This window comes from Streptomyces mayteni, assembly GCF_054783955.1.
In genome coordinates this window covers 1-52,511 of the sequence record NZ_BAAGPR010000028.1, presented here as the reverse complement: position 1 = coordinate 52,511, position 52,511 = coordinate 1, and the positions used below count along the sequence as shown (strand labels likewise).

Here is a 52,511-nt window from a genome sequence, read left to right as displayed (position 1 = left end):
TGACGACTTTTATTTTCAGCCAACTTCCCCTTGGATGAACCACGTTGCGCACGCGTCACACCAACCCCGTGGGTATACCTTCGGAGAGAGCCGTGCCGGGCCGTCAGCCCCATCCGTGACATGTCACAGGGGGAAGGCGCACTTCCCCCAACTGCTCCTACGTGTAACGCTTCCTGATCGAATGCTTCGCGCCACGTTGTCATGTCGATTTAGCGCCGAGTGATGAACTTGTCCCGCCGACCTCACCTGACACAGTAGATTCGATCTTGGCAATCACGTCGGGGGAAACGTGCAGGACCGAGAGGATGCGACGACCGAGGGAACTGAGGAGCATGAGCCAGGACCCAACGCACGGCCCCGAGCCCGCAGTAAAGCTCGCCGCCCGACGCCGCCGCGAAGTCGTCGCGGTGTTGCTGTTCAGCGGCAGTCCCATGTTCGAAAGCTCCATCCCGCTTTCCGTCTTCGGCGTCGACCGCCAGGATGCCGGGGTGCCGCGATACCGGTTGCTCGCCTGTGCCGGCGAGGAGGGACCGCTGCGCACCACCGGCGGCCTTGAACTACGCGCGCCCTACGGGCTGGGCGCCGTGGCCAGGGCGGGCACGGTGATCGTGCCGGCCTGGCGGTCCATCACCGGGCCGCCACCGGCCGCCGCGCTGGCCGCGCTGCGGCGCGCGCACAGTGAGGGAGCCAGGATCGTCGGGCTGTGCACGGGCGCCTTCGCGCTCGGGGCGGCCGGCCTGCTCGACGGCAGACCGGCGACCACGCACTGGATGTACGCCCCCACGCTGGCCAAGCGCTACCCGTCGGTTCACGTGGACCCCAGGGAGCTCTTCGTCGACGACGGTGACATCCTGACGTCGGCCGGCACCGCCGCCGGCATCGATCTGTGCCTCCACATCGTCCGCTAGGACCACGGGCCCGAGGCCGCCGCGGCCCTGGCCCGCCGGCTGGTGCTCCCGCCGCGGCGGGGCAACGGGGTGGAGACCGGGCAGCAGCGACATCTCGACAGGTCTTTACCAGAGGACATAGGAGCCGATCCGCTGGCGGAAGTGGTGGCCTGGGCCCTCGAACATCTCCACGAACAGTTCGACGTGGAGACGCTCGCGGCCCGTGCCTACATGAGCCGTCGCACCTTCGACCGGCGTTTCCGTGCCCTCACTGGGAGCGCTCCCCTGCAGTGGTTGATCACCCAGCGGGTGCTCCAGGCGCAGCGGTTGTTGGAGGTCTCCGACTACTCGGTGGACGAGGTCGCGGGCCGCTGCGGCTTCCGCTCGCCGGTGGCGCTGCGTGGCCACTTCAGGCGGCAGCTCGGCGCCTCGCCGGCGGCCTACCGGGCCGCCTACCGGGCGCGCCAGCAGGACGGCTCCGCCGGGCGCGCCAAGCCCGTCGGCGACGGCTTCTCGCCCCGCCTGCCGGGGCAGCGGGGGCGCCCGGCGTCCTGAGAGGGCGGGGTGACGTGAGCGCGGCCAGGGGCACGGGAGGGGAGTTGCAGTGAGTCGGTCGCGCTGAGCGACGTAAGGTTGTTCGCATGAACGATCGCATGGTGTGGATCGACTGCGAGATGACCGGGCTCTCGCTGGCCGACGACGCGCTCATCGAGGTGGCCGCGCTGGTCACCGACTCGGAGCTGAACGTGCTCGGCGAGGGGGTGGACATCGTGATCCGCCCCCCGGCCGCGGCTCTCGACTCGATGCCCGAGGTGGTGCGCACCATGCACACCGCCTCCGGGCTGCTCGACGAGCTGGACGCGGGCACGACCCTGGAGGACGCCGAGCGGCAGGTCCTCGACTACGTGCGCGAGCACGCCCCGGAGGCCGGCAAGACGCCGCTCTGCGGCAACTCGATCGGCACCGACCGCGGCTTCCTCGCCCGCGACATGCCGCACCTCGAGTCGCACCTGCACTACCGCGTGATCGACGTGTCGTCGGTCAAGGAGCTGGCCCGCCGCTGGTACCCGAGGGCGTACTTCAACAGCCCGGAGAAGAGCGGCAACCACCGGGCGCTCGCCGACATCAGGGAGTCCATCGCGGAGCTGCGCTACTACCGCGAGGCCATCTTCGTCCCGCAGCCCGGGCCGGACTCCGAGTCGGCCCGCCGGATCGCCGCCCAGCACGTGGTCTCCTGAGGGCGCCGGGAAACCGGCGGGACCATCCCCGGGGACCCTGTACACTTTTGAGCGGTCGCTCCGGCGGCACATGGTGGGTGTAGCTCAGTTGGTAGAGCACCTGGTTGTGGTCCAGGTGGTCGCGGGTTCAAGTCCCGTCACTCACCCCAGAGACATACGAGGCCCCTTCCTGGATGCCAGGTAGGGGCCTTTCGTCGTTCCCGACCCTCGCGCGGGGCCGGGGAGGCGGCGGGTGAGGGTGAGGTGTGTCACACCGCCTCGGCCTGGCCGGCGGCCCGCGGCAGCCGCTGCCGGGGCAGCGCGTGGCGCGGCGGACTGATCAGGGTGATCTGCCGGACGATCTGTTGGAAGGCCACGAGGGCCGAGATGGGGGGCAGACCTGCCACGGCCACATCGGTCAGATGGGGCGGCGCGTGGGCCACGCAGAGGGCGACGGCGAGTCCGGAGAAGAGAACGACCACCGCCCAGGAGTGCCGGGCGCGCCGCTGGTGCAGGGCGGCGCGCAGGATGGAGAGCGAGGCGACCAGCCAGGGGCCGTAGATCAACATCGGCCAGCAGGCGGTGAGCGCGGCCGACGAGCCGGGGCTCGCGACCTGGCGCAGCGGCTCGTAGGAGATCAGCCCGCCGAGCACGCTGAGCATCGCCACCAGGGCGGCGGCCGTCGCGGCGAGCAGCAGGCTGGACCAGCGCACCCATCGCACCCGGGTCGGCTGGTCGGTCCACTGGGGGCGCCGCCGGCGGCCGCGGTGCCTGGGCAGCGAGGTGGTGCGCGGCGGGTGCTGGAGGGGAGGGCCGAACATCCCGGCGAGCCCGGTGAGCGGGGTGGTGTCGTCGGAGAGCCCCCACCCCTGGGGGGAGGCGGCCCTGGGCTCCGAGGGAGCCGGATGGCCGGCGTCCTCTGCGGGGTACCAGGGTGCGTCGCGGTGCTCAGGCATCGTCATCGGCTCGGGATCCTCGGCTAGTTGGCGTCATTCCAGCAACGATGCGCGGGTTGTGGGGATGTGGGGCATTGGGGTGAAGCGGCGGTGAGGTGGGGCCCGCCCGATGCCTTGACCAAATCGAGCGCACGATCTTGGGTGTTGGCATGCGTCAGCGGCGATTCCGATCGCACATCTGTCAGCGGGGGGTCTGATGACCGAGGCGGGGGACGAGGCGCGATCGGACGAGGCGCTTCTGGCGCGGGTGAGACACGGCGACGACGCGGCGTTCGGCGAGCTCTACCGGCGGCACGTCGCGGGCGTCCGGCGGTACGCCAGGCTGTGCTGCCACGATCCGCACCTCGCCGAGGACCTGACGGCCGAGGTGTTCGCCAGGACGCTGCGGATGGTGCGGGCCGGGGCGGGGCCGAACGCCTCGGTGCGGGGCTATCTGCTGACCATCCTGCGCCGGGTGTCCGCGCAGTGGGGCGCCGAGGGGCGGATGGAGCAACCGGTCGCGGAGGCCGACCAGTTGGCGACCGGTGTCCGGACCGCGAGTTCGCCGTCCGAGGCGCTGGCGATGTCCAGGGCCGACCGGTCGATGGCCGCCCGTGCCTTCCGGAGCCTGCCGGAGCGCTGGCGGGCGGTGCTCTGGCACACGACGGTCGAGAACGAACCGGTCAGCCGGGTGGCGCCGCTGCTCGGCCTGACCCCCAACGCCACGGCGGTGCTGGCGTTCCGGGCCAGGGAGGGGCTGCGGACCGCCTACCTCCAGGCCCATGTCTCCTCGTCGCTGACCAGCCAGGAGGAGTGCCGCGAGTACGCGGGCCGGCTCGGCGCCTTCGCCCGGCGGCCTTCCAGGCGCCACGGGTTCCGCGAGCTGCGCCGGCACCTGGACGGCTGCGCGCGCTGCCGGTCCGCCTATCTGGAGCTGGTGGACCTCAATTCGACGCTGCGCGGGCTGGCGCCGGTGGTGCCGCTGGCGTGGCTGGCGGCGAGCGGGATCGCCGGCAGGTCGGCCGGCCTCGCGGTCGAGTGGGGCCCGCACGGCGCGGCCGCGGCCGGGGCAGGTGCCGGGGCCGGCGGGATGCTGGGCTTCGGCAAGGTGGTCGTCTCCGCCTCCTTCGCGCTGGCCACCGGGGTGATGGCGGTCGGCCCGATGCCGGCGCACCACGCGCCGCCGTCCGTCTCCCCGGAGGCCGGCGCGGCCGAGGAGCCGGGGGCCGGGGGGCCACCGCTCGGCGCCCTCGGCGTCCCCGATCCCGCCGTGAGCAGCCCGTCCGCCGTGGTGCCGACGCAGCGGCGGGCGCCGGAGGAGGAGACCGACCGCGCCGAGCCGGACGGCCGGGCCGGGCCGGACAGCGGGTCGGCGGCGGCTTCGACCGAGGCGCCCGCGCCGGCGGGGGACCCGTCATCGGCGGACGACCAGGGCGAGGACGAGGGCGGGAACCAGGGCCAGGACCAGGACCAGAGCCAGGGGCAGGGGCAGGACGCCAGCCAGGGCCAGGGGCAGGGGCAGGGGCAGCAGACGGAGTCCCCGGAGGAGGACGACCAGGGGGAGCAGGGGGCAGGGCAGCCCCCGATCACCCTCTCCGACGAGGATGTCCAGGGTCAGGACGAGGACGAGGTCGGCGCCACGGCACCGGCCAACGGGCAGGACGGGCAGGACGGGCAAGGCCGACAGCCGGGTGCGAGCGGTGCGAGCGGGTCGAGTGGTTCCGGCGGTTCGGGCACCCGCCCGGCGACCCCGTCCCCGTCCCCGTCCCCGTCCCCGTCCCCGTCCGCCACCCTGGGCGCGGCCCAGGGCGACGAGCCCTGAGAGGGCACGGTCCGCCACCGCCGGCCGGCCGCCTAGGATCGGAGGCCGGCCGAGCAAGCCCGACCCGCGGGGGATCATGGACATCGCAGACATCGACGAGCTGTGGGGCCGCGTCACCGGCACCCAGCCGGAGCCCGAGCTGTGGCTGATAGTCGGCACGGCCGTCGTCGCCCTGCTGGCGGTCGTGCCGTACGGGGTGTGGCGCGTGTCGCGCAACACCATCACCATCGCCCACGAGGGCGGCCACGGCCTGGTGGCGCTGCTGTCCGGCCGCCGGCTGCAGGGCATACGCCTGCACTCCGACACCTCGGGCCTGACCGTCTCCCGCGGCAAGCCCACCGGGATCGGCATGATCCTCACCGCCGCCGCCGGCTACACCGCCCCCTCGCTGCTCGGGCTCGCCGGCGCCGCGCTGCTCTCCGCCGGCCGGATCACCGCCCTGCTCTGGGGCGCCACCGCGCTGCTCCTCGCGCTGCTCGTGATGGTCCGCAACGCCTACGGCGTGCTCACCGTCCTCGTCACCTCGGCCGCCTTCCTGCTGGTCTCCTGGCTCACCGAGCCCGACGTGCAGGCGGCCTTCGCCTACCTGGTGGTGTGGTTCCTGCTCCTGGGGGGCGTGCGCCCGGTCTTCGAGCTCCAGGCCAAGCGCCGGCGCGGGGAGGCCAGGGACTCCGACGCCGACCAGCTCTCCCGGCTCACCGGCGTGCCTCCGCTCATGTGGCTGGTCCTGTTCCACGCCGTCGCGCTGACCTCCCTCACCGGTGGCGGACGCTGGCTCCTCGCCCTCTGACACCGCCGAACGCGCTTCGCCGCGCCCCAGACGACTTTTGACGCCGGCCGGAAGAAGCCCCCGTCGGCCGGGTTCCGGCAGGCGCCGCACACTAAACTGAGGGTCATGACCGACCACAGCGATAGCCCCGCTCTCTGGCCCGCTCCGCTCGCCGACGGCGCGATCGACGCGACCGTCACCGTGCCCGGATCCAAGTCGGTCACCAACCGTGCGCTGATCCTCGCCGCGCTGGCCGCCGACCCCGGTTGGCTGCGCCGCCCGCTGCGGTCACGGGACACCCTGCTGATGGCGGACGGGCTGCGGGCGCTCGGCATCGGCATCGAGGAGACGGTCTCGTCCAGCTCCCCGGTCTCCGGGCCCCAGGAGGGCGGCGGCGAGTCCTGGCGGATCATCCCGGCCATGCCGCAGGCCCCCGCCACCGTCGACGTCGGCAACGCCGGCACGGTGATGCGCTTCCTGCCGCCGTTCGCCTCGCTCGCCGAGGGCGCCGTCAGGTTCGACGGCGACAAGCGGTCCCACGAGCGCCCGCTGCACGGGCTGATCGCCGCGCTGCGCGCGCTCGGCGTCCGCGTCGAGGACGGCGCCAGGGGCGCGCTGCCTTTGACCGTGCACGGCGCCGGCTCGGTCGAGGGCGGCTACGCGGAGGTGGACGCGTCGTCCTCCTCGCAGTTCATCAGCGCGCTGCTGCTCTCCGCGCCCCGCTTCAACCACGGCGTCGAGGTCCGGCACGTCGGCGCCACCCTGCCGTCCCTGCCGCACATCCGGATGACGGTGGACATGCTGCGCAAGGCCGGGGCCCAGGTGGACTCCCCGGACTCCGGCGGCGAGGCCAACGTCTGGCGGGTCAGCCCGGGCGCGCTGCTCGGCCGCGACCTGGTCGTCGAGCCCGACCTCTCCAACGCCCAGCCGTTCCTGGCCGCCGCCCTGGTCACCGGCGGCCGCGTCACCATCCCGGACTGGCCGAGGACCACCACGCAGCCTGGCGACGCGCTGCGCCGCATCTTCACGGAGATGGGCGGCTCCTGCGTGCTCGACGACCGCGGCCTGACCCTCACCGGCACCGGCCGGGTGCTCGGGATCGACGCCGACCTGAGCGAGGTCGGCGAGCTGACGCCGGGTATCGCGGCGGTGGCGGCGCTGGCCGAGGGCGAGTCGGTGCTGCGCGGCGTCGCGCACCTGCGGCTGCACGAGACCGACCGGCTCGCGGCGCTCACCAAGGAGATCAACGGGCTCGGCGGCGACGTCACCGAGACCCCCGACGGGCTGCGGATCCGCCCGCGGCCGCTGCACGGCGGCGTCTTCCACACCTACGAGGACCACCGGCTCGCCACTGCGGGCGCGGTGCTCGGGCTGCTCGTCAAGGACGTCGAGGTGGAGGACGTCGCCACCACGGGCAAGACCATGCCGGACTTCCCCGATCTGTGGCACCGCATGCTGGCGGCGTCAGGCGACAGGGCCTGAGGCCCCGGTCCGCGATGCGCCGGTACGGCAAGCACACCGACGAGGACGACGTCCGGGTCCGTCCCAGCCGGCGCGGCACCAGGCCGCGCACCCATCTGCGGCCCAAGCACGAGGACGCCGCCGAGGGGTTCGTGGTCACAGTGGACCGCGGCCGGTTCACCTGCCTCGTCGAGGACCGCGTGGTCACCGCGATGAAGGCCAGGGAACTGGGCCGCAAGAGCGTGGTGGTGGGCGACCGGGTGGCCCTGGTGGGCGACCTGTCGGGCGCCAAGGACACCCTGGCCAGGATCGTCAGGATCGAGGCGCGCTCCTCGACGCTGCGGCGCACGGCGGACGACGACGACCCGTTCGAGCGGGTGGTGGTGGCCAACGCCGACCAGCTGGCGATCGTCACCGCGCTCGCCGACCCCGAGCCGCGGCCGCGGCTGATCGACCGCTGCCTGGTGGCCGCCTACGACGCCGGGCTCGACCCGCTGCTGATCCTCACCAAGGCCGACCTGGCGCCGGCCGAGCCGCTGCTGGAGACCTACGCGCCGCTCGGCATCCGCCATGTGGTCACCAGCGCCGAGGAGTTCGGCGGCGACCCGGCGGCCGTGGCGCGGGTGCGCGAGCTGCTGACCGACCGGATCACCGCGTTCGTCGGGCACAGCGGGGTCGGCAAGACGACGCTGGTCAACGCGCTGGTGCCGGACCGGCGGCGGGCGACGGGCGAGGTCAACGTCGTCACCGGGCGCGGCCGGCACACCACGGTCTCGGCGCTCGCCCTCGCGCTGCCCGACGCGCCCGGCTGGGTCATCGACACCCCGGGGGTGCGGTCGTTCGGGCTGCACCACGTCGACCCGTCCCGGGTGATCCACGCCTTCCCCGACCTGGAGCCCGGCACCGCCGACTGCCCGCGGGCCTGCTCCCACGACGAGCCGGACTGCGCGCTCGACGCCTGGGTGGCGGCCGGCCACGCCGAGCCGGCCAGGCTCACCTCGCTGCGGCGGCTGTTGGCCTCCCGCGGAACGGACTAGGTCCTGTCCTGTCGATCTTGTCGGATCAGCCCGCGTCGTCAGATGCGGTGGATCGCAAGGCGCCGGATCGCAGCTCATACTTGGCCGTATTCGCGCGATTCGGTAACGCAGCGAGGTGCCGTAGCGATGGGGGCACCTCCCAGCCTCCCCCAGACTCCGTCCGGGGGGACCCCCATGGCTGGGGGAGGCGCGGGCCCGGCACGGCAGGACAGGGCCTGGCGCCGGGCCTTGGCGGGGTGTGCGGCTCTGGCGGGCGGGGCGGTGTCGGGTCGACCGGCATGCGGTCAGCACGCCCGCGCGGCGAGGCTGCCCGTCAGGGCGCGATCAGGCGGGAGATCGCCAGCCGGATGGCTGTCTCGCAGGCGGTCGGGGAGGTGAGCGGGAGCGCGCGCATGGCGCGGTCGCGTAACTCGGCGATCAGCCAGGCCGGTTGGCGGGCGGGCGGCGGCGCGGCAGCGCATTCGCAGCGGCAGCCGGTCAGCGCGGCGCGCACCACGCGGTCGGCGCGGGCCGTCGCGAGCAGCCAGTCGGCGGCGCCGTCGAGCGAGCGGGCGCGGGCGAGTTGGGCGGCGAAGCCGTCGAGCAGGGCCGTGGTGCGGTGGACGGTGAGCGCGGCGCCGAGGCCGGCCTTGTCCCCGAACTCGTTGTAGAGCGTCTGGCGGGAGACGCCGGCCGCCGCCGCCACCTCCACCATGCGGACGCGTCGCCACGGGCGCCGTTCGAGCGCGGCACCGGCCGCGTCCAGCAGGGACTCACGCGCGGTGGGCATCGTCGCCTCCTCGCCTGCCCGGGGCCGCACCGCCCCGGCGAGGCACAGGATTGACGCGGTGTCAGGGGCTGTCAAGGTGGCTCGCGAGGGCTGCGGGGTCGTGACCGATACTGGGGGCATGGCCGACTACCACGATGACCTGCGCCTGGCCCACGTGCTGGCCGACGCCGCCGACGCCGCGACGATGGAGCGGTTCAAGGCGCTCGACCTCAAGGTCGACACCAAGCCGGACATGACGCCGGTCAGCGAGGCGGACACGGCCGCCGAGGAGCTGATCAGGTCGGCCCTCCAGCGCGCCAGGCCACGGGACGCGGTGCTCGGCGAGGAGTTCGGCTCCGACGGGCACGGGGCGCGCCGCTGGATCGTCGACCCGATCGACGGCACCAAGAACTACGTGCGGGGCGTCCCGGTCTGGGCCACCCTGATCGCGCTCGTCGACCGCGGCCAGGGCGGCGACCGGCCGGTGGTCGGCGTGGTGTCGGCGCCCGCGCTCTCCCGCCGGTGGTGGGCCGTGGAGGGCGGCGGCGCCTACACGGGCCGCAGCCTGTCGGCCGCCACCCGGCTGCGGGTCTCCGGGGTGTCCCGGCTCGCCGACGCCTCGTTCGCCTACTCCTCGCTCACCGGCTGGGAGGAGCTCGGCCGGCTCGACGCGTTCCTCCAACTCGGCCGGGACTGCTGGCGTACCAGGGCCTACGGCGACTTCTGGTCCTACATGATGGTGGCCGAGGGCTCCGTCGACATGTGTGCCGAGCCCGAGCTCTCGCTGTGGGACATGGCGGCGCCGGCGATCGTGGTCACCGAGGCCGGCGGCCGGTTCACCGGCCTCGACGGCCGGGACGGGCCGTACGGCGGGAACGCGGCGGCCTCCAACGGGCTGCTCCACGAGGAGCTGCTGCGCCGGCTGGGGAGCTGGACGTGACCCCGGCGGGTGGGGTGCGCCTCGGCGCGCCCCACCCGCCGGGGCGGTTACGGCAAGGGCCCCTTCACTGGCCGCGGAGGGCCTGGACCGCGGCCTGGAGCCGCTTGCCGTAGTCCTCGTCGGCCCGGCGGAAGTTCTCGATCGCCCGCTCCGCGATGTCGTCGCGGGAGACCTGGGCGATGAAGCCCGCCAGGTTGCCGACCAGGCGTTCCCTCTCCTCGTCCGACATCAGCCGGTAGAGGTCGCCCGCCTGCGTGTAGTCGTCGTCCTCGGGGTGCGCCGGGGTGGGGTGGTCGCCGGTGGCGCCGCCGACGGTGACCGGCTCCCACAGCGGGCGGTCGGCCTGGGCCGGGCCGCCGAAGCTGTTGGGCTCGTAGTTCCTGGCGCGGCCGTGCCGGCCGTCGTAGCCGATCCCGTCCCGGCTGTGGGTGCGGGCCTCGGTGGCGTGCGGGCGGTTGACCGGCAGGTGGTCGGCGTTGATGCCGACCCGGTAGCGGTGCGCGTCGCCGTAGGCGAAGAGCCGGCCCTGGAGCATCTTGTCGGGCGACGGGCCGACGCCGGGCACGAAGTGGTGCGGCGAGAAGATCGACTGCTCGACCTCGGCGAAGACGTTCTCCGGGTTGCGGTTGAGCTCCAGGCGGCCGATCTCGATCGGCGGGTAGTCCTCGTGCGGCCAGACCTTCGTCAGGTCGAACGGGTTGAACCGGTAACCGGCGGCGTCGGCGGCCGGCATGATCTGCGCCTGCACCGTCCAGGACGGGAAGTCGCCGTTCTCGATCGAGACCCGCAGGTCGCGCTGGTGGCTGTCCGGATCCGTGCCGGCCAGCGCCGCGGCCTCGTCGGCGGTCAGGTTCCTGATGCCCTGGTCGGTCTTGAAGTGGTACTTGACCCAGAAGACCTCGCCGGCCTCGTTGTTCCACTGGAAGGTGTGCGAGCCGTATCCGTTGAGGTGGCGGTAGCTGGCGGGGATGCCGCGGTCGCCGAAGAGCCAGGTGACCTGGTGGGTGGACTCGGGGCTCAGCCCCCAGAAGTCCCAGACGTTGTCCGCCTCCTGCGAGCCCGTGTACGGGTCGCGCTTCTGGGTGTGGATGAAGTCGGGGAACTTGATGGCGTCCCTGATGAAGAAGACCGGGGTGTTGTTGCCGACGAGGTCGTAGTTGCCCTCCTCGGTGTAGAACTTCAGCGCGAAGCCGCGCGGGTCGCGCACGGCGTCGGCCGAGCCGAGGCTGCCGGCCACGGTGGAGAACCGGAGGAAGACCTCCGTCTCCTTCCCGATCGCGGAGAGGAAGGCGGCCCGGGTGTAGGGCGTGACGTCCGCCGTGACGGTGAAGGTGCCGTAGGCGCCGGCGCCTCTCGCGTGCACGATGCGCTCCGGGATCCGCTCGCGGTTGAAGTGCGCGAGCTTCTCGATCAGGAGCTGGTCCTGGATGAGGCCGGGCCCGCCGACGCCGGCGGACTGGCTGTTCTGGTTGTCCGCCACCGGGGCCCCGGCCTCGGTGGTCAGCGGTCCCGCCGCGGTCTGGTCGGTCATCTGCCTGTCACGCCCTTCGGGTGCTCGGAGGTGTTCCTGCGGCTCGGCTCTTGGCTATCGCCAGAACCGATCCTATATTGGACTCTATCCAAGTCAAGACGGCACCCGAGACCGTATCGAGTCCTGGGTGGCCGGGTGCCGGTTAGGGTGGAAGACATGAGTGATCTCCTGCGGCGACTCCGCGGCCGCGGCTGGCGGCTGACCGCCCAGCGCCGGGTCATCGCCGAGGTGCTGGACGGCGAGCACGTCCACTTCACGGCCGACGAGGTGCACGCCAGGGCCGCCGACCGGCTGCCGGAGATCTCCCGCGCCTCCGTCTACAACACCCTCGGCGAGCTCGTCGCGCTCGGCGAGGTCATCGAGGTCACCACGGACGGCCGCGCCAAGCGCTACGACCCCAACGCCCACCACCCCCACCAGCACCTGGTCTGCTCCGGCTGCGGCGAGATGCGGGACGTGCGGCTCGCCGGCGACCCGATGCGGGCGCTGCCCGAGGCGGAGCGGTTCGGCTTCACCGTCTCGGAGGTCACCGTGACGTACTACGGGCGCTGCCCCGCCTGCGGCGGCGGCGATTTGCGGGAAGCGCCGACGGCGGACTAAGGTGGAGAACACGACGCGGGGTGGAGCAGCTCGGTAGCTCGCTGGGCTCATAACCCAGAGGTCGCAGGTTCAAATCCTGTCCCCGCTACTGAAGGCGAAGGCCCGGATCCGATCACTCGGATCCGGGCCTTCGTGCTGCGCGCCCGGGGTGGCGGGGGAGAATCGATCCATGGACGCTACTCTCCAGTATCTTCTGGATCTGCTCGACCTGGAGCCGATAGAGCGGGACATATTCCGGGGCACCAGCCACGACTGGGTGGTGCCGCGGGTCTTCGGCGGTCAGGTCGCGGCACAGGCGCTCGTCGCCGCCTGCCGGACCGTGCCGGAGGAGCGACTCCCGCACTCCCTGCACTCCTACTTCCTGCGCCCGGGCGATCCCGGCGCGCCCATCGTCTACACGGTCGACCGGATCAGGGACGGCCAGTCGTTCGCGACCCGCCGGGTGGTCGCCGTCCAGCACGGGCAGGCGATCTTCCACCTCTCGGCCTCCTTCCAGCGGCATGAGGAGGGCCTCGACCACCAGGAGCCGATGCCGCCGGCGCCTGACCCCGAGACGCTGCCCGCCGCGGACGAGCTGCTGCCGCGCTACGCCGACCTCTTCTGGGACGCCGCCGTCGTCGACCTGCTGATCGAGGCGCGGCGCGCGGTCGACCTGCGGTACGTCACGGACCCGCCGTTCGCCACGGCCGGCCGGCCGCGCGAGCCGCGCTCCCAGGTGTGGTTCCGGATCAACGGCAAGCTGGACGGCGACCAGGACACCCCGGTGACGCACACCTGCCTCGGCACCTACGTCTCCGACATGACGCTGCTCGACTCGGTGCTGCTCGCCCACGGCAGGGGCGGCTGGATGGTCGGCGACATCGTCGGCGCCAGCCTCGACCACGCCATGTGGTTCCACCGGCCCTTCCGGGCCGACGAGTGGCTGCTCTACGACACGGACTCACCCACCTCCCAGGGCGGCCGCGGCCTGGCCCACGGCCGGATCTTCACCGCCGACGGGCGACTCGCGGTCACGGTGATGCAGGAGGGCCTGATGCGAGTCCCTCGGGCCGGGCAGGCCTGACCGACGACCCCAGCCCCCCACGGCTGCGCCCCGTTCCGAGCCTGCGGCCCGGGCCCCCGCGCCGGGCGGTGCACGCCGGCGCCTGCGGCGCCGTGCCGCCTTCCCGGGCCGGCGGCCCGGCTTCGCTGCGCGTGCGGGGCTTGGCGGCCCGGGCGGTTGGCCCTGCGGGCCTGGCCTTCCGGCCTGCGGCCGCGCTGCGTGTGCCGGCGGCTGCCGCGCCGGGCCAGGCCCGTTATCGGGCCAACGGCGCTGGGGCCGGGCCCTGCTGGCCTGCGGCCCCGGTCCCTGCGGGTGGGGGTGGGAGTGCGGCCAGCGGTGCTGGCCCTGCGGGCCTGTGGCTCCGTGCCCTGCTGCGCATGACGGCGGCTGTCGCGCCGGGCCAGGCCTGTTATCGGGCCGACGGCGCTGGGGCCGCGCCGGCCCTGCGGGCCTGCGGCCCGGTCCCCGAGCTGGGGCCTGTGGCCCCGGTCCCTGCGGGTGGGAGTCGGGGTGGGGGTGCGGCCAGCGGTGCTGGCCCTGCGGGCCTGTGGCTCCGTGCCCTGCTGCGCATGACGGCGGCTGTCGCGCCGGGCCAGGCCCGTTATCGGGCCAGCGGCCCCGCGTCCCGCTGCGCATGCCGGGCCCGGCGGCCCGGGCGGTTGGCCCTGCGGGCTCGCCCTTTGGGCCTGCGGCCGCGCTGTGCGTGCCGGCGGCTGTCGCGCTGGGGCATGCCCTGCATTGGGCTTGCGGCCTGGCCCCGCTACGTGAGCTGGGTCCGGCGGCCCGCGCCGCGTCCCTTTGGGCCTGGCGGCACAGGCGGTTGGCCACGTGGGCCTGGCCTTCCGGCCTGCGGCCGCGCTGCGTGTGCCGGCGGCTGCCGCGCCGGGCCAGGCCCGTTATCGGGCCAACGCCGCTGGGGCCGGGCCCTTCGGGCCAGCGGCCCGCGCCCTGCTTCGCATGCCGGGCCGGCAACCCGCGCAGCGTCCCCTGGGGCCTGGCGGCTCAGGTGGCTGCCGGCCTTGCGGGGGCCTGCGGCCCCGCTGCGCGTGCCGGCTCCGTGGCTGCGCCGGTGCCGGCGGGGCTCAGGCCGCTGGACGCGGGGGGTGCGGGACCGGCGCCGGCTGCGTGGCTGGCCCTGCGCCAGGCCCGTGGCCCCCCGAGGGGTCAGCCGTCGACCGGCATGCCACGCGCCGGCGCGTGCAACGTGCCGAGGAGGGTCAGGTTGTGGGCGGTCGGGGTGGACGGTGGGGCGTGGTAGATGACGAGTTGTTGGCCGGGGGCGGCGCGGATGTCGAAGGTCTGGTAGCTGAGTGACAGCGCGCCCACCTCGGGGTGGGTGAGCTCCTTCTCGCCCTCGCTCTTGCTGTGGACCACGTGCGTGCGCCACAGCGCGGCGAACTCGTCGCTGCCCGCCAGCAGCGTGTCCACCACCTCGCGCAGCCTGGGCAGGTCGGGGGCCTGGCCCGCGCCGTGGCGGAGGCTCGCCACGGTGGTCGCGGCGACCTCGGGCCAGCGGCGGTGGAAGGCGCGGGCGGCCGGGTCGAGGAAGGTCATCAGGGCCAGGTTGTCCACCCGCCGGAACGGCGAGAACAGGGCGCGGGCCAGCGCGTTGGCGGCGAGGAAGTCGAGCGCCGCGTCGAGGACGAAGGCCGGCGTGTGGGCGTAGCCGTCGAGCAGCTCCCGCAGCCGGGGCGAGACGCGTCGCCCGGCCCCGGCCCGGCCGGGCGGGCGGGGCGCGCCGGCCAGCCGGTGGAGGTGGTCGCGCGCGTCTGCGTCCAGGCGGAACGCCGTGGCGAGCGCGGTCAGCACCTGCGGTGAGGGGTGGCGCTCGCGGCCCTGTTCGAGGCGGGCGTAGTAGTCGCCGTTCACGCCGGCGAGCACGGCCACCTCCTCGCGCCGCAGCCCGGGGACCCGGCGGCGTCCGTAGGAGGGGAGCCCGACGTCGTCGGGGCTCAGGCGGGCGCGCCTGGCGCGGAGGAAGTCGCCGAGGGCGTTGTCGCTCATGCCCTCACGGTAGCCCCGGGCGACGGCGCCGTGCCTGGGTGTGCCGCGTCCAGGCACGGCCCTGCCTGGTCGTCGGGTCGCGTCCGGCTCAGGATCGACGCCATGAGCGAAAGAGAACCGCTGGCGGAGCGGGTGCGTGCGCTGGAGGACGATCGTGAGCTGCGGGCGCTGCTGATGCGGGGCTGGCGCGCCCTGGACGCCAGGGACTGGGACACCTGGATCGAGTGCTGGACGCCGGACGGCGTCCTGGAGTTCGGGCCGTGGCAGGAGGTCCGCGGGCGGGACGCGATCCGCGACACCGTGCGGGAGGCGGAGTCCGGCTACGCCGCCATGCAGCACCACATCCTCAACGCGGCGTTCGAGGTGCGCGGCGACCGGGCGAGCGGCATCGGCTACATGTGGTTCGTGGCCGTCCCCGAGCCGGGGATGCGGGCCACGCCGTACGCGATGGGCGGCCCGTACGACTGGGAGTTCGTCCGGACGGCGGCCGGCTGGCGGCTGGCCCGCCAGCGGCTCGGCGTCTGGTGGGAGACGGGGGAGGACCCGAAGGGCGCGTTCCGCCAGGACAGGGCCTAGCGGACGGGGTCGCCCTCCCAGGTCCGCGCCTGCCAGCCCTCGGCGGGGGAGCCGGTGAGGGCCACGACTCCCGTGTTGCTCAGCTTGTGGGCGGCGGCGAAGGGGACGTCGATGTTCGCCGCCCGGGCGGCCACCCACATCCGGATGGCGGCGCCGTGGCTGACCAGTGCCGCGGTCTCCACCCCGGAGCGCGCGACCTCGTCGACGACGGCGTCGAAGCGCCCCAGCGCCTCCACGCCGCTCTCGCCGCCCGGCATCCGGAGCGCGGTGTTCCCGGCCGACCAGGCGAAGGCGGTGTTCTCGTACGCCTCGATGGACTCGTCGTCGCCCCGCATCTCCAGGTCGCCGGCGGACAGCTCCCGGATGCCGTCCCGCACCACGACCGGCAGTCCGGTGCTGGCGGCCAGCGGTGCCGCGGTGAGCTGGGTGCGGACCAGGGTGGACGCGTAGAGCGCGCCGATCCGCTCGGCCGCGAGGGTCTCGGGGAGGGCCGCGGCCTGCTGCTGCCCCAGGGGGGTCAGCGCCGGGCCCGGCTCCGCGGTGTCGAGGAGGTGCTTGAGGTTCGAGGGGGTCTGGCCGTGGCGTATCAGCAGCAAGCGCATGGGAAAGGGGGGTCTCCTGAGTTCGGTCGTGGACCTCCCACTGTGCCACCCCCCGGTCGGGGCTCAGACGGGGGAGAGCCCGGCCGCGTCCAGCAGGTAGGCGACGAGCGGCTCGTAGTAGCGCGGGCTGACGACGTAGTCGTCGAGCGGGACGCACACGGTGAGGGTGCCCTCGGCCTCGCCGAGGAAGAGCGCGGGGTCGTTGCTGTCGGCGTAGCCGATGGTGTCGATGCCGCGCTCCGCGGCGCAGCCGGCCCAGCCGTGGTCGGCGATCACCAGGTCGGGCAGCGGCTCGCCCTCCTGCGGGAGGGCGTCCAGGATCTCGGCCATCGGCCGTGGGGAGTGGGTGTGCCAGAGCGAGGCGCCGCGCTCGTAGACGGCGACGGCGGCGAACTGGGTGATCCGGCCCTCGTCGGCGGTGATGCCGAGCGGCACCCGGACGAGCTCGCAGCCGGCGGCGGCGAGCGCGGCGGCGGTGCGGGCGTGCACGTCGAGCAGGCCGCCGGGGTGGCCGGTGGCCACCAGCACCCGCTGCCGGTCGGCGACGGCCTTGCGCAGCAGCGTCGCGGACCGGTCAAGGGCGTCCACGGTGAGCTCGGGGTCTATGGTGTCCTGGCCCTGCCGGTGCTGCGGGTCCCCGTCCACGCCGCAGCGTTCGGCCATCACGGCCAGCACGTCCTGCTCGTCGGACCACCGGTCGCCGAGTTCGAGGCCGAGCCAGAAGTAGCGGTTGCCGTTGGCCAACTCCCGGTAGTGGGAGAGGTTGTTCTCCCTGGGGGTGGCGACCTCGCCCGCGATCCGGGTCTGTATGAGATGTTCGATCAGTTCCGAACGGGAGGGGGCGGCGGAGGTCGGCATACGGCCAGTATCGCCCGCCGGGTGAACTTCCGGTGGCCGCGTCGCCGACCTGTGATCTCGACGTGCGGGTCCGTCGTTCGATGTAGGCCGGGCGCCGATGATCATCCCGTCGGTCGAGGCGGGAGCGGGGGGTCGGGACCTAACGTCGAAGGTGGCGGTGATCGGGCGTTCGGAAGGGGCGCGGGGCGATGGGTTCGGGCAAGGCGCGGATGGTCGAGGGGGGTGTGCTGCTGGTGGGCGGCGGCCTCCTCAGGTTCCTGGGTGGCGACCTGGAGCTCGGCTGGTTCGAGGGGGCTCCGCTCGGCCTGGCGCTGATGGTGATAGGCGGCCTGCAACTGGTGGAGGGCGGCTGGCGGTTGCGGCGCGCGCGGGAGTCAGCCTGAGGTGCGTGGGCCGCGCTGGGCGGCGAGCAGGCCGGCGGCCACCAGGGCGGTCAGCAGCAGCCCGGTGAGGAGCACCGGCGCGGGGGCGAGGGTGGCGGCGAGCACCAGCAGCGCCGTGCCGGGGAAGAGGGCGCTGTGCCCGGCGGTCACCTGGTGGGGCCTGATGTGCAGCAGCCAGAGCGTGAGGAGGAAGAGGGCCACGGGGAGGGTGACCGCGGCGGCGGCCGTCTCCCGGCCGATGGCGGTGTGGTGCGCGACCTGGTCGACGTTGATCGCGAGGCCGGCGCCGACGGCGGCCGCCGAGCCGAAGATCAGGTAGTGGCCGTAGCCCCAGACGAAGGCGACGCGTTGCGAGACCAGGAGCTGCGCGGCGGGCTTCGCGAAGTAGAGCCACCACATGGCGAAGACGGTCAGCAGTCCGCCGGCCGCGACCGCGTAGAGGTGCCCGGTGGCCTGGTGCGCGTCCACGGCCGAGCGCACGGCGGTGGTGGCGCCCAGCACCGACTCGCCGAGCACGATCAGGGTGAACAGGCCGTATCGCTCGGCGATGTGGTCCGGATGGAAGGGGGTACGGCGGCTGCGCTCCGCCCACACCGGCACGGCGAGGTCGCAGGCGGCGAAGGCGGCGAACAGCGGCAGTTGCAGATGGGGTGGTACCAACAGCCAGCAGAGCCAGCCGGCTTGGACGACGGCGAGTCCGAGGGCGTAGCGGTGGGCGGTGGTTCGCCCCTCGGGGTGCGAGCGGGCGGCGCGCAGCCAGAGGCTGATCAGGGCCACGCGCATCACCGTGTAGCCGAGGGTGATGATCAGGAAGTCGTGCTGCTCGAACGCCTGGGTGACGCCGGCGGCGAGGACCAGCGCGCCGGTGATCACCCCGAAGGTCGCGATCCGGTAGGGCACGTCGTCGGTGTCGTAGGCCGAGGCGAACCAGGTGAAGTTCATCCAGGCCCACCAGATCGCGAAGAAGACGGCCAGATAGCCGGGAAGGGCCCGCGCGGTCAGGTCGTCGGCGACGTAGTGGTGCAGCTCGCCGGAGATCTGGGCCACGGCGGCCACGAAGCAGAGGTCGAAGAACAGCTCGAGCGGGGTGGCCGGCCGATGCTCCTCCGCGGGATCGCGGGCGACCATGGGCCGGTGCAGGGGCGCGCTGCTCATGGGGACATACTGGGGCAATCCTCGCTTTCGTGGGGCGTGCTCGGGGTGGGGCGGCGCGTGCCGAAGGCCGTCGCCAGCTCGTCGAGCAGGGCCGCCGCGGCCGGGTGCGGGTTCCGGAGCCGGGTGACGGCGTAGATCCCGCGCGTCGGGGGATCCACCAGCCGCACGGTGGTGACGTCGGCCCGCAGCGCGCCCGTCAGCACGCCGGGGATCAGGGCGATGGCGTGCCCGGTCGCGACCAGGGCCGTCTTGCCCGGCAGGTCGGCCGCGGTGAGGTCGATGCGGGCGGTGGTTCCGGCGCGGGCGGCGTGCTGGCGCAGCAGGGCAGCCGAGCCTTCGTTGTCCTCGACCCAGGTCTCGTCGGCCAGCTCCTCGACGCGCACCGGCCCGTGCCCGGCCAGCGGATGGTCGGTGGGCAGCACGACGACCATCTCGTCGAGCCCGAGAAACCGCCGTGCGACGCGCGGGTCGTCCGGCAGCCCGGGCGGCGCGTCGGTGACCACGGCGACGTCGAGGTCGCCGGCGGTCACCCGGTCGTGCAGCCGCGCGCTCAGCCCGGGCAGCAGGCTCCACCGGAGGTCGCCGGCCCCGTCGAGCAGGCGGCGGATCGCCGCGGGCACCACCCCGGCGGCCAGCGACGGCGTCGCGCCGACGGCCAGCGGGCGGCCCGGCGCCCCGTCACCCGCCTCCCGGGCGGCCCGCACGGCGCGGTCCGCCTCGTTGAGCGCCACCAGCGCGTGGTGCCGGAACGCCTCGCCGGCCGGCGTCGGCCGCACGCCACGCGCCCCCCGCACCACGAGCTCCACCCCGAGCTGGCGCTCCAACCCCGCGATCTGCCGGGACACCCCCGACTGCGTGTAGCCGAGCTCGGCGGCCGCCGCCGACAGCGACCCCAGCCGGCACACCGTCACGAACGTCCGCCACGCCGTCAACTCCATGCCGCCGAGTATCGCAGCAGGTATGCGTGGCACGCATGGTTGCCCTGTCGGATCTGCGCTTGTCGCAGCCCTTGCGGGCCCGCAGGCTGGGGCGCATGACCGCACCGCACACCATCGCCGTCCTCGGCCTCGGCCGGATGGGCGCCGCGATCGCCACCCGGCTGGCCGGCCACGACCGGGACGTCCTCGGCTGGACGCGCTCCGGGCGCCCCGCCGGCACGCTCCGGACCTTCGGCGACCCGAACGAGGCCGTGGCCGGGGCCGACGTCGTCCTCCTGGCGCTCTTCGACGGCCCGGCCTGCCGGCAGGTCCTCGACCGGGTCCGCGGCTCGCTGCGCCCGGGCGCGATCGTGCTGAACACCAGCACCGTCGCCCCCGCCGAGGCGGCCGGCCTGGCCCGGGAGTTCGGCCCTTCCTACGTCCACGCGCCCGTGCTCGGCTCCACGCCGGCCGCCGCCACCGGCGCCCTGCGGATCCTCGCCGCCGGCGAAACGGCGGCGCTCGATCTGGTCGGGCCGGACCTGGAGACGCTCGGCACCGTGCGGCGGGTCGACGACGCCGCGACCGCCGCCGCGCTCAAGCTGATCGCCAACTGCGGCCTCGCCGGCACCGTCCTCGCGCTGCGTGAGGCGCTGCGGCAGTCCGACGCCCTGGGCCTGCCCCGCGCCCAGGCGCTCGACGTCCTCGAACTCGGCCCGCTCGGCCGGCTCGTCGCCCGCAAGCGCGCCTTCCTCGCCGGCGGGCCGGTCGACGCCACGGCGGAGTTCACCGTCGGCGCACTCGCCAAGGACCTGGCGCTGCTGGCCGCCGCCACGAACACCCCGCTGCCCTGCGCGGCCGAGCTGGCCGACACCCCCGCAGGACCCGAGGCCGACATCGCCGTCGCCGCCACCGTCCCCGCCGTGGCCGACGACGTGCTGGCGCCGCTCACCGCCTACGTCCGCGGCCACGCCACCGGCGATCCCGCCCACTTCGGCGACGCGTTCCTGCCCACCGCCCACATCGAGGGCGTCAGGGACGGCGCTTTCGTCTCCTGGAACCTCGACGAGTACCGCGCACTCTTCCCCGGCCGACCGGCCCCGGACGAGGCGACCCGCTCCCGCCGCGTCGACGCCGTCCACGTCCATGGCACCGTCGCCACCGCGACCATGACGCTCCGGCACGGTGCCGACACCTTCACCGACGTCTTCCTGCTGGTCGACGCGGGCGAGGCGGGCTGGCGGATCGCGAACAAGGCGTATCACCGGCACCCCTGACGCCGCGCAGCACGGCCGCGCCCGCCAGCTGGCAGGCGGCGATGGCGAGGAGCAGCGCGGCCGGGGAGACGTCGGCGGCCAGGCCGGCGAGCAGGGTGCCGCAGGAGGCGGCCGTGATCTTGAGCCCTGCGGCCACGGTGAAGACCTGGGCGCGGGCGGCCGGCGGCGCGTGGTCGGCACGGATCCGCAGCGTGGCGGTGAGCAGCGGCCCGTCGCAGAGCCCGGCGAGCGCGAAGCACGGGAGCGCCGTCGGGTAGGAGGGGGCGAGCGCCGCGCCGCCCAGCGCGAGGCCGAGGCCGAGCAGGGCGAGGCCGGCCAGCGCCGGCGGGGCGAGGCGTGGCGCACGCCGGGCGAGGAGCAGCGAGCTGGCGAGGGCACCGAGGGCGAACGCGGTCATCAGCGCGCCGCCGCCCGCGGGACGGCCGTGCTCGGCGGCCAGCAGCACGGCGGTGGTGGTCACGCCACCGATGCCGAGGAACGCGACGGTGGTCGCGGCGGTGATCGCGCGCAGCTCCGGCACCCGCCAGAGCGCGACGGCCCCGGCGGCCCAGGGCGCGGGCTCCTTGGCCTTTGGCGCGGCCTCGGCCCCGATCGGCAGGGTGGGCGCGAGGGCTGCGGCCAGCGCGGCCGGGGCCACCAGCAGGCCGGCCGCCAGGCCGGGGGAGAGGGCGGTGGCGGCCAGCCCGACCGCGCCCGGGCCGGCCACCGAGGCGGCGTTGTAGCTGCCGGCGTCGAGCGCGTAGGCGCGGTCCCGGGCGGCCCCCGGCGGGGCGAGGCCGGCCAGCAGGCTGGACATGCCGCCGGTCACGATCGGGCCGCAGCAGCCACCCGCCAGCGCGACGGCCAGGGTCACCGGCGCCGGCACCCGTCCGAGCGTGAGCGCGACCCCGGCGACGGCGGCGGCGAAGCAGCCGAGCGCGGCCGCGTACAGCGGGCGTGGGCGGCGGGCGCGCGCCAGCAGGGTGCCGGTCACCGGGGCGGCGAGCACGTGCGGGGCGAGCCAGGCGGCCAGCGTGAACGCGCCCAGCGCCGGGCTCTCGGTACGGGCCTGGGCGAGCAGCAGCACCGCCAACGGCAGCCCCTCGTCGGCCAGCCGGGCGAGGAACGCGACGAGCAGGCAGCGACGCACCGACCCCTCCTCGGTGTAACGTATTGGTGGCACAACACATTACAGGCGGGTCGGCGAGGGGTGCGATGGTCGAGAAGGCGACAGGGAGCGGATTCCGGCCCGCCGCGCGGTTGGTCGACGTGGTGAACGCGGTGCGCGCCGACCCCGGCATCTCCCGGGCCGCGCTCGCCGAACTGCTGGCCCATCACGGCGAGGAGCCGGCCGACCTGACCGAGGGGGCCTTCTCGGCGGACGACGCCGCCGGGCTGCGCGCCGCCGCCGGCCGGCTGGCCGCCGTCCTGACCGAGACCGACGCCGACCGCGCGGCGCCCGCGCTGAACGCGCTCCTCGCCGAGTGCGGCGCCCGTCCCCGGCTCGCCCGCCACGGCACAGGACCCTGGCACCTGCACGTCGACCGGGGCGACGACGCGAGCTGGGCCGACTGGTTCACGGCCTCAAGCGCCCTGGCGCTGGCCCAGATCCTCACCGAGTACGGCCGCGCCCCCTGGGGCGAGTGCGCGGCGGCCGGCTGTGCCCGCCTCTACCTCGGCACCGGCCCCGGCGCCGCCCGCCGCTTCTGCTCCCCGGCCTGCGCCAACCGCACCCGCGTCGCCGAACACCGGCGCCGCCGGCGGCGGGCCTGACGGCTCGTTACCATGCCGTCAGGAGGTGGCCGATGACCCGTGTGGTGATCGACGTGGACGGCGAGGCGTTGGCGGACGCCAGTCGCTGGCTGGGAACGCAGACCGCGCACGACACGGTGAATGCGGCTCTGCGTGAGGTCGCCCTGCGTGGGCGGCGGGCGGCGGCGATCGACCGAATGAGACAGCTGGTGGCGAGCGGAGAGATCGACTTCTCCCTCATCGAACCGTAGGGGCACGGCAGATCAGGGCCGGGGCTTGGCGACTACCGAACCGAGCGTCAGCGGGGACGACTGGTCGATGACCAGACGGTGTTGGATCACGCGGTGGCCTCGGAGCGGTTGGCGAAGGCGTCCTCGATCTTGCGCTGCATGCGTTCGTCGTCTTCGGCGGTGACGTGGACGCCGAAGTGCTCCACGAGGTAGGCGTGCACCTTCTCGGCGCGGTCCTCGCGGTCCTCGCGGACCTGAGGGGTGGGCGTTGACTCGGCGAACTCCTGGAGCAGCGCACTGATCGAGACGCCCCGCGCTTCGGCGAGCAGCGCCAGCCGGTCGCGGACGTGGGTAGGGACGTGGATCGTGACGTCGGGCATGAGTGGAGTATGCGCGACGTACGCACGCCTCATGGCAGCGTCAACACCCGTGGCCCGTCGTTCGTGATGGCCACCGTGTGCTCGAAGTGGGCCGCGCGGCTGCCGTCGTTGCTGCGGAGGGTCCAGCCGTCTGGGGCTGTGTGCCAGTCGTCCCGGCCGCCGGTGATCAGCATCGGTTCCAGGGCCAGCACCAGGCCGTGCCGCAGCTTGAAACCCCGGCCCGGGCGGCCCTCGTTGGGGACCGAGGGATCCTCGTGCATCTGGCGGCCGATGCCGTGGCCGCCGTAGCCCTCCATGATCCCGTAGCCGGCGGCCCGGCTGACCCGACCGATGGCGTGGGCGATATCGCCGAGCCGGCCGCCGACCACGGCGGCCGCGATCCCGGCTTCGAGGGCCTCGCGCGTCGTGTCGAGCAGCCGCTGGTCGTCCGCGCTGGCCTCGCCGATGGTGAAGCTGACGGCCGAGTCGCTGGCCCAACCGTCCAGGTAGGCGCCGCAGTCCACGCTCAGCAGGTCGCCGTCGCGCAGCCGGTAGCCGTCCGGGATGCCGTGCACGATCGCGTCGTTCACGGAGGCGCAGATGACGCCCGGGTAGGGGGTCGGCGCGAAGTGCGGGTGGTAGTCGAGGAAGGCCGGCTTGGCGCCGGCCTCGCGGATCACCGCGTGCGCGACCTCGTCGAGCTCGCGCAGCGCCACGCCGGGCGCCGCCGCCTCCCGCACGGCCGCCAGCGCCCGCGCCGTGACCCGCCCCGACTCGCGCATCAGCGCCAGCGCCTCGTCCGTCTTGATCTCCACCATGGTGATGCTCCTCCCGGACCCAATTCTTATACCGGTATTAGTATCACGGACATGGTACGTACTCCACTCACCCCCGAAGAGCGCGAGCGGGGCCGGTTCCTCGGCACCCTGCTGCGCGACGCACGCGGCGCACGCAGCATGGCCGAGGTCGCGGCGGTGGCCGGGGTCTCCGCCGAGACCCTGCGCAAGATCGAGACCGGCCGCGCGCCTACCCCGGCGTTCTTCACGATCGCCGCCCTGGCCGGCGCGCTCGGCCTGTCACTCGACGAGGTGGCCGCGGCCTGCGCCCTGGACGAGAGGACGGTGGCCGCGGCCTGACCCGGTTCACGGCGTCATTTCCGCCAGAACAGGTGGTGCGTCACGCCGCTCGGGCTGGGCACGACGTCGAGGTGGAAGCGGTCGCGCAGCTCGTCCGGGGACTCCCAGAGCCGCACCCCGGAGCCGAGCGTCACCGGCGAGACCGCGACGTGCAGCGTGTCGACGAGGTCGGCGTCCAGGAACTCCCGCACGGTGGTCGCCCCGCCGCCGAGCCGGACGTCCCTCCCCTCCGCCGCCTCCCGCGCTTGTTCGAGGACGGCGGCCGGGTCGCCGTCGACGAAGTGGAACGTGGTGTCGGAGAGGGTGAACGAGGGACGCGGGTGGTGGGTCATGACGAACACCGGCGTGTGGAACGGCGGCTCGTCACCCCACCAGCCCAGCCACTCGTGGTCCTGCCAGGGGCCACGCTGCGGCCCGAACTTGTTGCGCCCCATGATCTCGGCGCCGATGTTGTGCGAGAAGTCCCGCGTGAAGTAGTCGTCCAGGCCCCGGCTCCCGCCGGGGTCCGTGCGGTTGGGCCAGCTCGCGGTGGCGCCGGCCCAGGCCATCAGCTCCCTGGGGTCGGCATGGCCGAACGGCCGCTCCAGGCTCTGCCCCTCACCGGCACCGAATCCGTCACTCGAGACGGTGAAGTTCTGCACTCGCAGCAGTTGGCTCACCGGGTTCCTCCTTCGTGGTCCATGTCTGGTGGACCACCGGAACCGGCGAAACTCATCGCCGCTGAGCCGGGAGGGTTACTTCACGGTGCGGATGAACGCGGCCCAGGCGGGGGTGGGGAAGAGGAGCGTGGGCCCGTCGTGGCGGCACTTGGTGTCGCGGACGGGGTGGATGCCCGGGAGATTGTCGGCTACCTCGACGCAGGCACCGCCGTCGCCGTTGCTGTAGGACGAGGTGCGCCAGGCGGCGATGCTCAGGTCGGGTGCCGTGGTCATGGGGTCCAGAGGTCCTTTGCCAGGGATTCGATCAGTGCCAGGGACGTCTCGGGCGGTAGGGCGATGGCCCTGAGGTGATCGTATGCCTTGAAGTATCGGGCTACTAGCGCCGGTTCCTCGATCAGTTGACCCGAGTACGCGCCCTCGGTGTACGTCACCGAGGGCGAGTCGGCGAACGTCATCAGAATGACGGTGTTGTACAGCAGAGGATGGGGTCCTGCGGAGAAGGGCAGGACTTGCAGCATCACCCGGTGGTGGTCGCGTCCCAGGGCCGCCAGCCGGTCCAGCTGGGCCCGCATCAGTTCAGGTCCGTCCATCGGCAGGCGAAGCGCGGCCTCGTGCACGATGAACCACAACTCGGGCGCAGTTGGATCGTTGAGAATCCGCTGCCGCTCCGTTCTCGCGGTGACACGCTTCTCGACCTCTTCCTGAGGGGCGAAGGGGTGCGAGGAGCGCGTCAACGTCCGGGCGTATTCCTCGGTCTGGAGCAGGCCAGGGATGTGCATCCCGGTGAACTCGCAGAAAGTCTCTGCGTGCTTTTCCAACTCGGCCGCTGTGGCGAAGTAATCCGGATGCTTCTCCGCCTCGTGCGCCAGCTTGCAGAGCCGCTGGAGGTGTTCGCCGGTGCCGAAGATGTCGTCGAAGAGCTTGGACATGTCCAGCTGGGGGCGCCGCTCCGCCGTTTCGAACTGGCCGATGTAGGTGCCGGAGCAGAAGGCGCGCTCGCCGAGGGCGTCCTGGGAGAGGTCGGCGTCCTCGCGGAGGCGGCGTAGTTCGGCGCCGTAGAAGGTGCGGGGGGACAGGTAGGGGTTCAGATCCTTCGGGCGAACCATTGGCCAACGCTCCTTTGCCGCAGGCGACTTGCGGGGTTGCAACCCCTTCCGGAGTCTAATCGCGGATGGTCACGCTATGGGCGCGGAACGTAATTCCCGTAGGAAAGGCGACCCCCCATGAAGCAACGACTCCCCGCCGAGGCCATCGAGGTCTCCGCCGAGGCCGTACAGGAGCTGAGCGACGCGCTCGCCGGTGTCGGCATCGTCCTGCCGTCGCTCGCCGTCGATCTGGTCTCGTGTACCTCGGTCTTCCACACCCGGCCGCTCGTGGAGCTGGGCCGCTGCGATGTCGACACGGCGCGGCGGCTCGCCGCCGTGGTGCGGGCCGGTCAGGCCCGTGCTTGAGCCGGGGTTGTGGTGTGAGCGGGTCGTCCGGCGGGGCGACGAGGTCGGCGTCCAGGCGCGGCGCGCCGCGCGGCCGATCCAGGCGTTGATCTGGATGCGGGTCGAGGTGCGCACGGTGCTGTCGCTGCTGGACGCCGACGAGTCGGAGCGGGTGTTCCGGTGGCTGTCGTACGGGCAGTGGGAGGCGATCTACCGGCTGCGGGCCGGTGGGTCCTGCCGACTGCCCGTACGGACCCGTACCGGGGTGCGGGTCGCCTGGGAGATCAGGCCGGTGCTCTTCCTGCCCACGGCAGGCCGATGCACCGAGGCCGAGTCCGCGGCGGAGTTGGCTGCCGCCGTCCGGGAGGCTGAGGTTACGGCGCGAGCCGCCGGAACAGCATCAGCCACTGCGGCGGGCTGACCACGCCCACCGGCGCGGAGTCCGGCACGCCGGCCGCGCGCAGCGCGTCACGGACCCGGGACGCCCGGCGGTGCCGGGCGAGCGTGGCGCGCAGCGAGCCGCCGACGCCCGTGAAGCCCTCGGCGACCAGTGCCCGGTACTCCGGCAGCCGGTGCTTCGGCAGCAGCGGCTCGGGGCGACGGCGGATCCGCAGCACCGCGGAGTCGGTGCGCGGCACCGGCGTGAAGTGCTCACGGCGGATCCGTGGCCCGAGCTCCCAGGCGTGCTCGGGCCAGCTGGTGACCGTCAGCAGCGGCCAGGTGCCGAAGTCGCCGGTGCGGCGCCTGGCGAACTCCAGCTGGGTCACCAGCGTCGCCGACGTCAGCGCCCGCGCGTCGAGACACCAGCGGACGATGTCCGTGGTGCGCGAGTACGGGATGTTGCCGACCACCGCGAACGGCGTGCGCGGCGCGGTGGCGCGCAGGAAGTCGCCGGCGACGACCCGTACGTTCCCCGCCGGGGCGAGGCGGGACGGCAGCCGGCGGGACAGCGCCGGGTCGATCTCGTAGGCGATGACCCGACCGGCCGAACCGGCGAGCAGTCGGGTCAGGGTGCCCTCGCCGGCGCCCGGCTCCAGCACGGTCTCGTCCGGCCGCAGCGCGGCGGTGCGCACGATCATGCCCAGCACGCCGGGTTCGTGCAGGAAGTTCTGCGAGAGGTTCTTGCGCTGATGAATGCGTTCGCGTGCCATGGCGGCTCACGTCCTCGTGTGTGAGGACAGACCGAGGCGGCGGATGGGAACGCGGAAGGGTGCCGGCGGCCTGTCCGGTGGTCAGAGACACACGGACGGCCCTGGCAGGCATGGGAGAGCTGGTTACAACGGGACGCTCAGGCGCCGGGCAGGTCCCCCAGGACCAGGGCCGGACGCCGCGCACGAGGACGGGTGTACATGAACACGGCCCGCGCGGCGGCGCACAGACCGTGGATGTTGGTCGCTCCCATGGCGGTGACCGTACGCACACGCGTCGATGCCCCGCAACCGAATTACCACTCCGCTGATCGTCGGTTCATAGTGTTGCAGTGGGATGAAATCAGCAGGTCCCGACGTTGGGCTTCCCTGGGATACGAGGACGAGGGAGAGACGGCGTGCCACGTGGTGCTGGATGGATACGGCGGCTGACCGCCTACTGCTGGCGTTACCGCCGCAACCTGTTGCTCTCCGTCGGCGCCTCGCTGCTCGGCATGGCCGTGATGGCCCTGATGCCGCTGATCGTCAAGAACGTCATCGACGACGTCGTGGTCGGCGGCGAGGGTGGGCTCGGCGGACAGATCGCGCTGCTGATCGGCGCCGCCGTCGTCGTCTACGTCCTCACCTTCGTCCGCCGCTACTACGGCGGCCGGCTCGGCATCGACGTGCAGCACGACCTGCGCACCGAGATCTTCCGCACCATCACCCGGCTCGACGGCCGCCGCCAGGACCAGCTCTCCACCGGGCAGGTCGTCGGCCGCGCCACCAGCGACCTCCAGCTCATCCAGGGCCTGCTCTTCATGCTGCCGATGACCATCGGCAACCTGATGCTCTTCGCCGTCTCGCTGGTCGTGATGGTCACCCTCTCCCCGCCGCTCACCCTCGTCGCGCTCGCCGTCGGGCCCGCCCTCTGGTTCATCACCGTCCGCAGCCGGGACCGGCTCTTCCCCGCCACCTGGTACGCCCAGCAGCGGGCCGCCGAGGTGGCCGGCGTGGTGGACGGCGCCGTCGCCGGCGTCCGCGTCGTCAAGGGCTTCGGGCAGGAGGAGCAGGAGACCGGCAAGCTGCGCGCCGTCAGCCGCCGGCTCTTCGCCGCCCGGATGCGCACCGTCCGGCTGAACGCCCGCTACACCCCGGCGCTCCAGGCCGTGCCCGCGCTCGGCCAGGTCGCGATGCTGGCGTTCGGCGGCTGGATGGCGACCCGCGGCGACATCACGCTCGGCACCTTCGTCGCCTTCTCCACCTACCTCGCCCAACTCGTCGGCCCGGTCCGGATGTTCACCATGATCCTGACCATGGGGCAGCAGGCCAGGGCCGGCGTCGAGCGGGTGATCGAGCTCATCGACACCACCCCGGAGATCACCGAGGCGCCCGACGCCCACGCGCTGCCGGCCGACGCGCCCGCCACCGTCGAGTTCGACCGGGTCTCCTTCGGCTACGGCCAGGACCGCACCGTGCTGCGCGACCTCAGCCTGCGCATCGAGCCGGGCGAGACGCTGGCCGTCGTCGGCCCGTCGGGCAGCGGCAAGTCCACCGTCTCGCTGCTGCTGCCCCGCTTCTACGACCCCGACGAGGGCGCCGTCCTGATCGGCGGCGAGGACGTCCGCCACCTCACCTACGACTCGCTGCGCGCCGCCATCGGCCTGGTCCCCGAGGACAGCTTCCTGTTCTCCGACACCATCCGCGCCAACCTCGCCTACGGCCACCCCGACGCCGACGACCGGCGGATCAGGGCCGCGGCCCGCGCCGCCCAGGCCGAGGAGTTCATCCTGGCGATGCCGGACGGCTACGACACCCGGATCGGCGAGCAGGGCCTGACCCTCTCCGGCGGCCAGCGGCAGCGGATCGCGCTGGCCCGCGCCATCCTCACCGACCCCAGGCTGCTGATCCTGGACGACGCCACGTCCGCCGTGGACGCCCGCGTCGAGCATGAGATCCACGGCGCGCTGCGGTCCGTGATGGCCGGCCGCACCACGCTGCTCATCGCGCACCGCCAGTCCACCCTCCAGCTCGCCGACCGCATCGCCGTGCTGGACGGCGGCTGGCTGGTCGACACCGGCACCCACGAGGAGCTGGTCGAGCGCTGCGAGCTCTACCGGCAGCTGCTCGCCGACCCGGGCGAGCTCGGCGGCGTGGAGCGCGACCCGGCCGGGGTCGACGCGGAGCCGGCGGGCGACCCTTGGCCGGACACCACGGAGGCGGAGGACGACGACGCGGCCGGCACCCCGGAGCTGCGCGCCCAGGTCGCCGCCCTGCCGCCCGCCACCGACACCCCCGACATCGAGGAGGCGCGCGCCGCCCGCGCCGAGACCGAGTACGGCCTGCGCCGGCTGCTCGCCGGCCTCGGCAGGCCGCTGCTGCTCGCCCTGCTCCTGGTGGTCGTCGATGCCGTGGCCTCGCTGCTGGTGCCCATCCTGATCAGGCACGGCATCGACTCGGGCGTGGAGCGGGCCGCGCTCGGCGCCGTCTGGACGGCCTCCGGCATCGCGCTCGTCGTGGTGCTCGGCCAGTGGGTCGCCCAGTACGGCGCCCTGCGCGCCGTCGGCCGCACCGGCGAACGCGCCCTCTACTCGCTGCGCGTCAAGATCTTCGCCCAGCTCCAGCGGCTCGGACTCGACTACTACGAGCGCGAGCAGGCCGGCCGGGTCATGACCCGGATGACGACGGATGTCGACGCACTGACGACCTTCCTCCAGACCGGCCTCACCCAGGCGCTGGTCTCCGTGCTCACCTTCTTCGGCATCATGGGCGTGCTGCTCGCCATCGACCTCCAGCTGGCCCTGATCGTGCTGGCCACGCTGGTGCCGCTGATCGCCGGCACCGTGGTGTTCAGGCGGCGCAGCGTCCGCGCCTACGAGCTGGCGCGCGAGCGGGTCAGCGGCGTCAACGCCGACCTCCAGGAGTCCGTCGCCGGGCTGCGCATCGTCCAGGCGTTCCGCCGCGAGCGGGACGGCCACGAGCGCTTCGCCGACCGCTCCGACGGCTACCGGCAGGCGCGGGTGCAGGGCCAGTGGCTGATCTCCGTCTACTTCCCCTTCGTGCAGCTCCTCGCCACCCTGGCCACCGCCGGCGTGCTGGTGGTGGGCGCCGGGCGGGTCGGCGACGGCACCCTGACGGCCGGCGCGCTGGTCGCCTACCTCCTCTACATCGAGCTCTTCTTCGCCCCCGTCCAGCAGCTCTCCCAGGTCTTCGACGGCTACCAGCAGGCCGTGGTCTCGCTGGGCCGGATCCAGGAGCTGCTGCGCGAGCGCACCTCCACGCCGGCCCCCGAGCGGCCGGTCGGCGTCGAGTCGCTCAGCGGTGAGCTGGAGTTCGACGGCGTCCGGTTCGCCTACCAGGGCGCCGAGGAGGAGGCCCTCTCCGGCGTCGACCTGCGGATTCCGGCCGGGCAGACCGTCGCCTTCGTGGGTGAGACCGGCGCCGGCAAGTCCACCCTGGTCAAGCTGGTGGCGCGCTACCACGACCCGGTCGGGGGCGCGGTGCGGGTGGACGGCACCGACCTGCGCGAACTCGACCTGGCCGGCTACCGGCACCGGCTCGGCGTGGTGCCGCAGGAGCCGTACCTCTTCCCAGGACCGCTGCGGGACGCCATCGCCTACGGCCGGCCGGACGCCACCGACGCCGAGGTGGAGGCGGCGGCCAGGGCGGTCGGCGCGCACGCCATGATCGCCGCGCTCCCCGGCGGCTACCGGCACCGGGTCGCCGAGCGCGGCCGCAACCTCTCGGCCGGCCAGCGGCAGCTGGTCGCGCTGGCCCGCGCCGAGCTGGTGCGTCCTGACATCCTGCTGCTCGACGAGGCCACCGCGGCGCTCGATCTCGCCACGGAGGGCCTGGTCAACCAGGCCACGGACCGCCTCGCCGGCAGCCGCACCACCCTGGTGGTGGCCCACCGGCTGAGCACCGCGGCCCGTGCGGACCGGGTGGTCGTCCTCGACCACGGCCGGGTGGTGGAGGACGGCCCGCACGCCGAACTCGTCGCCGCCGGCGGCCACTACGCGCGCCTCTGGGCCAGCTACACGGGGGCCAAGTCGCCTGCCAAGCCGCCTGCCGGCGCGGCCAACAGGTGACCGGCGGGCCGTTGGTCACTGCGGCGCCGTCGTGGCTGGTCGCGCAGTTCCCCGCGCCCCTTCGGGGCGCCACCGTCCGGCTGGGCCGCCGACGGGTCAGCACCAGCTGTGGGGCGGCGCCGGGCGCCGGGCCGCCTGCCGGCGTGGTCAACAGGTGACCGGCGGGCTTTTGGTCACTGCGGCGCCGTCGTGGCTGGTCGCGCGGTTCCCCGCGCCCCTTCGGGGCGCCACCGTCCGGCTGGGTTGCCGACGGGTCAGCACCAGCTGTGGGGCGGCGCCGGGCGCCGGGCTGCCTGCCGGCGTGGTCAACAGGTGACCGGCGGGCCGTTGGTCACTGCGGCGGCGTCGTGGCTGGGCGCGCAGTTCCTCGCGCCCCTTCGGGGTGCTACCGGTTGCGGGGGTGGTTCTTGGCCGTGCGTTCGTTGCCGTGCCGGTAGTTGCCCGTCCAGCGGGCCATCACCAGCTGCGGGTCGGCGCCGGGTGCCTCGAGCGCGGCCAGCAACTCCCGGGCCCGCGCGCCCCGCAGCACCGCCGCCACGCTCCCGCGGTGCGTGATCCGCACACTCCCGTCGGCCCGGGTCTCGAACGCGAAGCCTTCCGCTCTTCCCATGCCGTGACGCTACGCCTCCCCAGGCCCTTGACGCAGTAGCTCGGACAGGAACACGTCGACCGTCTGCAACACCCCGCCCGGCGGCTGCTCGCCGCCGCCCCACCAGGTGACGGCGGCGATCTCCTGGTTCGGTGTGAACGCGGCGACCGTGTCGGCCGGTGCCTCGGCCTGGAAGACCGCGCCGCGCATCACCGGCTTGTCGCGGAAGGCCGTCCGCGCGAAGCCGGCGAAGCGCAGCGCGGCCGGGGATATCGACTGGCCGGCCTCCTCGCGCAGTTCGCGGGCGGCCGCCTCCCGCGGCGACTCGCCCGGCTCGATGCCGCCGCCCGGCAGCTCCCAGCAGCCGCGGCCGCGCTCCAGCACCAGCAGCACCCGACCGCCTCGCCACAGCGCCACCAGGCTGTACCCGACCGGTGCCTCCGTGAACTCGCTCTCCTCAGGGAGGCGTTCGAAGGCCAGCAGCCGCATGCCGAGCGGCCCGGTGGCCAGCGGTCGCGTCGTGTCGTCGTTCATGCCCGCCAGCCTGCCAGGCGGCACTGACAACGCGTCATGCGGAGAGCGTGGCGTCCGGCGAGAACTCGGCCCAGATCGTCTTGCCGCTGCTGGTCTGCCTGGTGCCCCAGCGCTCCGTGAGCTGGGCGACGATGAACAGCCCACGGCCGCTCTCGTCGTACACCCGCGCCCGGCGCAGGTGCGGGGAGGTGCTGCTGCCGTCCGACACCTCGCAGATCAGGCCGTGTTCGCGGATCACCCGCAGCTGGATCGGGCCGCCGGCGTGCCGGATGGCGTTGGTGACCAGCTCGCTCACCACCAGCTCGGTGGTGAACGCCGCGTCCGCCAGCCCCCATTCGGCGAGCTGCTCGGCCGCCAGCTCGCGCGCCGTGGCCACCGACTCCGGATCCGGCGCCACGTCCCAGGTGGCCACGTGCGCCTCGTCCAACGCGTGGGTGCGGGCCAGCAGCAGCGCGACGTCGTCCTTGGGACCCTCCTCCAGCATCGTCCTGAGCAGCGCGTCGCAGGCGTCGTCGAGCGAGGTGAACCGCTCGGACAGCGCCTGCCGCAGCTCGTCGATGCCGCCGGTGGTGCCGTCCCGGCGCGACTCCAGCAGGCCGTTGGTGAACATCACCAGCATGCTGTTCTCCGGCAGCAGCAGCTCCGCCGACTCGAACGGCAGCCCGCCGATGCCCAGCGGCGGCCCGGCCGGCAGCTCGATATGGTCCACCCGGCCGTCCGGCAGCATCAGGGCCGGCAGCGGGTGCCCGGCCCGGGAGAGGGTGCAGAGCCGGGAGACCGGGTCGTAGACGGCGTAGAGGCAGGTGGCGCTGAACTCCCCACCCGGGCTGTCCTGTTCGGTCTCGGTGCGGAGCCTGATCATCACGTCGTCGAGATGGGTGAGCAGCTCGTCGGGCGGCAGGTCGATGTCGGCGAGCGTCCGGACGGCGGACCGCAGCCGGCCCATCGTCGCCGTGGCGTAGAGGCCGTGGCCCACCACGTCGCCGACGACGAGCGCCACCCGGGCGCCGGAGAGCTGGATGACGTCGTACCAGTCGCCGCCCACCCCGGCCTGGCCGCCGGCCGGCAGGTAGCGGGTCGCGACCTCGACGGCGGCCAGCCTGGGCAGCCGCCTGGGCAGCATGCTGCGCTGGAGGGTGAGCGCGGTGCGGTGCTCGTGCGTGTAGCGGCGGGCGTTGTCGATGCAGACGGCGGCCCGGGCGCCGATCTCGGCGGACAGCAGCAGGTCGTCGTCGTCGAACGGCTCGGGGCGCCGGTGCCGGATGAACACCGCGACGCCGAGGGTGGTGCCGCGGGCCCGCAGCGGCACGGCGAGGCTGGAGTGGAAACCGAACTTCCGCGCGCGCTCGGCGCGGACGTCGTCCTTCTCCAGCCACTCGGGCTGCCGGTCGCCGATCCGCATCGGCTCCCGCACGGCCCGGCCCTCGGCCAGGCAGCGGGCCAGGATGTACTGCTCGGGGTAGTGGGTCGGCTCGCCCGGTTTCAGCACCGCCTCTGGGACGCCCTCCAGCACCGACTGGTGGGCGACGCGCCGCATCCGCACCGCGCCCTTGATCGGCCCGGGATCCGGCTCCTCGCCGCGCAGCACGGGGTCGAAGAGGTCGACGACGACGAAGTCGGCGAACTGCGGCACGGCCACGTTGGCCAGCTCCTCGGCGGTCCTGGTCACGTCGAGCGTCGAACCGACCTGCTGGCTGGCCTCGCCCAACAGGCTGAGCCGGTCCCTGGCGATCGTCAGCCCACGGACCCGCGCCTCGCGGTCGAGCCTGACCCGGCACACCACGATGCCGAGCACGGAGCCGAGCGCCACGACGGCCACGGCCCAGAGCCGGGAGACGAAGGTGACGTCGCCGACCAGCAGCCCGTAGACCAACAGGTCGGCGGCGAGCGCGACCGCGGCGATGGTCACGGCCGGCCCGAGCGGCAGCAGCGCCCCGGCGACGACGGGCGCCAGCGCCGTGAAGCCGGCCCATCTGACCCGGCCCCCGAGCGCCGCGTCGTACACCTGGATGACGCCGACCAGCACGATGCAGACGAGCAGCAGCGTCAGCACGCCGCCCCGTCCACCACGTCCGGGTAGCCAGCCCACCCGTCAACCGTAACCGCGCCCAGCGCGGGCCGCCCGGTGGCCGGCGGCCGGCCGGGTCAGCCGCGGTCCCGGTCCGGTTCGAGGTCGCTGTGCAGGACCTCGCGGGCCTGGTCGGCGGCGCGGGCGATGCTCTCGGAGATGAACTCGAGAAAGCGCGCCATGTTCTCCAGACGGGTGGCGGCCGGGGTGCCGGCGCCGAGGACGCCGACGCCCTGGCGGGCGGTCGCGGCGACGTCGAGGGTGCCACGGGCGCTGGCCATCATGGAGTCGTACATGATGTCGTCGTCGACGACGTAGCGCTCGCGGCGGCGGTCGTCCCGCTCCCGCCGGACGAGGCCCTGCTCGTCGAGGAACGTGACGGCCTTGGAGACGGACGCCGGGCTGACCTCCAGGCGCTGGACCAGCTCGGACGCGGTGAGGCTGCCCGAGTCGCTGGTCAGCAGGCAGGCCAGCACCCGGGACATCATCTTGGGCGTGCCCGACTGCATGAAGACGGTGGTGAGCAGCTCCTCGTAGCCGCGCACCGCCTCCGCGTCGCGCCCGTGGGCCAGCCCGGCCGCCCGCGGCCCCCGGGGCGCCGCCCGCCCGCTACGCCGGTGGGCGCGCCGTTCGGTGGCGCGGTGGGCGAGGTCGCTGCGGTAGGCGGTGGGGCCGCCGTTGCGCATCACCTCGCGCGTGACGGTCGAGGTCGGGCGGTCGAGGCGTCTGGCGATCTCCGCGTAGGCGAGGCCGTCGGCCAGCCCCAGCGCGATCTGCTGGCGTTCCTGCTGGGTGAGTCTGCCTCCCGGCATCGCGGTCTCCTTCGTGGTCCTCGGGTGCGCCCAGGGTAGCGTTCACCGCCAGTCATTGCAACGTGCGCGAGGGTTTCTGTTGCGTTAGCTCCCAGGTCGTTGCAATGTTTTTAAGGCATCTACCTGCGGTGATGTCGTTTCGATGCAACAGGCTCGTTGCCAGTTCTCTGAACGCAACGTAGCGTTTCGGTCATCGGAAACAACGCCTCGAAGGAGCGCACGATGCAGAAGTTCGACACCACCGCCCCGGTCTCCGCCGTCCTGGACATCCCCGCCGGGCACATCAGGCTCATCGCCGCCGACCGGGCCGACACCACCGTGGAGATCCTGCCCGCCAACGCCGCCAAGGGCCGCGACGTGAAGCTGGCCGAACGGACAGAGGTCAGCTACGCCGACGGCGTCCTGCGGATCGCCACCCCCGAGCCCACGAACCGGATCCTCGGCTCCTCGGGCGCCGTCGAGGTCACCGTCCAGCTGCCCGCCGGCTCCCGCGTCGAGGCGAAGGCGGCCAGCGCCGAACTCCGCGGCGTGGGGCGGCTCGGCGACGTCACCTTCGACGCCGCGCAGGGCGCCGTCAAGCTCGACGAGACCGCGAACGCCCACCTCACCCTCCTCGCCGGCGACATCACCGTCGGCCGCCTGGACGGCGCCGCTGAGCTGTCGACCCAGAAGGGCGACCTCCAGGTCACCGAGGCCGTCCGCGGCGCCCTCACCCTGCACACCCTGGCCGGCGACATCACGGTCGGCGCCGCCCGCGGCTCCTCCGCCTCGCTGGACGCCGGCACCGGCCACGGCCGGATCCGCAACTCCCTCCGGAACACCGAAGGGGCCGCCGCCGACCTCACCATCCACGCCACCACGTCCTACGGCGACGTCACCGCCCGCAGCCTGTAGCGCCCACCAGCCCAACCCGAACCACCCGAACCACCCGAACCACTCGAACCACTCGAACCACCCGACCCGTAAGACGCGTGAGAACGGAGCACCACCCATGACCGACCCGGCCATCTCGGCGAACGGGCTGCGCAAGTCCTACGGCGACAAGACCGTCCTCGACGGCGTCGACATCGCCGTCCCCGAGGGAACGATCTTCTCGCTGCTCGGCCCGAACGGCGCCGGCAAGACCACCACCGTCCAGATCCTCACCACCCTCATCTCCGCCGACCCGGCGAGCGGCCCGATCCGGGTCGGCGGCCACGACCTCGCCACCCACCCGCAGGCCGTCAGGGCCGCGATCGGCGTCACCGGACAGTTCTCCGCCGTGGACGGCCTGATCACCGGCGAGGAGAACATGCTCCTGATGGCCGACCTGCACCACCTCTCCAAGCGCGAGGGGCGGCGGGTCGCCGCAGAACTGCTGGCGCGCTTCGACCTCGTCGAGGCCGCGAAGAAGCCCGCCGCCACCTACTCGGGCGGCATGAAGCGGCGCCTCGACATCGCCATGACGCTGGTCGGCAACCCGCGGATCATCTTCCTCGACGAACCGACCACCGGCCTCGACCCGCGCTCCAGGCACAACATGTGGAAGATCATCCGCGAGCTCGTCGCCGACGGCGTCACCGTCCTCCTCACCACCCAGTACCTGGAGGAGGCCGACGAACTCGCCGACCGCATCGCCGTCCTCAACAACGGCCGGATCGCCGCCGAGGGCACCGCCGAGGAGCTCAAGCGCCTCATCCCAGGCGGACACGTCAGGCTCCGCTTCACCGACCCGGCCGCGTACCAGAGCGCCGCCACCGCTCTGCCGGGCGCCGCCAGGGACGACGAGTCGCTCGCGCTGCAGATCCCCAGCGACGGCAGCCAGCGCGAACTGCGCGCCGTCCTCGACCGGTTGGACACGGCCGGCGTCGAGGCCGACGAGCTGACCGTGCACACCCCCGACCTCGACGACGTCTTCTTCGCCCTCACCGGCACCACCGCCGACATCCCCAACCAGCCCAACCAGCCCAAGGAGACCGTCCGATGAGCTCCCTCGCCCCTGCCTTCCGCGACTCCGCCACGATGCTGCGCCGCAACCTCCTGCACGCCAGGCGCTACCCGTCGCTCACCCTGAACCTGCTGCTCACCCCGATCATGCTGCTGCTGCTCTTCGTCTACATCTTCGGCGGCACCATGAGCCAGGGCATCGGCGGCGGCGGGCGCTCCGCCTACATCGCCTACCTCGTGCCGGGACTGCTGCTGATGACCATCGGCAGCACCGTGATCGGGACGGCGGTCTCCGTCTCCAACGACATGACCGAGGGCATCATCGCCCGCTTCCGCACGATGGCGATCCACCGCGGCTCGGTGATCGTCGGGCACGTCATCGGCAGCGTGCTCCAGTCGGTCGCCAGCGTGGTGCTCGTCGGCGCCGTCGCCGTGGGCATCGGCTTCCGGTCCACCGACGCCACCGTCCTGGAGTGGCTGGCGGCGTTCGGGCTGCTCGTCCTCTTCGCCATGGCGCTCACCTGGATCGCCGTCGGGATGGGCCTGGTCAGCCCGAACGCCGAGGCCGCGAGCAACAACGCGATGCCGCTGATCCTGCTGCCGCTGCTCTCCAGCGCCTTCGTCCCGGTCGACGCGATGCCGGGCTGGTTCCAGCCGATCGCCGAGTACCAGCCCTTCACCCCGGCCATCGAGACCCTGCGCGGCCTACTGCTCGGCACCGAGATCGGCATCGACGGCTGGCTCGCCGTCGGCTGGTGCCTCGGCCTCGCGGTCCTCGGCTACCTCTGGTCGACCGCGAAGTTCAACAGCGACCCGAGGTAACCCGCGTGACGACGCGGGGCGAGCCCCGCAGCCGGTCCCACCCCCCAGGGCGGCGCACCCGACACCCGTCGGTGTGCGCCGCCCTACGCCGTCCTATGCCGCCCTACGCCGTCCGCGCAGGACTCCGCGGCGGGGCCGTGGAGGCGCGGGCCATCAGGTCGGCGTGGTAGGTGGCGACGCCGCCCGCCGGCGACGCCTCGTGGCCGAGCGCCAGCCGCCCGGCGCGGGCCGCCGCGTCGGCCAGCGGCAGGCGGACGGTCGTCAGCGCGGGCGTGGCGTCGACGGCGAACGGCAGGTCGTCGAAGCCGGTGACCGAGATGTCCTCCGGGATCCGCAGCCCCCGGTCCCGCAGCGCCGCGCAGACGCCGAGCGCCACCGTGTCGTTGGCCGCCAGGATCGCCGTCAGCCGCGGTTCGCGCCGCAGCAGCTCCAACGTGCCGTCGTAGCCGGCCGCCCGGTCGTACGCGCCGTGCACCGTGAGCGCCGCCTCGCCGGCGAGCCCGGCCTCGGCGAGCGCCACGTGGTGGCCCTCGAGACGGTGCCTGGTGGTGGTGCGGGCGGCCGGTCCGGCCAGGTAGCCGAGCCGCCGGTGGCCGAGGGAGAGCAGATGCTCGGTGAGCCGCCGCGCGCCGCCGCGGTTGTCGAACGTGACGGTGAGCGCGTCGCTGCCGGGCAGCGGCGGCCGGCCGCAGAGCACCACCCGGGTGCCGGCGTCCGAGAGCCGCCGCAGGCGGGTGGCCAGCGCCTCGCTGTGCGCCGGATCCTCCACCGTGCCGCCGGTGAGCACCACGGCGGCGGCGCGTTGGCGCTGCAGCAGCGTGAGATAGGTGAGCTCGCGCTCCGGGGAGCCGCCGGTGTTGCAGATGATGGCCATCATCTGCGGGTTCCGCGGCTCCCGGCCGCCGGGACCGCCGCCGTCGCTGCCCGGTCCCATCTCGGACTGGACGGCGCTCGCCATCACCGCGAAGAACGGGTCGGCGATGTCGTTGACCAGCACCCCGACCAGGTCGGACGTCGCGGCGGCCAGCGCCGAGGCGGGGCCGTTGACGACGTACTCCAACTCCTCGACCGCGCGCAGCACCCGGCTCCTGGTCTCGCCCGCGACCGGGTAGTTGCCGTTGAGGACGCGCGACACGGTCGCCGCGGACACCCCAGCGCGGGCCGCGACATCCGCGAGCGTTACGGACATGCTCTGCTCCCACACTTGTCCAAGCCGGTGGGGAGAGGTTAGCGTCTCCCTGGATAGAAAGCGCTTACTGGATCGGGGGCGACTCAGAGGGCGCGGAAGCAGGCCGTGTGGGAGGCAGGGGAATGACGACGCGAAAGACCGTCCGGATCGCCATGAACGGCGTCACCGGGCGGATGGGATACCGCCAGCATCTGGTCCGTTCGATCCTCGCGATCCGCGAGCAGGGCGGCCTCGACCTGGGCGACGGCACGGCGCTCTGGCCCGAGCCCGTGCTGGTCGGGCGCCGCGAGCACGCGCTGCGCGCGCTGGCCGAGCGGCACGGCCTCGACCCGGCGGCCGTGACCACCGACCTGGACGCGGTGCTCGCCGACGACAGCATCGACATCTACTTCGACTCGCAGGTCACGCTGGCCCGCGAGGAGGCGCTGACCAAGGCGATCGCCGCCGGCAAGCACATCTACACCGAGAAGCCCACCGCCACCGGTCTCGACGGCGCGCTGCGACTCGCCAGGCAGGCGCGGGACGCCGGCGTCAAGCACGGCGTGGTGCAGGACAAGCTGTTCCTGCCGGGGCTGCGCAAGCTCAAGCGGCTGGTGGACGGCGGGTTCTTCGGCCGGATCCTGTCGATCCGCGGCGAGTTCGGCTACTGGGTCTTCGAGGGCGACTGGCAGGACGCGCAGCGCCCCTCCTGGAACTACCGCAGCCAGGACGGCGGCGGCATCGTCGTCGACATGTTCCCGCACTGGGAGTACGTGCTGCACGACATCTTCGGCCGGGTGGAGACCGTGCAGGCGCTGGCCGCCACCCACATCCCGGAGCGCTGGGACGAGCAGGGCAAGCCGTACCAGGCCACCGCCGACGACGCGGCCTACGGCGTCTTCGAGCTGGCCGGCGGCGCGATCGCCCAGATCAACTCCTCCTGGGCGGTGCGGGTCAACCGCGACGAGCTGGTCGAGTTCCAGGTCGACGGCACCGAGGGCTCGGCCGTCGCCGGCCTGCGCAACTGCCGCGCGCAGCACCGCTCCGCGACCCCCAAGCCGGTGTGGAACCCGGACCTGCCGGCCACCGAGGTCTTCCGCGACCAGTGGCAACAGGTGCCGGACAACGAGGAGTTCGACAACGGCTTCAAGGCGCAGTGGGAGCTGTTCCTGCGCCATGTGGCGCTCGACGAGCCGTACAGCTGGGACCTGTTGGCGGGCGCGCGGGGCGTGCAGCTGGCCGAGCTCGGCCTGCGGTCGTCTGCCGAGGGCCGCCGGCTCATCGTGCCCGAGCTCGGCCTGTAGAGGGGGCGCGCCGTGATTCGACTGCCCGACGAGACGGGCGCGTCGGCCGAGTACGCGCCGCGTGCCGAGCCCGCCGTCCTCGACCCCGCCGTCCTCGATCCCGCCGGGAGGCCGTCGCTCGCCTCCCGGATCGTCTACTCCGCGGCGCACGTCGTCGCCGACCCGTACGCCGACGTGACGCCGGAAGGACCGGCGGCCGTCGACTGGGACGCCACGCTGGCCTTCCGCCGGCACCTGTGGTCGCACGGCCTCGGGGTGGCCGAGGCGATGGACACCGCGCAGCGCGGCATGGGCCTTGACTGGGCCGGCGCCGCCGAGCTGATCCGCCGCTCGGGCGCCGAGGCGAAGGCGGTCGGCGGCCGGCTCGCCTGCGGCGTCGGCACCGACCAACTCCCGGCCGGGCCCGCCACGTTGGACAAGGTGCTGGCGGCGTACGAGGAGCAGCTCGCGGTCGTCGAGGAGACCGGCGCGCAGGCCATCCTGATGGCCTCCAGGGCGCTGGCCGCCACGGCCGCCGGGCCCGACGCCTACGCCGAGGTCTACGGCCGGCTGCTGCGGCAGGCCGCCGAGCCGGTGATCCTGCACTGGCTCGGCCCGATGTTCGACCCGGCGCTGGCCGGCTACTGGGGCGGCGAGGACCTGGACGCGGCCACCGACACGTTCGTGGAGATCATCGCGGCCCACCCGGACAAGGTGGACGGCGTGAAGGTCTCGCTGCTCGACGCCCAGCGGGAGATCAAGCTGCGGCGCCGGCTGCCGGACGGGGTGCGCTGCTACACGGGCGACGACTTCAACTACCCCGAGCTGATCGCGGGCGACGAACAGGGCTTCAGCCACGCGCTGTTGGGCATCTTCGACCCGCTCGGGCCGCTGGCCGCGCAGGCGGTGCGGACGCTGGACACCGGCGACGTGGCGGGCTTCAGGGCCGCGCTCGACCCGACGGTGCCGCTGTCCAGGCACCTGTTCCAGGCGCCGACCCGCTTCTACAAGACGGGCGTGGTGTTCCTGGCCTGGCTGGCCGGGCACCAGGAGCACTTCACCATGGTGGGCGGCCTCCAGTCGGCGCGCTCGCTGCCGCACTTCGTCACCGCCTACCGACTGGCGGACGGACTCGGCCTGTTCCCCGACCCGGAGCTCGCCGAGTCCCGGATGCGGCGGCTGCTGGCGCTGTACGGGGTGAGTGCCTGATGTGCGACCCCGAGCTGACCGGCTTCTCGGTCAACCAGATGACCGTCAAGCAGCTGTCCCTGCCCGAACTGGTCAAGGGCCTCGTGGAGTTGGGCGTCCCCGGGGTCGGCCTCTGGCGGGAGCCGGTCGCCGAGTACGGCCTGGCCGCGGCGGCCCGGCTGATCCGGGACGCGGGGCTCGCCGTCACCTCGCTGTGCCGGGGCGGCTTCTTCACCGCGATCGACCCGGCCGAGCGGGCCGCCGCCCTGGCCGACAACCGCTCGGCCATCGACGAGGCGGCCGAACTGGCCACCGACACCCTGGTGTTGGTCTCCGGCGGACTGCCGCCCGGCAGCCGTGACCTGGTGGGCGCGCGGGAGCGGATCGCCGACGCGCTGGCCGAGTTGGCGCCGTACGCCGCCGAGCGCGGCGTCCGGCTGGCCATCGAGCCGCTGCACCCGATGTACGCGGCCGACCGCTGCGTGGTGTCGACGCTGGCCCAGGCCCTCGACCTGGCGGAGCGCTTCCCGGCCGAGCAGGTCGGGATCGTCGTCGACACCTACCACCTGTGGTGGGACGACACGGTGGCCGCCGGCATCGCCCGCGCCGGCGCGGGCGACCGCATCCACTGCTTCCAGTTCGCCGACTGGACCACCCCGCTGCCGGCGGGCGTCCTCACAGGCCGCGGCCAACTCGGCGACGGCGCGGTGGACTTCCGCTGGTTCCGCCGCGAGGTCGAGTCCGCCGGCTACGCCGGGCCTGTGGAGGTCGAGATCTTCAACGACGGGCTGTGGGCGCGCGACGGCCGCGAGGTGCTGGCCGAGACCGTGGCCCGCTACCGCGAGCACACCCTATGAGGCACCACCGCTGAGACTCCGCCCTGCCCGGGGTGACGGGACGTACACCCCCGGGCGGGGCGGACTGGCGCCGGCGCGCGGCGTCTCCTGCTCAGTAGCCGAGGCCCACGGTGTGGCCCGCCGTGTCGGGGTCGGCCAGGGTGTCGAGGATCGCGCGGGCCAGGTCGGTGCGGGCGATGGTGATGCCGCCGCGGACGTTGCGGTCCAGGTCGGTGCGGAAGGGGCGCGGCCTGCCGTTGGTCAGGCGCGGTGGCCGCATGATCGTCCAGTCGAGGCCGCTGGCGCGGACGAGGTCGTCGGTGCGGGCGAAGTCCTCGAAGTTGACGCGGAGGAACCGCCCCAGCAGCGGCTTGAACACGGCGCGGGTGACGGGGCCGTCGCCGGCGTCCACGACGTGGCCGCTCGCGGTGACGACGACCAGCCGGTGGACGTCGGTCTTCCGCATCGCCGCGATGATCGCGCGGGCGCCGTCGGCGCAGACCGAAGGGTCGCCTCCGGACCGCCGCCCGAGCGTGGAGACGGCCGCGTCCTGGCCGTCGAGCGCGGCGGTGATCGCGTCGGCGTCCAGCGTCGGGGCGGTCACGACGTCGAGGCTCGGGTGGTCGGCCACGTCGAGCCTGGCCGGGTCGCGGACGACGGCCGTGACGTGGTGGTCGGCGTCGAGCGCCTGCCGCACGAGGTGCTGCCCGGTGCCGCCGGTGGCGCCGAAGACGGTGATGCGCATGGTTGCCTCCCGGGGAGGGTTAGTGAACACTAGCCCCAGGGTGGGCTAGTGTTCACTAACCTGTCAAGCGTGGGAAGGTTGACCCCGTGAGCACGCGAGAGCGGATCCTCGACGCCGCGGCGGAGATCCTCAGAACCAGGGGCGTGGCACAGGCGACGACCAAGGAGATAGCGCGGGCGTCGAACGTGTCGGAGCCGACGCTCTACAAGTACTTCGGCGACAAGGAGGGCCTGCTGCTCGCCGTCCTCCAGGAGCGCCTGCCCGGCCTGTCCCGGACCGCCGTCCGGCCGGGCGAGGGCGACGTCGTCGGCAACCTGACCGAGTTCGCCCACGCGCTCCTCGACTTCTACCAGCGCTCCATCCCGATGCTCGGCGCCCTCCTCGCCGACCCGCAGCGCATGGCGAACCACCGCGACGCGATGGCCAGACACGGCGGCGGCCCCGACCGCCCGGTCGCGGGGTTCGCCGACTACCTGCGGCAGGAGCAGGCGCGCGGCCGCATCGCCGCGGACGCCGACCCGGACGCGGCCGCGGCGCTGCTCGTCGGATCCTGCTTCATGGAGGCGTTCCTGCGCTGCTACGCCGAGGGCCCCGACGCCGCCCCCGCCCCCCGCTCCCGCGCCGAGTCGCTGGCCCGCGCGGTCGTCGCCCCGCTCTGTGCCGGGTGAAGCTGTACGCCTTTTTGTACAGATTCAGGGTAGGGTTGAGTTATGGAGATTCCCGAGGTGGTAACGGTTGGTGACGCGCGCAAGGGCCTGTCGCACATACTGGCCGAGCTGACCGCCGCCGGGCCCGACGCCGAGCCGGTGCTGATCGGAGCACACCGCAAGCCGCAGGGTGTGCTGCTGTCGGTGGAGGCTTTCGAGGCGCTCGTCGACAGGCGGGAAAGGCGACTGGCGGTGGAATCGGCCACCGGTTCGGTCGCTGCGGAGGGCCTCCGGACCTCGGCCGCCGCGGACCGGGACGCGGACGCCTATGTGCGGGGAGAGATCTCGGGTGACGAAATGGTCGCCCGCGCGATCGCGCGACACCAGGGCCAGGAGCAGCGGCGAGCCGGATGACCGACCCGTATCTGTTGCCGAGCGGCGCCCTGCGGAACCGGCTCGATATCACCGACGCCGTGGCGTTGAGCGAGGCCGAAGCGGACATCTCGCGCGCCCGGCTGGCGATCCTGTCTTCTCGGCCGCTGCCCGGAACCTATGACCTCGCTCATCTCCAGCGCTTTCATGCCACGATCTTCGGTGACGTCTACCCCTGGGCAGGGGAGCTCCGCACGATCGACATCACGAAGTGGACCCCCTTCTGCCCGGCGCGCAACATCCGCGCGTACGCCGACGAGGTCTTCGGCCGGCTCAGGTCCGCCAGTTGGTTACGCGGACTGTCGCGCCCCGTCTTCGTGAAGGAGCTTGCCGCGCTCTACGGCGACGTCAATGCCCTTCATCCCTTCCGAGAGGGGAACGGGCGTGCCCAGCGTGCCTTCCTCGCTCAGCTTGCCAACGAGGCTGGCTGGTCACTCCGGTGGTCCCTCCTGTCGGCGGCCGAGAACACGGAGGCTTCCGTCAAGAGCTTCCTCGGGGACAACGGCCCGTTGGAGCTCCTGCTTGACGAACTCGTCGGCGACAAGCCGACGTGATCTGGCATCGGCCGTGCGCAGCCGGACTTCGCACCCGTCACACGTCGCGCCGCCTCACGACCGTCACCGCCAGCGCGGCGGCGACCAGCGGCCACGCCGCGTAGGCCAGCCAGGACTCGGCGATCGACGGGAGGGCGGGGGAGTCGCGCGGGTGGAGCAGGGAGAGCGTGCTGCGCCAGGCGTAGTAGGGGAACAGCCCGTACAGGTCGTTGGCCCACTGGTGAACGCTCGGCTTGAAGAAGCCCGGCACGAGGACGAGGGCCGCGCACGCCGCCACCACCGAGCCCGCCGTGTGCCGCACCAGCGCGCCGATGCCGAGCCCGACGAGGCCCGACACGGGGGCCAGCAGCGCGTGGGCCGCCAACACCCGCCCCACACCCGGATCGGTGACGGAGAGCCCGACGCCCCGGCCCGACACGATGGCCTGGCTGACGCCGAAGGCGCCCAGCGACACGACCGCACCCGCGCCGAGCAACACCCCTGCCAGGACCGCCACCTTGGTGGCCATCACCCGGTGCCTGGCCGGCACGGCGGTGAGCGTGGTGCGGATCAGCCCGGTGGCGTGCTCGCCGACGATCGTCAGGGCGCCCACGCTGCCGGCCCCGGTCATCAGCACGACCACCGAGAAGCCGCTGAACGCCTCCGACATCGGGTCGTAGCGGGCGCGTTGGACGGGCCCGAAGTCAGGCCACTGCTGGTAGGTGCTGTGGGCGTTCAGCGCAGCCATCCCGATCAGGGCCACCGCGCCGAGTCCCAGCAGCCAGCGGTTCGAGCGCAGCGACCAGAGCTTGATCCACTCGGCGGCGAGCACGTCGCGGAAGGTCATCGACGCTCACCCGCCAGGTACTCGGCGCGGTCGGCGGTGAGCTCCATGAACGCTTCCTCCAACGAGATGGCGAGCGGGGTGAGTTCGAGCAGCGGGATCCGGTGCAGGAGGGCGAGTTCACCGATCCGGGCGGCCGGCAGCCCCACCACGTCGAGCGCGCCGCCGGGTTCGGCGCGGACGGTGGCGCCCTCGGCGGTCAGCGCGGCGGCGAGCGGTTCGGTCTCCTGGTCGGCGGCGCGGACCGTGACACGGTCCCGGCCGGTGCCGCGCGCCGCGAACTCGGCGACGGTCTCGTCCGCGATCAACTCGCCCCGGCCGACGACCACCAGCCGGTCCGCGGTGTTCTCCATCTCGCTCATCAGGTGGCTGGAGACCAGCACGGTGCGCCCCTCGGCCGCCAGCCGCCGGAAGAAGCCGCGCACCCACCGCACCCCTTCCGGGTCGAGCCCGTTGAGCGGCTCGTCGAACATCACCACGGGCGGATCGCCGAGCAGCGCGGTCGCGATGCCGAGCCGCTGCCGCATGCCGAGCGAGAACCCGCCGACGCGGCGCCGCGCCACCCCCGCCAGGCCCACCTCGTCCAGCACCTCGGCCACCCGGCGTGCGGGCAGCCCGTTCGAGCGCGCCAGCGCGGCGAGGTGCGCGCCGGCGCTCCGACCCGGGTGCACATCGCCCGCGTCGAGCAGCGCGCCGACGTGGCGCAGCCCGCCCTGTCGTTCGGCGAAGGGCCGTCCGTCGACGGTGGCGGTCCCGGCGGTGGGCCGGTTCAGGCCCAGGATCATGCGGAGCGTCGTGCTCTTGCCGGCGCCGTTGGGGCCGAGGAACCCGGTGACGAGACCGGGCCGCACCGTGAAGGTGAGGTCGTTGACGGCGAGCACGTCGCCGTAGCGCTTGGTCAGTCCGTTGACTTCGATCACCAGGACCACGGTTCCCGAGCCCGGGCCCGCGCCGCATCGGCCGCCGGGCCCGAACCACGCGAGCCGGGTTGGCCCCGAGGCATACGCCTCCCGGACGATGCCTGACCGGTCGCCCGCTGCCTACGATCGGCGCGTGTCCTCCCAGCTCATCGCCGATGGCCCCGTCGTCCCGCTGCCGCAGCGGGTGCCGCCGGCCGTGCGCGGAGCGGCGCCGTGGGGCGCGGCGGCCGTGCTCGGTCTCCTGCTCGCCGCGACGACGGGCGCGCCGCTCACGGAGAAGGTGGCGGCGGTGGCGCTCGGGTGGGCGTGGCGCCGGCCGGCGCCGGTGCTCGGGGTGGTGCTCGCCGAGGTGGCCGGGGCGGCCGCGTTCGGGGTCCCGGCCGAGCGGACCTGGTTCCTGGTCGTCATCGCCGCCGTGCTCGCCGGCCGCGTCGCGGCCGTCGAGTCGCCACGGTCCGGCCTGGTCGCGGCGGCCGGCACGCTCGTCGTCTCCGAGGCCGCGCTCCAGACCGACCTGGTCAGGGAGGGCGGCACGGACCGGGCGTTGGCCGTCGGCTTCCTCGGCCTCAGCGCCGGCCTCGCCCTGTGCGTCCTGCTCGCCTGGCTGGTCGGCACGTCCGTCCGCCAGCGCCGAGAGTACGCGGCCGCCCTCCAGGCCAGGGCCGCCGCCGACGCGCTGACGGCGGAGCGGCTGCGGATCGCCCGCGAACTGCACGACATGGTCGCGCACAGCGTCGGCGTCATCGCCATCCAGGCCGGCGCCGGCAGCCGGGTGCTCGACCGCAGCCCGGAACAGGCGCGCGGCGCGCTCGACGCCATCGAGGTCACCAGCCGGGACACGCTGCGCGGGCTGCGGCACCTGCTCGACCTGCTGCGTCAGCCCGAACGCGAGCCGGTGGGCTCGGAGTCGCCGGGCCCGCTCGCCGGCCTTACCGACCTGGACCGGCTTGTGACGACGACGGCGCGCGCCGGCGTACGGGTGGACGTGCGGTGGCACGGGGAGCGGCACGCGCTGCCGCCGGCCGTCGACCAGGCCGCGTTCCGCATCGTCCAGGAGTCGCTGACCAACGTGGCGCGGCACGCCGGCACCGACCACTGCCGGGTGACGATCCGCCGCCGGGACGACGAGTTGCGCGTCGAGATCGACGACGACGGCGTCGGCCCCGGCGGGACGGCGGGCGCCGGCTACGGCATCGCCGGTATGCGGGAGCGGGTCGAGCTCCTGAACGGCCGGTTCAGCGCCGGGCCTCGCCCCGAAGGCGGCTTCCTGGTCGCCGCCCGCATCCCCGTCCCGGCCTCATGACCGTCCGCGTCCTGCTCGCCGACGACCAGCCACTGGTCCGCGCCGGCCTGCGCATGGTGATCGAGGGCGCCGCCGACCTCGACGTGGTCGGCGAGGCGGGCACCGGCGCCGAGGCGGTGCGGCAGACCAGGGAACTCCGCCCCGACGTGGTGGTGATGGACATCCGGATGCCGCGGATGGACGGCATCGAGGCGACGCAACTGCTCACGGCCGAACTGCCGACGGTCCGGGTCCTCATCCTCACCACCTTCGACGAGGACGCCAACGTCTACGCGGCGCTGCGCGCCGGCGCGAGCGGCTTCCTGGTCAAGGACACGGCCCTGGACGACATCCTCGCCGCCGTGCGGATCGTCGCCGCCGGCGACGCGCTGATCGCGCCGAGCGTCACCCGCCGCCTCATCGCCGACATCGCCGCGCACCGGGTGGAACCGCCCCCGGCGGCCGCCGAGTTGCCCGGCGTCACGGCTCGCGAACGCGAGGTCCTGACCCTGGTCGCCACCGGCCTGACCAACGCCGAACTCGCCGCCCGCCTCCACATCAGCCCCGGCACGGCCAAGGCCCACGTCGCCAGCCTGCTGACCAAGCTCGGCGCGCGCGACCGGGTACAACTCGTCATCGCCGCCTACGAGTCAGGACTCGTCACGCGGCGCTCCGCGGGTCCTTCAGGCGACGCAGCAACGCCCGGACCCGGGCGGGGCTCGCGGTGAGCACGGTGTCGGGCGCGTCGCTCTCCCGTATGAGCAGGCGGGCGGCCGGGGCTATGGCGAGTTCGACGCAGTTGCCTTCCTCGTTGGAGTACGAGGACTTCTGCCAGGGGGAGGCGGGCATGGTTCGCCTTTCACAGCTCGTCTCGCACAGTGCGGATGAAGTCGCGTGACTCCGATGGCGACAGCGCGCTCTCACGCATGCGCTCCAGCGTAGTCCGGTACCGGATCAACTGCGCCTCACCGTCGAGGAACACGACGCCGTGGGGGCTGTCAAGCTGCACCGTATTCAGCTTGGGCGCCGCGCCGGCCGCGAGCGTGATGGAACTGCCTGCCCCCGCGTAGCCATCGGCGGCGAAGGGGATGACGAGCAGGGTGATGTGGTCACGCTCGCCTTCCTCCAACAGGCGGTCGAGCTGCCGTCGTTGGACGTCCGTCCCGCCCAGACGCATGCGCAGCGCCGCTTCGTGGACGAGGAAGACGCAGGGCGTGGGCTCGTCGCGTTCGAAGACAGTTTTGCGCTTCATGCGGTGCGTGAGCCGCCTGAGGAGTTCGACGTCCGAACGTTGGGGGATGGCGAGGCGCAGCACCGCTCTGGCGTGCTCCTCCGTCTGCAACAGGCCGGGAATGTGCAGGTGTTCCACCACGGTCAGCCGGCGCGCGTGGTACTCCAGCTCGGCCAGGTCGACCGCGCCGGCGGGCAGCACCCCCCGGTACTCCGTCCACCACCCTCGGACGCGGGTGGCGGCCATGGCAGCAAGCCCCTCGACGTAGGCGGAATCGGGGCAGTTGTAGTTCGCGGCGAACTGTTTGACCCGCTCCGCGCTCACGCCGAAGCGCGCGCCCTCCAGGTTCGAGATGTTGGTTCGATCGGTGCCCAACAGGGCCGCTCCCTCGGCGATGGAGAAGCCGGCGTGCTCGCGCATCCGCCGCAACTCCGTGCCGATGCGCCGCTGTCGGGCGGTCGGTGCCTTCCTGGATGCCATGCGGCTCCTTTCCCTTCCGTCCAGGCCAGCATGGACGACCCAATCAGATTGGGTCTACTTGGTCACTGGAAAGGGTGAACTAGGGCTAACAAGCTGGGTCTTCAGGGTTAGCCTTCTGGATATCCAAGGGTCCGGGAGGGAAACCGATGATCCAACCCCTTCGTTCGTACTGGCTCACCGCCCCCAACGCCGTCGACACCGCGAAGCTGGCGCGGGACCATGTCGTCCGGCTGCTCGACCACACCGGGCATGGCGCGTTGGCGGACAACGCCCGACTCCTCACCAGCGAGATCGTGACCAACGTCTTCGCCCACACGGACGTTCCGTTCGTCACCGTCGAGACCACGATCGACGCTGGTCGCGTGCTGGTGGCCGCCTACGACGAGTCCGCGCACCACCCCCTGGCCCGCCGCGCGGGCGACGTGGCGGCCGGCGACGAGAACGGTCGGGGCCTGCTGCTGGTCGAACTGCTCGCCGCCGACTGGGGCGTTGCCGCCTCGCCGCTCGGGAAGCGGGTGTGGTTCGAGCTGAGCTAGCACTGCGCTCGCCACACGACCATTCTTGTCGCATGGCTACTCTCCACGTTCGGGATCTGTCCGACGAGGCGTTTGTTGAGCTGAAGACAAGGGCCGTCAGGAACCGGCAGTCCCTCCAGGCGTACGCCCGGACCCTGCTGGAGGAAGCGGTGGCCCCCCCGACCACCGAGGACGTCATCGCACGCATCAGGGACCGGGTGACCGCGCGGCTGTCGACGAGCGAGTTGCTTGCCGACATCGAGTCGGGGCGGGAGCGCACGTGATCGTGGTGGACGCGGGTGCCGGCGTGCACCTGGTGGCGGACGCCGGTCCGGTGGGAGAAGCCATGCATGAGCGCGGCCGCGCCGGCCGAGCGCGGTGTCCCATCGAGACGTTCACCGAGTCTCATCACGCCTGAGCCAGGAGGTCCCTGATGGGGAGCTGTCCGCTCTGTGGCGGCCGCCGCGAAGCCGATGCCGAGAGCGGCTGGATGCTGTGCTTCGGCTGCGGACAGCTCTTCGCTCCGTCGCCGGAACGGCGGTGCCCCGGGCTGGAGCAGTGGCGTGACCGGGCGTTGCAGCGGCCGTACGAGCCGCGTCGTCACACGTAGCCGGCCTCCGCCGGGGGCTCAGGCGGCGTAGGGGGGTGGTGTCAGGTACACCCCGGGTTCGGGCCGTGGGCCCAATGTGGCGGAGGCGGGCCGTCCGTAGCTTCGTAGGTGCGGCGCCCGGGGGCGTCGGAAGCGGAGCACAGGGAGAGGCAGAGCGATGTTTCGTCGGAGTGGCGGGCCGGGGCCGGCGCGGAGCGCGGAGGCGTTGCGGATGGTCGGGGTCAGCAAGGTGTACGGGGACGCGGAGAGTGCCGTCACGGCGCTGGACAACGTGTCGTTGAGCCTGCCGGCCGGCAGCTTCACCGCGGTGATGGGGCCCTCGGGCTCCGGCAAGTCGACGCTGTTGCAGTGCGCGGCCGGGCTCGACCGGCCCGACAACGGCGTGGTCGTGGTGGACGGCGCCGAGCTGGCCGGCGGCACCGAGGCCGAGCTGACGAAGTTCCGGCGGAACCGGATCGGCTTCGTCTTCCAGTCGTACAACCTGCTGCCGACCCTCACCGTGCTGCAGAACACCACGCTGCCGCTGCGGCTGGCCGGCCGCCGGGTCAACCGGGAGAAGGCCCGCACCATCCTCGCCCAGGTGGGCCTCGCCGACCGGCTCGGTCACTTTCCCGACCAGCTCTCCGGCGGGCAGCGGCAGCGGGTCGCCATCGCGCGGGCGCTGGTCGCCGAGCCCTCCGTGATCTTCGCGGACGAGCCCACCGGCGCGCTCGACACCCGCAGCGCCCGCGAGGTGCTGGAGCTGCTGCGCGAGGTGGTCGCGGCGCACGGCCGCACCGTGGTGATGGTCACCCACGACCCGGTCGCCGCCTCCCACGCCGACTCCGTGGTGTTCCTGGCCGACGGCCGGCTGGCCGGCTCGATGGCCGCGCCCACCGCGGACGCGGTGGCGGAGCGGCTCGCGCACCTGGGCGACGTCGTGGCGGCGGGGGTCTGAGCCATGATCATGCTCCAGTTGGCCATCCGGTCCGTCAAGAAGCGCCCGGGGCGCTTCATCGGCACCCTGCTCGCCACGTTTCTCGGCGCCGCGATCAGCATGGCGTTCAACTCCCTGCACGACACGGCGGCCGCCACCGGGATCGACGACACCAGCGCCGAGACGCTCAGCCTGAGCGCCGGCGTGGTCGGCGGGTACGGCACACTGCTGGTGTTCTTCGCCGTGGCCTCCACCCTCACGGTGAACGTGCGGCAGCGCCTCTCCGAGATCACCCTGCTCCGCCAGTCGGGGGCCACCCCGGCCCAGGTCAAGCGGATGATCATGGGCGAGGCGGTCCTGGTGGCGGTGCTCGGCACCGCGCTGGCCATCGGCCCCGCGATGCTCGGCGGCCGGCTGCTCCTCGACATGTTCCAGGAGACGGACCAGGTCGCCCCCGACGTCGACCACGCCTTCGGGCCGATCGCCCTCTCGGCGGGCTTCGGCGTCACCCTGCTCGCCTCGGCCGGCGCCGCGTTCCTCGCGGTGCGGCGGGCCGCGAAGGCGGCGGCCGGCGGCTGGGGCCCGCGGGCCCGGCTGCGCACCGCGGGC

The 52,511-nt window shown here is 73.4% G+C and carries 57 protein-coding genes, 2 tRNA genes and 1 pseudogene; 35 read left to right on the top strand and 25 right to left on the bottom strand.

Annotation, left to right across the window (positions count from 1 at the left end; genetic code table 11):
* Nucleotides 1-332 precede the first annotated feature (332 nt).
* The 3 genes and pseudogenes from ACYVPE_RS15585 to ACYVPE_RS15575 form a co-directional block, all read left to right on the top strand.
* Nucleotides 333-1,439: pseudogene (locus tag ACYVPE_RS15585) on the top strand (GlxA family transcriptional regulator); the annotation flags it as partial.
* Nucleotides 1,440-1,528: 89 nt separating this feature from the next.
* Entirely contained in the window at nucleotides 1,529-2,125 is a 597-nt protein-coding gene (orn, locus tag ACYVPE_RS15580; protein ID WP_461034174.1) for an oligoribonuclease, read from the top strand.
* 73 nt (nucleotides 2,126-2,198) lie between these two features.
* A tRNA-His gene (locus ACYVPE_RS15575) sits at nucleotides 2,199-2,274 on the top strand.
* A 99-nt stretch (nucleotides 2,275-2,373) separates the two neighbouring features.
* On the opposite strand, the gene ACYVPE_RS15570 is transcribed toward ACYVPE_RS15575, so the two are convergent.
* Nucleotides 2,374-3,066 (bottom strand): DUF2637 domain-containing protein, encoded by a 693-nt coding sequence (locus tag ACYVPE_RS15570; RefSeq protein ID WP_461034173.1) that lies wholly within the window; start codon nucleotides 3,064-3,066, stop codon nucleotides 2,374-2,376.
* A 190-nt stretch (nucleotides 3,067-3,256) separates the two neighbouring features.
* On the opposite strand from ACYVPE_RS15570, the gene ACYVPE_RS15565 reads away from it, so the two are divergent.
* The 4 genes from ACYVPE_RS15565 (at nucleotide 3,257) to rsgA (ending at nucleotide 8,128) form a co-directional block, all read left to right on the top strand.
* Nucleotides 3,257-4,861 carry an RNA polymerase sigma factor gene (locus ACYVPE_RS15565; RefSeq protein ID WP_461034172.1) on the top strand — a complete coding sequence of 535 codons (1,605 nt, stop codon included), beginning with the start codon at nucleotides 3,257-3,259 and terminating at the stop codon, nucleotides 4,859-4,861.
* Nucleotides 4,862-4,937: 76 nt separating this feature from the next.
* Nucleotides 4,938-5,651 carry a M50 family metallopeptidase gene (locus tag ACYVPE_RS15560; RefSeq protein ID WP_461034171.1) on the top strand — a complete coding sequence of 238 codons (714 nt, stop codon included), beginning with the start codon at nucleotides 4,938-4,940 and terminating at the stop codon, nucleotides 5,649-5,651.
* Between the two features lie 105 nt (nucleotides 5,652-5,756).
* Nucleotides 5,757-7,112, top strand: a complete 1,356-nt coding sequence (gene aroA, locus ACYVPE_RS15555) for a 3-phosphoshikimate 1-carboxyvinyltransferase (protein ID WP_461034170.1) — start codon at nucleotides 5,757-5,759, stop codon at nucleotides 7,110-7,112.
* A gap of 14 nt (nucleotides 7,113-7,126) precedes the next feature.
* The gene (gene rsgA, locus ACYVPE_RS15550) at nucleotides 7,127-8,128 is read left to right on the top strand and encodes a ribosome small subunit-dependent GTPase A (protein ID WP_461034169.1); all 1,002 of its coding nucleotides are present in this window, start codon (nucleotides 7,127-7,129) and stop codon (nucleotides 8,126-8,128) included.
* 313 nt (nucleotides 8,129-8,441) lie between these two features.
* Here the strand turns inward: rsgA and ACYVPE_RS15545 are convergent, their stop codons facing one another.
* On the bottom strand, nucleotides 8,442-8,897 hold the full coding sequence (locus ACYVPE_RS15545; RefSeq protein ID WP_461034168.1) for a TetR/AcrR family transcriptional regulator: 456 nt from the start codon (nucleotides 8,895-8,897) through the stop codon (nucleotides 8,442-8,444).
* Nucleotides 8,898-9,015: 118 nt separating this feature from the next.
* On the opposite strand from ACYVPE_RS15545, the gene hisN reads away from it, so the two are divergent.
* Nucleotides 9,016-9,816 (top strand): histidinol-phosphatase, encoded by an 801-nt coding sequence (gene hisN, locus ACYVPE_RS15540; protein WP_461034167.1) that lies wholly within the window; start codon nucleotides 9,016-9,018, stop codon nucleotides 9,814-9,816.
* A 64-nt stretch (nucleotides 9,817-9,880) separates the two neighbouring features.
* On the opposite strand, the gene ACYVPE_RS15535 is transcribed toward hisN, so the two are convergent.
* Nucleotides 9,881-11,347 carry a catalase gene (locus ACYVPE_RS15535; protein ID WP_461034166.1) on the bottom strand — a complete coding sequence of 489 codons (1,467 nt, stop codon included), beginning with the start codon at nucleotides 11,345-11,347 and terminating at the stop codon, nucleotides 9,881-9,883.
* A 156-nt stretch (nucleotides 11,348-11,503) separates the two neighbouring features.
* Between ACYVPE_RS15535 and ACYVPE_RS15530 the strand changes: the two genes are divergently transcribed.
* The 3 genes from ACYVPE_RS15530 to ACYVPE_RS15520 all read left to right on the top strand — a co-directional run bounded on the left by ACYVPE_RS15530 (nucleotide 11,504) and on the right by ACYVPE_RS15520 (nucleotide 13,010).
* Nucleotides 11,504-11,947, top strand: coding sequence for a Fur family transcriptional regulator (locus tag ACYVPE_RS15530; protein WP_461034165.1), 444 nt, complete (start codon nucleotides 11,504-11,506; stop codon nucleotides 11,945-11,947).
* A gap of 14 nt (nucleotides 11,948-11,961) precedes the next feature.
* Nucleotides 11,962-12,035 (top strand) — tRNA-Met (locus tag ACYVPE_RS15525).
* Nucleotides 12,036-12,116: 81 nt separating this feature from the next.
* Nucleotides 12,117-13,010: an acyl-CoA thioesterase gene (locus ACYVPE_RS15520; protein WP_461034164.1), complete on the top strand. Its 894-nt coding sequence runs from the start codon at nucleotides 12,117-12,119 to the stop codon at nucleotides 13,008-13,010.
* Nucleotides 13,011-14,153: 1,143 nt separating this feature from the next.
* Here the strand turns inward: ACYVPE_RS15520 and ACYVPE_RS15515 are convergent.
* The gene (locus ACYVPE_RS15515) at nucleotides 14,154-14,993 is read right to left on the bottom strand and encodes a helix-turn-helix transcriptional regulator (protein ID WP_461034163.1); all 840 of its coding nucleotides are present in this window, start codon (nucleotides 14,991-14,993) and stop codon (nucleotides 14,154-14,156) included.
* A gap of 102 nt (nucleotides 14,994-15,095) precedes the next feature.
* Between ACYVPE_RS15515 and ACYVPE_RS15510 the strand changes: the two genes are divergently transcribed.
* Nucleotides 15,096-15,569, top strand: a complete 474-nt coding sequence (locus ACYVPE_RS15510; protein WP_461034162.1) for a nuclear transport factor 2 family protein — start codon at nucleotides 15,096-15,098, stop codon at nucleotides 15,567-15,569.
* Here the strand turns inward: ACYVPE_RS15510 and ACYVPE_RS15505 are convergent.
* Complete coding sequence (locus tag ACYVPE_RS15505; RefSeq protein WP_461034161.1) at nucleotides 15,566-16,171, bottom strand: histidine phosphatase family protein; 606 nt, start codon at nucleotides 16,169-16,171, stop codon at nucleotides 15,566-15,568. The two genes, ACYVPE_RS15510 and ACYVPE_RS15505, sit on opposite strands and share 4 nt — an antisense overlap.
* 63 nt (nucleotides 16,172-16,234) lie before the next feature.
* The gene (locus ACYVPE_RS15500) at nucleotides 16,235-17,029 is read right to left on the bottom strand and encodes a phosphatase (RefSeq protein WP_461034160.1); all 795 of its coding nucleotides are present in this window, start codon (nucleotides 17,027-17,029) and stop codon (nucleotides 16,235-16,237) included.
* Between the two features lie 188 nt (nucleotides 17,030-17,217).
* On the opposite strand from ACYVPE_RS15500, the gene ACYVPE_RS15495 reads away from it, so the two are divergent.
* Nucleotides 17,218-17,412: a hypothetical protein gene (locus ACYVPE_RS15495; RefSeq protein WP_461034159.1), complete on the top strand. Its 195-nt coding sequence runs from the start codon at nucleotides 17,218-17,220 to the stop codon at nucleotides 17,410-17,412.
* On the opposite strand, the gene ACYVPE_RS15490 is transcribed toward ACYVPE_RS15495, so the two are convergent.
* Both ACYVPE_RS15490 and ACYVPE_RS15485 read right to left on the bottom strand, forming a co-directional pair.
* Entirely contained in the window at nucleotides 17,404-18,567 is a 1,164-nt protein-coding gene (locus tag ACYVPE_RS15490; RefSeq protein WP_461034158.1) for a low temperature requirement protein A, read from the bottom strand. The genes ACYVPE_RS15495 and ACYVPE_RS15490 overlap by 9 nt on opposite strands.
* A complete protein-coding gene (locus ACYVPE_RS15485; protein ID WP_461034157.1) occupies nucleotides 18,564-19,505 on the bottom strand; it encodes a LysR family transcriptional regulator in 942 nt (313 codons plus the stop codon). The genes ACYVPE_RS15490 and ACYVPE_RS15485 overlap by 4 nt, the downstream gene beginning before the upstream one ends.
* A gap of 35 nt (nucleotides 19,506-19,540) precedes the next feature.
* On the opposite strand from ACYVPE_RS15485, the gene ACYVPE_RS15480 reads away from it, so the two are divergent.
* Entirely contained in the window at nucleotides 19,541-20,761 is a 1,221-nt protein-coding gene (locus tag ACYVPE_RS15480) for a nuclear transport factor 2 family protein (RefSeq protein ID WP_461034197.1), read from the top strand.
* Here ACYVPE_RS15480 and ACYVPE_RS15475 read toward each other — a convergent pair.
* Nucleotides 20,682-21,890 (bottom strand): MFS transporter, encoded by a 1,209-nt coding sequence (locus ACYVPE_RS15475; protein WP_461034156.1) that lies wholly within the window; start codon nucleotides 21,888-21,890, stop codon nucleotides 20,682-20,684. The two genes, ACYVPE_RS15480 and ACYVPE_RS15475, sit on opposite strands and share 80 nt — an antisense overlap.
* A gap of 65 nt (nucleotides 21,891-21,955) precedes the next feature.
* Between ACYVPE_RS15475 and ACYVPE_RS15470 the strand changes: the two genes are divergently transcribed.
* Nucleotides 21,956-22,513, top strand: coding sequence for a CGNR zinc finger domain-containing protein (locus tag ACYVPE_RS15470; RefSeq protein ID WP_461034155.1), 558 nt, complete (start codon nucleotides 21,956-21,958; stop codon nucleotides 22,511-22,513).
* Between the two features lie 32 nt (nucleotides 22,514-22,545).
* Entirely contained in the window at nucleotides 22,546-22,743 is a 198-nt protein-coding gene (locus ACYVPE_RS15465; protein WP_461034154.1) for a type II toxin-antitoxin system VapB family antitoxin, read from the top strand.
* Between the two features lie 86 nt (nucleotides 22,744-22,829).
* Here the strand turns inward: ACYVPE_RS15465 and ACYVPE_RS15460 are convergent, their stop codons facing one another.
* Together ACYVPE_RS15460 and map are read right to left on the bottom strand one after the other, a co-directional pair.
* Complete coding sequence (locus ACYVPE_RS15460) at nucleotides 22,830-23,102, bottom strand: hypothetical protein (protein ID WP_461034153.1); 273 nt, start codon at nucleotides 23,100-23,102, stop codon at nucleotides 22,830-22,832.
* Between the two features lie 29 nt (nucleotides 23,103-23,131).
* Nucleotides 23,132-23,899, bottom strand: a complete 768-nt coding sequence (gene map / locus ACYVPE_RS15455; RefSeq protein WP_461034152.1) for a type I methionyl aminopeptidase — start codon at nucleotides 23,897-23,899, stop codon at nucleotides 23,132-23,134.
* A 51-nt stretch (nucleotides 23,900-23,950) separates the two neighbouring features.
* Between map and ACYVPE_RS15450 the strand changes: the two genes are divergently transcribed.
* The gene (locus tag ACYVPE_RS15450; RefSeq protein WP_461034151.1) at nucleotides 23,951-24,217 is read left to right on the top strand and encodes a helix-turn-helix domain-containing protein; all 267 of its coding nucleotides are present in this window, start codon (nucleotides 23,951-23,953) and stop codon (nucleotides 24,215-24,217) included.
* A 14-nt stretch (nucleotides 24,218-24,231) separates the two neighbouring features.
* Here the strand turns inward: ACYVPE_RS15450 and ACYVPE_RS15445 are convergent, their stop codons facing one another.
* From ACYVPE_RS15445 to ACYVPE_RS15435, 3 genes are all read right to left on the bottom strand, one after another.
* Nucleotides 24,232-24,876, bottom strand: a complete 645-nt coding sequence (locus ACYVPE_RS15445; protein ID WP_461034150.1) for a dihydrofolate reductase family protein — start codon at nucleotides 24,874-24,876, stop codon at nucleotides 24,232-24,234.
* A gap of 75 nt (nucleotides 24,877-24,951) precedes the next feature.
* Nucleotides 24,952-25,149 carry a DUF397 domain-containing protein gene (locus tag ACYVPE_RS15440; RefSeq protein WP_461034149.1) on the bottom strand — a complete coding sequence of 66 codons (198 nt, stop codon included), beginning with the start codon at nucleotides 25,147-25,149 and terminating at the stop codon, nucleotides 24,952-24,954.
* Nucleotides 25,146-25,982, bottom strand: coding sequence for a helix-turn-helix domain-containing protein (locus ACYVPE_RS15435; RefSeq protein ID WP_461034148.1), 837 nt, complete (start codon nucleotides 25,980-25,982; stop codon nucleotides 25,146-25,148). Before ACYVPE_RS15435 ends, ACYVPE_RS15440 begins: the two co-directional genes overlap by 4 nt.
* A gap of 117 nt (nucleotides 25,983-26,099) precedes the next feature.
* Here ACYVPE_RS15435 and ACYVPE_RS15430 point away from each other — a divergent pair, with 117 nt between their 5' ends.
* Together ACYVPE_RS15430 and ACYVPE_RS15425 are read left to right on the top strand one after the other, a co-directional pair.
* Nucleotides 26,100-26,327 carry a hypothetical protein gene (locus tag ACYVPE_RS15430; RefSeq protein WP_461034147.1) on the top strand — a complete coding sequence of 76 codons (228 nt, stop codon included), beginning with the start codon at nucleotides 26,100-26,102 and terminating at the stop codon, nucleotides 26,325-26,327.
* Nucleotides 26,320-26,727: a hypothetical protein gene (locus ACYVPE_RS15425; protein ID WP_461034146.1), complete on the top strand. Its 408-nt coding sequence runs from the start codon at nucleotides 26,320-26,322 to the stop codon at nucleotides 26,725-26,727. Before ACYVPE_RS15430 ends, ACYVPE_RS15425 begins: the two co-directional genes overlap by 8 nt.
* Here ACYVPE_RS15425 and erm read toward each other — a convergent pair.
* Nucleotides 26,681-27,457 carry an ErmE/ErmH/ErmO/ErmR family 23S rRNA (adenine(2058)-N(6))-methyltransferase gene (gene erm / locus ACYVPE_RS15420; RefSeq protein WP_461034145.1) on the bottom strand — a complete coding sequence of 259 codons (777 nt, stop codon included), beginning with the start codon at nucleotides 27,455-27,457 and terminating at the stop codon, nucleotides 26,681-26,683. The two genes, ACYVPE_RS15425 and erm, sit on opposite strands and share 47 nt — an antisense overlap.
* A 395-nt stretch (nucleotides 27,458-27,852) precedes the next feature.
* On the opposite strand from erm, the gene ACYVPE_RS15415 reads away from it, so the two are divergent.
* Nucleotides 27,853-31,521, top strand: a complete 3,669-nt coding sequence (locus tag ACYVPE_RS15415) for an ABC transporter ATP-binding protein (RefSeq protein WP_461034144.1) — start codon at nucleotides 27,853-27,855, stop codon at nucleotides 31,519-31,521.
* A 385-nt stretch (nucleotides 31,522-31,906) separates the two neighbouring features.
* On the opposite strand, the gene ACYVPE_RS15410 is transcribed toward ACYVPE_RS15415, so the two are convergent.
* From ACYVPE_RS15410 to ACYVPE_RS15395, 4 genes are read right to left on the bottom strand one after another with little or no spacing between them, the layout of a single operon-like run.
* Nucleotides 31,907-32,131: a hypothetical protein gene (locus ACYVPE_RS15410; RefSeq protein WP_461034143.1), complete on the bottom strand. Its 225-nt coding sequence runs from the start codon at nucleotides 32,129-32,131 to the stop codon at nucleotides 31,907-31,909.
* A 9-nt stretch (nucleotides 32,132-32,140) separates the two neighbouring features.
* A complete protein-coding gene (locus tag ACYVPE_RS15405; protein WP_461034142.1) occupies nucleotides 32,141-32,644 on the bottom strand; it encodes an NUDIX domain-containing protein in 504 nt (167 codons plus the stop codon).
* Nucleotides 32,645-32,678: 34 nt separating this feature from the next.
* Nucleotides 32,679-34,733: an ATP-binding SpoIIE family protein phosphatase gene (locus tag ACYVPE_RS15400; protein ID WP_461034141.1), complete on the bottom strand. Its 2,055-nt coding sequence runs from the start codon at nucleotides 34,731-34,733 to the stop codon at nucleotides 32,679-32,681.
* A 56-nt stretch (nucleotides 34,734-34,789) separates the two neighbouring features.
* Entirely contained in the window at nucleotides 34,790-35,524 is a 735-nt protein-coding gene (locus ACYVPE_RS15395) for a helix-turn-helix domain-containing protein (protein WP_461034140.1), read from the bottom strand.
* Nucleotides 35,525-35,746: 222 nt separating this feature from the next.
* On the opposite strand from ACYVPE_RS15395, the gene ACYVPE_RS15390 reads away from it, so the two are divergent.
* The 3 genes from ACYVPE_RS15390 (at nucleotide 35,747) to ACYVPE_RS15380 (ending at nucleotide 38,272) form a co-directional block, all read left to right on the top strand.
* Nucleotides 35,747-36,418: a DUF4097 family beta strand repeat-containing protein gene (locus tag ACYVPE_RS15390; protein WP_461034139.1), complete on the top strand. Its 672-nt coding sequence runs from the start codon at nucleotides 35,747-35,749 to the stop codon at nucleotides 36,416-36,418.
* A gap of 97 nt (nucleotides 36,419-36,515) precedes the next feature.
* Nucleotides 36,516-37,490, top strand: coding sequence for an ATP-binding cassette domain-containing protein (locus ACYVPE_RS15385; RefSeq protein ID WP_461034138.1), 975 nt, complete (start codon nucleotides 36,516-36,518; stop codon nucleotides 37,488-37,490).
* Entirely contained in the window at nucleotides 37,487-38,272 is a 786-nt protein-coding gene (locus ACYVPE_RS15380; RefSeq protein WP_461034137.1) for an ABC transporter permease, read from the top strand. Before ACYVPE_RS15385 ends, ACYVPE_RS15380 begins: the two co-directional genes overlap by 4 nt.
* Before the next feature lie 103 nt (nucleotides 38,273-38,375).
* Here the strand turns inward: ACYVPE_RS15380 and ACYVPE_RS15375 are convergent, their stop codons facing one another.
* Complete coding sequence (locus ACYVPE_RS15375; protein ID WP_461034136.1) at nucleotides 38,376-39,461, bottom strand: LacI family DNA-binding transcriptional regulator; 1,086 nt, start codon at nucleotides 39,459-39,461, stop codon at nucleotides 38,376-38,378.
* A gap of 122 nt (nucleotides 39,462-39,583) precedes the next feature.
* Here ACYVPE_RS15375 and ACYVPE_RS15370 point away from each other — a divergent pair, with 122 nt between their 5' ends.
* From ACYVPE_RS15370 to ACYVPE_RS15360, 3 genes are read left to right on the top strand one after another with little or no spacing between them, the layout of a single operon-like run.
* Nucleotides 39,584-40,744, top strand: a complete 1,161-nt coding sequence (locus ACYVPE_RS15370; protein WP_461034135.1) for a Gfo/Idh/MocA family protein — start codon at nucleotides 39,584-39,586, stop codon at nucleotides 40,742-40,744.
* A gap of 12 nt (nucleotides 40,745-40,756) precedes the next feature.
* Nucleotides 40,757-41,932, top strand: coding sequence for a dihydrodipicolinate synthase family protein (locus ACYVPE_RS15365; RefSeq protein ID WP_461034134.1), 1,176 nt, complete (start codon nucleotides 40,757-40,759; stop codon nucleotides 41,930-41,932).
* Nucleotides 41,932-42,768: a sugar phosphate isomerase/epimerase family protein gene (locus ACYVPE_RS15360; protein ID WP_461034133.1), complete on the top strand. Its 837-nt coding sequence runs from the start codon at nucleotides 41,932-41,934 to the stop codon at nucleotides 42,766-42,768. The genes ACYVPE_RS15365 and ACYVPE_RS15360 overlap by 1 nt, the downstream gene beginning before the upstream one ends.
* Before the next feature lie 91 nt (nucleotides 42,769-42,859).
* Here the strand turns inward: ACYVPE_RS15360 and ACYVPE_RS15355 are convergent, their stop codons facing one another.
* Nucleotides 42,860-43,492: an NAD(P)-dependent oxidoreductase gene (locus ACYVPE_RS15355; RefSeq protein ID WP_461034132.1), complete on the bottom strand. Its 633-nt coding sequence runs from the start codon at nucleotides 43,490-43,492 to the stop codon at nucleotides 42,860-42,862.
* Nucleotides 43,493-43,578: 86 nt separating this feature from the next.
* Here ACYVPE_RS15355 and ACYVPE_RS15350 point away from each other — a divergent pair, with 86 nt between their 5' ends.
* The 3 genes from ACYVPE_RS15350 to ACYVPE_RS15340 are packed head-to-tail and all read left to right on the top strand — an operon-like array spanning nucleotide 43,579 to nucleotide 45,125.
* Nucleotides 43,579-44,160 (top strand): TetR/AcrR family transcriptional regulator, encoded by a 582-nt coding sequence (locus ACYVPE_RS15350; RefSeq protein WP_461034131.1) that lies wholly within the window; start codon nucleotides 43,579-43,581, stop codon nucleotides 44,158-44,160.
* Nucleotides 44,161-44,202: 42 nt separating this feature from the next.
* Complete coding sequence (locus tag ACYVPE_RS15345) at nucleotides 44,203-44,553, top strand: antitoxin VbhA family protein (protein WP_461034130.1); 351 nt, start codon at nucleotides 44,203-44,205, stop codon at nucleotides 44,551-44,553.
* A complete protein-coding gene (locus ACYVPE_RS15340; RefSeq protein WP_461034129.1) occupies nucleotides 44,550-45,125 on the top strand; it encodes a Fic/DOC family protein in 576 nt (191 codons plus the stop codon). The genes ACYVPE_RS15345 and ACYVPE_RS15340 overlap by 4 nt, the downstream gene beginning before the upstream one ends.
* Nucleotides 45,126-45,162: 37 nt before the next feature.
* Here the strand turns inward: ACYVPE_RS15340 and ACYVPE_RS15335 are convergent, their stop codons facing one another.
* Together ACYVPE_RS15335 and ACYVPE_RS15330 are read right to left on the bottom strand one after the other, a co-directional pair.
* A complete protein-coding gene (locus tag ACYVPE_RS15335) occupies nucleotides 45,163-45,951 on the bottom strand; it encodes an ABC transporter permease (RefSeq protein WP_461034128.1) in 789 nt (262 codons plus the stop codon).
* Nucleotides 45,948-46,868, bottom strand: a complete 921-nt coding sequence (locus ACYVPE_RS15330; RefSeq protein ID WP_461034127.1) for an ABC transporter ATP-binding protein — start codon at nucleotides 46,866-46,868, stop codon at nucleotides 45,948-45,950. Before ACYVPE_RS15330 ends, ACYVPE_RS15335 begins: the two co-directional genes overlap by 4 nt.
* A 133-nt stretch (nucleotides 46,869-47,001) precedes the next feature.
* Between ACYVPE_RS15330 and ACYVPE_RS15325 the strand changes: the two genes are divergently transcribed.
* Both ACYVPE_RS15325 and ACYVPE_RS15320 read left to right on the top strand, forming a co-directional pair.
* The gene (locus ACYVPE_RS15325; RefSeq protein ID WP_461034126.1) at nucleotides 47,002-48,171 is read left to right on the top strand and encodes a sensor histidine kinase; all 1,170 of its coding nucleotides are present in this window, start codon (nucleotides 47,002-47,004) and stop codon (nucleotides 48,169-48,171) included.
* Entirely contained in the window at nucleotides 48,168-48,878 is a 711-nt protein-coding gene (locus ACYVPE_RS15320) for a response regulator (RefSeq protein WP_461034125.1), read from the top strand. The genes ACYVPE_RS15325 and ACYVPE_RS15320 overlap by 4 nt, the downstream gene beginning before the upstream one ends.
* Here the strand turns inward: ACYVPE_RS15320 and ACYVPE_RS15315 are convergent.
* Both ACYVPE_RS15315 and ACYVPE_RS15310 read right to left on the bottom strand, forming a co-directional pair.
* Nucleotides 48,811-48,999, bottom strand: coding sequence for a DUF397 domain-containing protein (locus ACYVPE_RS15315; protein WP_461034124.1), 189 nt, complete (start codon nucleotides 48,997-48,999; stop codon nucleotides 48,811-48,813). The genes ACYVPE_RS15320 and ACYVPE_RS15315 overlap by 68 nt on opposite strands.
* A 10-nt stretch (nucleotides 49,000-49,009) precedes the next feature.
* Nucleotides 49,010-49,861, bottom strand: a complete 852-nt coding sequence (locus ACYVPE_RS15310) for a Scr1 family TA system antitoxin-like transcriptional regulator (protein WP_461034123.1) — start codon at nucleotides 49,859-49,861, stop codon at nucleotides 49,010-49,012.
* Nucleotides 49,862-50,007: 146 nt separating this feature from the next.
* On the opposite strand from ACYVPE_RS15310, the gene ACYVPE_RS15305 reads away from it, so the two are divergent.
* The 4 genes from ACYVPE_RS15305 to ACYVPE_RS15290 form a co-directional block, all read left to right on the top strand.
* On the top strand, nucleotides 50,008-50,397 hold the full coding sequence (locus ACYVPE_RS15305; RefSeq protein ID WP_461034122.1) for an ATP-binding protein: 390 nt from the start codon (nucleotides 50,008-50,010) through the stop codon (nucleotides 50,395-50,397).
* 32 nt (nucleotides 50,398-50,429) lie between these two features.
* On the top strand, nucleotides 50,430-50,660 hold the full coding sequence (locus ACYVPE_RS15300) for a FitA-like ribbon-helix-helix domain-containing protein (protein WP_461034121.1): 231 nt from the start codon (nucleotides 50,430-50,432) through the stop codon (nucleotides 50,658-50,660).
* Between the two features lie 483 nt (nucleotides 50,661-51,143).
* Entirely contained in the window at nucleotides 51,144-51,923 is a 780-nt protein-coding gene (locus ACYVPE_RS15295) for an ABC transporter ATP-binding protein (protein ID WP_461034120.1), read from the top strand.
* A gap of 9 nt (nucleotides 51,924-51,932) precedes the next feature.
* Nucleotides 51,933-52,511 (top strand): FtsX-like permease family protein (locus ACYVPE_RS15290; protein WP_461034196.1); only part of this gene is annotated, 579 nt, incomplete at its 3' end.

Coding starts and splice junctions, on each gene's coding strand:
- orn (WP_461034174.1), top strand. CDS start 1,529: ATGAACGATCGCATGGTGTGGATCGACTGCGAGATGACCGGGCTCTCG.
- ACYVPE_RS15570 (WP_461034173.1), bottom strand. CDS start 3,066: ATGACGATGCCTGAGCACCGCGACGCACCCTGGTACCCCGCAGAGGAC.
- ACYVPE_RS15565 (WP_461034172.1), top strand. CDS start 3,257: ATGACCGAGGCGGGGGACGAGGCGCGATCGGACGAGGCGCTTCTGGCG.
- ACYVPE_RS15560 (WP_461034171.1), top strand. CDS start 4,938: ATGGACATCGCAGACATCGACGAGCTGTGGGGCCGCGTCACCGGCACC.
- aroA (WP_461034170.1), top strand. CDS start 5,757: ATGACCGACCACAGCGATAGCCCCGCTCTCTGGCCCGCTCCGCTCGCC.
- rsgA (WP_461034169.1), top strand. CDS start 7,127: ATGCGCCGGTACGGCAAGCACACCGACGAGGACGACGTCCGGGTCCGT.
- ACYVPE_RS15545 (WP_461034168.1), bottom strand. CDS start 8,897: ATGCCCACCGCGCGTGAGTCCCTGCTGGACGCGGCCGGTGCCGCGCTC.
- hisN (WP_461034167.1), top strand. CDS start 9,016: ATGGCCGACTACCACGATGACCTGCGCCTGGCCCACGTGCTGGCCGAC.
- ACYVPE_RS15535 (WP_461034166.1), bottom strand. CDS start 11,347: ATGACCGACCAGACCGCGGCGGGACCGCTGACCACCGAGGCCGGGGCC.
- ACYVPE_RS15530 (WP_461034165.1), top strand. CDS start 11,504: ATGAGTGATCTCCTGCGGCGACTCCGCGGCCGCGGCTGGCGGCTGACC.
- ACYVPE_RS15520 (WP_461034164.1), top strand. CDS start 12,117: ATGGACGCTACTCTCCAGTATCTTCTGGATCTGCTCGACCTGGAGCCG.
- ACYVPE_RS15515 (WP_461034163.1), bottom strand. CDS start 14,993: ATGAGCGACAACGCCCTCGGCGACTTCCTCCGCGCCAGGCGCGCCCGC.
- ACYVPE_RS15510 (WP_461034162.1), top strand. CDS start 15,096: ATGAGCGAAAGAGAACCGCTGGCGGAGCGGGTGCGTGCGCTGGAGGAC.
- ACYVPE_RS15505 (WP_461034161.1), bottom strand. CDS start 16,171: ATGCGCTTGCTGCTGATACGCCACGGCCAGACCCCCTCGAACCTCAAG.
- ACYVPE_RS15500 (WP_461034160.1), bottom strand. CDS start 17,029: ATGCCGACCTCCGCCGCCCCCTCCCGTTCGGAACTGATCGAACATCTC.
- ACYVPE_RS15495 (WP_461034159.1), top strand. CDS start 17,218: ATGGGTTCGGGCAAGGCGCGGATGGTCGAGGGGGGTGTGCTGCTGGTG.
- ACYVPE_RS15490 (WP_461034158.1), bottom strand. CDS start 18,567: ATGAGCAGCGCGCCCCTGCACCGGCCCATGGTCGCCCGCGATCCCGCG.
- ACYVPE_RS15485 (WP_461034157.1), bottom strand. CDS start 19,505: ATGGAGTTGACGGCGTGGCGGACGTTCGTGACGGTGTGCCGGCTGGGG.
- ACYVPE_RS15480 (WP_461034197.1), top strand. CDS start 19,541: ATGGTTGCCCTGTCGGATCTGCGCTTGTCGCAGCCCTTGCGGGCCCGC.
- ACYVPE_RS15470 (WP_461034155.1), top strand. CDS start 21,956: ATGGTCGAGAAGGCGACAGGGAGCGGATTCCGGCCCGCCGCGCGGTTG.
- ACYVPE_RS15465 (WP_461034154.1), top strand. CDS start 22,546: ATGACCCGTGTGGTGATCGACGTGGACGGCGAGGCGTTGGCGGACGCC.
- ACYVPE_RS15460 (WP_461034153.1), bottom strand. CDS start 23,102: ATGCCCGACGTCACGATCCACGTCCCTACCCACGTCCGCGACCGGCTG.
- map (WP_461034152.1), bottom strand. CDS start 23,899: ATGGTGGAGATCAAGACGGACGAGGCGCTGGCGCTGATGCGCGAGTCG.
- ACYVPE_RS15450 (WP_461034151.1), top strand. CDS start 23,951: ATGGTACGTACTCCACTCACCCCCGAAGAGCGCGAGCGGGGCCGGTTC.
- ACYVPE_RS15440 (WP_461034149.1), bottom strand. CDS start 25,149: ATGACCACGGCACCCGACCTGAGCATCGCCGCCTGGCGCACCTCGTCC.
- ACYVPE_RS15435 (WP_461034148.1), bottom strand. CDS start 25,982: ATGGTTCGCCCGAAGGATCTGAACCCCTACCTGTCCCCCCGCACCTTC.
- ACYVPE_RS15430 (WP_461034147.1), top strand. CDS start 26,100: ATGAAGCAACGACTCCCCGCCGAGGCCATCGAGGTCTCCGCCGAGGCC.
- erm (WP_461034145.1), bottom strand. CDS start 27,457: ATGGCACGCGAACGCATTCATCAGCGCAAGAACCTCTCGCAGAACTTC.
- ACYVPE_RS15410 (WP_461034143.1), bottom strand. CDS start 32,131: ATGGGAAGAGCGGAAGGCTTCGCGTTCGAGACCCGGGCCGACGGGAGT.
- ACYVPE_RS15405 (WP_461034142.1), bottom strand. CDS start 32,644: ATGAACGACGACACGACGCGACCGCTGGCCACCGGGCCGCTCGGCATG.
- ACYVPE_RS15395 (WP_461034140.1), bottom strand. CDS start 35,524: ATGCCGGGAGGCAGACTCACCCAGCAGGAACGCCAGCAGATCGCGCTG.
- ACYVPE_RS15390 (WP_461034139.1), top strand. CDS start 35,747: ATGCAGAAGTTCGACACCACCGCCCCGGTCTCCGCCGTCCTGGACATC.
- ACYVPE_RS15385 (WP_461034138.1), top strand. CDS start 36,516: ATGACCGACCCGGCCATCTCGGCGAACGGGCTGCGCAAGTCCTACGGC.
- ACYVPE_RS15380 (WP_461034137.1), top strand. CDS start 37,487: ATGAGCTCCCTCGCCCCTGCCTTCCGCGACTCCGCCACGATGCTGCGC.
- ACYVPE_RS15375 (WP_461034136.1), bottom strand. CDS start 39,461: ATGTCCGTAACGCTCGCGGATGTCGCGGCCCGCGCTGGGGTGTCCGCG.
- ACYVPE_RS15370 (WP_461034135.1), top strand. CDS start 39,584: ATGACGACGCGAAAGACCGTCCGGATCGCCATGAACGGCGTCACCGGG.
- ACYVPE_RS15360 (WP_461034133.1), top strand. CDS start 41,932: ATGTGCGACCCCGAGCTGACCGGCTTCTCGGTCAACCAGATGACCGTC.
- ACYVPE_RS15355 (WP_461034132.1), bottom strand. CDS start 43,492: ATGCGCATCACCGTCTTCGGCGCCACCGGCGGCACCGGGCAGCACCTC.
- ACYVPE_RS15345 (WP_461034130.1), top strand. CDS start 44,203: ATGGAGATTCCCGAGGTGGTAACGGTTGGTGACGCGCGCAAGGGCCTG.
- ACYVPE_RS15340 (WP_461034129.1), top strand. CDS start 44,550: ATGACCGACCCGTATCTGTTGCCGAGCGGCGCCCTGCGGAACCGGCTC.
- ACYVPE_RS15335 (WP_461034128.1), bottom strand. CDS start 45,951: ATGACCTTCCGCGACGTGCTCGCCGCCGAGTGGATCAAGCTCTGGTCG.
- ACYVPE_RS15320 (WP_461034125.1), top strand. CDS start 48,168: ATGACCGTCCGCGTCCTGCTCGCCGACGACCAGCCACTGGTCCGCGCC.
- ACYVPE_RS15315 (WP_461034124.1), bottom strand. CDS start 48,999: ATGCCCGCCTCCCCCTGGCAGAAGTCCTCGTACTCCAACGAGGAAGGC.
- ACYVPE_RS15310 (WP_461034123.1), bottom strand. CDS start 49,861: ATGGCATCCAGGAAGGCACCGACCGCCCGACAGCGGCGCATCGGCACG.
- ACYVPE_RS15305 (WP_461034122.1), top strand. CDS start 50,008: ATGATCCAACCCCTTCGTTCGTACTGGCTCACCGCCCCCAACGCCGTC.
- ACYVPE_RS15300 (WP_461034121.1), top strand. CDS start 50,430: ATGGCTACTCTCCACGTTCGGGATCTGTCCGACGAGGCGTTTGTTGAG.
- ACYVPE_RS15295 (WP_461034120.1), top strand. CDS start 51,144: ATGTTTCGTCGGAGTGGCGGGCCGGGGCCGGCGCGGAGCGCGGAGGCG.